This is a genomic window from Pseudomonas sp. BGA-UO-ETr-WB11 (assembly GCF_059567785.1).
This window is the reverse complement of record NZ_JCAQOS010000001.1, coordinates 56,327-100,632: the sequence shown is the minus strand read 5'-3', so window position 1 is coordinate 100,632 and position 44,306 is coordinate 56,327. Positions and strand designations below refer to the sequence as shown.

The following is a 44,306-nucleotide window of genomic DNA, read 5'->3' as shown; positions in this document are numbered from 1 at the left end:
AGTGGGGGCAACAGCAGCTGCGCTGGTAGACTTATCCACAGTTGCTGGTAAAAAAATCAGCAATCCGCCCTGGGTCAAATTTCAATCGGCAGGGTGGGTCAATTTTCCATCAGCGCCAACACTGATGGAATTGATCGGCGACCTGCTGCCGCCGGGTGTGCTCAACGTGGTGCAGGGTTTTGGCCGCGAAGCCGGTGAGGCCCTGGCCACCAGCAAGCGCATCGCCAAGATCGCCTTTACAGGATCAACCCCGGTGGGCTCGCACATTCTCAAATGCGCCGCCGAGAACATCATCCCAAGCACCGTGGAGCTGGGTGGCAAGAGCCCGAACATCTTCTTCGAAGACATCATGCAGGCCGAGCCGAGCTTTATCGAAAAGGCTGCAGAAGGCCTGGTACTGGCCTTCTTCAACCAGGGCGAGGTCTGCACCAGCCCGTCGCGCGCGCTGGTGCAGGAGTCGATCTTTGAGCCCTTCATGGTCGAAGTGATGAAGAAGATCAAGCAGATCAAGCGCGGCAACCCGCTGGACACCGAGACCATGGTCGGTGCACAGGCCTCGCAGCAGCAGTTCGACAAAATCCTCAGCTACATGCAGATCGCCCAGCAGGAAGGCGCACAGATTCTCACCGGCGGCGGTGCCGAGCGCCTAGAAGGTGCTCTGGCCAGCGGTTACTACATCCAGCCAACCCTGCTCAAGGGCCACAACCAGATGCGCGTGTTCCAAGAGGAAATCTTCGGCCCGGTGGTCAGTGTTACCACCTTCAAAGACGAAGCCGAAGCCCTAGCCATTGCCAACGACACCGAGTTCGGCCTCGGTGCCGGCTTGTGGACACGCGATATCAACCGCGCGTACCGCATGGGCCGGGCCATCAAGGCTGGGCGTGTGTGGACCAACTGCTACCACCTGTACCCGGCGCACTCCGCCTTCGGTGGCTACAAGAAGTCCGGCTTTGGCCGGGAGAACCACAAGATGATGCTCGACCACTACCAGCAGACCAAAAACCTCTTAGTCAGCTACGACATAACCCCCCAAGGGTTTTTCTAGTTCGTCGGCAAAACCAGGCCACGAATCATCACGCAGATCAGCACTACACACACCTTAGCGGGAGATATCTCATGGAAACTGTCGGCAAAGCCTATCGCAAAGCTGTAGGCATCTCAGGCGAGTTTGACGCCATCATCATCGGCTCAGGCATGGGCGGCCTCAGCGCTGCATCAGTCCTAGCCCAGCAAAATAAACGCGTGCTGCTGCTGGAGCAGAACAACGTGATTGGCGGCATGACGCAAGCCTACTCACGCAATGGCTATCGCTGGACAGTCGGCATGCACTACATCGGCGAAGTGGGTACACCCCAGGCAGCGGGCTGGAAGCTGTTCAACTATGTCACTGGCGGAGGCCTGGAATGGATGCCCATGCCCAACATCTTCAACCGCATGGCCATTGGCGACAAACACTACGAAATACCTACAGGCGCCGAAGCCTATAGCAATCTGCTTAAGGAACACTTTCCCCACGAAGCAGATGGGATTGATCAGTATATGGCCCTGATCGGAAAGGCAGCAAAAAGCTCTGCCGGTTACTTCGCCCAGAAAGCTATGCCAAGCGGAGCGGTTGACGCTGCTTACGACGCCATGTGCAACACCTTCCACCATTACTCCGATCGTCTCACTATCGATGTGCTCTCCGAACTGATCAGCGACCCGGAGTTGATTGCAGTGATCTGCGCCAACTGGGGGGATTACAGCCTGGAGCCGACCCGCAGTTCCTTTGCCATGCACTGCATGCTGGCCAAGCACTACATGAACGGCGCCCACTATCCGGTCGGCGGCGGCATGGCCTTCTCCAGACTGATGGCACCGATTATCGAGCAAGCAGGCGGCGTGCTGCTGCACAGTGCCGAAGTCAGCGAAATTCTGGTTGAAAATGGTGTTGCCAAGGGCGTCCGCCTGAGCTCAGGCGAAGAAGTTCGCTGCCCGGTGATCATCAGCAACGCCGGCGTGCAGAACACCTTCGCCCGCCTGCTGCCAGCGCCTGTCAGCAGCCAGGCTGGCCTTGATCAGTTATTGGAACAAGTCACAGATACCTATGCGGTGGTCGGCATCAATATCGGCTTCAACCAATCGGCAGAGGCCCTTGGTTTCACCCCGGCCAACATCTGGTCACACCCGACCAACGACCTCCAGGCCAACCTCGACGCACACCGCAAAGACTTCAACGCGCCGTTTCCCTGGACCTTTATCACCTTCCCGTCCACTAAAGACGCCTCCTGGGACCAGGGCTTCCCCAATAAAGCCACGGTCGAGATGTACGCCTACACCAACTATGAGCACTTCAAACAGTGGGCAGGCACACGCTGGATGAAGCGTGGCGATGGCTATCTGGCGCTGAAAGACAACATCCGCGATCGCCTACTGGAGGAACTCTTCCGCCATGCACCGCAAGCCCGCGAGGCGCTGGACTACGTAGAGGTATCCACCCCACTGAGCTATGAAACCTTCGCCAAGCGCGAGCGCGGCGGCTTCATGGGTATCGAGTCAACACCGCAGCGCTTCCGGCAAAAATGGCTGCGCGCGCAAACCCCCATCAACGGGCTCTATATCACTGGCCAGGATCTGGCTACGGATGGCGTCATCGGCGCACTGGTCGGCGGCGTGCTGTGTGCATCCGCCGTCGTCGGCAAAGACCTGATGACTCAGATCAGGGCGTCATAAATACATGGCAGGCCATTTGATTTGGTAAGCGGTATGCGAATCCATGAACCCTAAATGGCCTGCCAGTCATCACTACCCGAAAGGATGCCTGCGGGCAGGTACTCTTAACGGCATCGATTAGCCCAGTAATTTGATTTCCGGAGATACAGAAGTATGCACAGTGAATTGATCGTCTCCGGCATTCCGGTACACATCGACGGAGACGGCCCCGAGACTCTCGTGATGCTGCACGGATGGCCAGACACTCATGAGATATGGGAGCAACAGGTTCAGCATTTCAAGCACACGCACCGGTGCGTAAGATTTACCTTGCCGGGCTTCGGCGATCCAGGCACGCAGGGATTCTCTGCCAACGAGGTAGTGGAGCTGATTCTTGCCGTGGTGAATGAAGTAAGCCCGAACAACAAAATCACGCTGATGCTGCATGACTGGGGCTGCATGTTCGGCTTTCACTTCGCCGCCCTTCATTCCCACAAGGTGGAGCGAGTCATTGCTGTCGACGTTGGTGATGTAAACTCGCAGGCATTTGCTGACGGGCTGAGCCTGCGTGCCAAATTGATGATATTCGCGTACCAGATGCCGCTGGCATTAACTTGGTATATGAAGGGCCAGATCGGAAACTACCTAGCGCGAACGATAGCAAAGTTTCTGCGCTGCAAGGCTGATGAAGCCACTATCCATGCGGGCATGAGTTATCCCTATGCAATGCGCTGGTTAGGCGCACTCGGTGGGCTGAAGATGTTAGCCGGACCTACGCAGCTGGTATGCCCTATCTTCTACGCATACGGACGCAACAAGCCTCTCCAGTTCCAATCTGAAGACTGGCTGCAAAGATTGAGCATGACGGCGGGCTGCAAAGCCGAGTCTTTCAAGTCTTCCCATTGGGTAATGGTGGATCGCGCAGAGCAGTTTAATAGCACAGTTTCGGCGTGGCTGGCACTGAAGGCTTGATAGCAAATGCCTGAGCTAATGGCTGCTTTTGGCCGACTCTGTTGAAAACTCGGTTTTCTGAAATGGCCAGAGGAAAGGTCGGTGAAAGCACCTGTTTAGCACGCTGCCACGTGAGATCTGACTCCAATCGCCTGTCCCGGAGGTAAAGATTTCCAACTCAAGCGCATACTTTTTTGCTGTAGAAACCATGGCCGACTTCTTCAATAGAATCAGCCCCAAGCAGGCAGCTTGCATGGGCACCTACCGAAAAATGGCAATGCCATCGTACAGAAACTGCGCAGGCACACCCATTACTCGAGCAATACCGCCACGCATATCCAGTGGCGTTCCCGAAGCACTTAGCACTTAGAATGAGAAACAAAAACGGAGGCCGTAGCCTCCATTGTTACAGCAAGCAGCGAAAGGGCTTACAGCACCTCGAACAGCCCCGCTGCGCCCATGCCGCCGCCGACGCACATAGTGATCACAACGTACTTCACGCCGCGCCGCTTACCTTCCAGTAGGGCGTGGCCGACCATGCGCGCACCGCTCATACCGTAGGGGTGGCCGATGGAGATGGCGCCACCATTGACGTTGAGCTTGGCCGGGGCGATGCCGAGCTTCTGCGCGCTGTACAGCACTTGGCAGGCGAAAGCTTCGTTGAGTTCCCACAGGCCGATGTCGTCGACGGTGAGGCCGTGCTGTTTGAGCAGCTTGGGTACGGCGAGCACCGGGCCGATGCCCATTTCTTCGGGGGCAAGGCCGGCCACTGCGATACCACGGTACAGACCCAGCGGGGCGATGCCACGCTGGGCGGCCAGGCGGCCGCTCATTAGCACGCACGCACTGGCACCGTCGGACAGCTGGCTGGCGTTGCCGGCAGTGATGCAGCCGCCCTCGATCACCGGGTTGAGCTTGGTAAGGTCGGTCAGTAGGGTCTGCGGGCGATTACCTTCGTCGATGCTGAGAGTGACCTCTTCGTAGCTGACCGCGCCGGTTTCCTTGTCGACCAGTTTCTTGCGTGTATTGACTGGCACGATCTCGTTGGCAAACAGGCCGGCAGCCTGAGCGGCCGCGGTGCGCTGCTGCGACTGCAGGGAGTAGGCGTCCTGCGCCTCGCGGCTGATGCCGTAGCGCTTGGCGACCAACTCGGCGGTCTGCAGCATAGGCATGTAGGCATGCTCGGCCATCTTGATCACGGCCGGGTCGACCTCTGCGGCGGTCCACTTCATGTGGGTGTTCTGCACCAGGCTGATTTGCTCCTGGCCTGCACCGACGGTCACCGCCATGCCGTCGACCATGATCTGCTTGGCGGCGATGGAGATGGCCATCAGGCCGGAGGCGCACTGGCGGTCGATGGTCTGCCCGCTGACCGACAGTGGCAGGCCGGCGGCCAGCAGCGACAGCCGCGCCAGATTGGTGGAAGCGGTGCCACCCTGCATGGCGGTGCCCATTACCAGGTCCTCGATCTCGGCGGCCTCGATGCCGGCGCGCTCGACGGCGGCACGGATGGCCACTGCCGCCATGGACGGCGACTTGAAGTCGTTGAAGGCACCGCGAAAAGCCTTGCCGATGGGCGTACGGGCGGTGGAGATGATGACGGCGTCTTGCATGACGGTCTCCTCAGACTATCAGTCGCGGATCAGGCGGGCCATGGCCTCGCGCAGCGCGGGGGGGATGGAAACTGGGCGATTGCTCGCACGGTCGACGAACACGTGGACGAAGCGCCCGGCCGCGCAGGCCTGCTCCTCGCTCTGTTTGAAGATGGCCAGCTCGTACTGCACCGAGCTGTTGCCCAGCTTGGCCACGCGCAGGCCAACCTCGATGCGCTCGGGGAAAGCGATCGAGGCGAAGTAGTCGCAAGACGAGCTGACCACGAAGCCGACCACCTCGCCCTCGTGGATATCCAGCCCGCCCTGCTCGATCAGGTAGGCATTCACCGCGCTGTCGAAATAGCCGTAATAGACGACGTTGTTGACGTGACCGTAGACGTCGTTGTCGTGCCAGCGCGTCGTGATCGGCTGGAAGTGGACGTAGTCTGCGCGCAGATGCTTGGGTTGGCTCATGCTCTGTTCTCGTCTGGCTTGCCCGCCAGCCTGGGGCTGGACGCTGGGCGGAATAGTTTGTTTCGCCGGTTGCATGGCGGCTTATGCCTTCAGCCCCGGTCCTCCCCCCCCGCGAGCGGGAGATGGGAATAAAGGTGCAGACCCTAGCCCGGATGAAATCCGGGAATGACTGCGACGACGCCCCCGGTTTGCATCCGGGCTACGCCAGCTAACGCGCTCAATACGCCGCCTGGTAGATCGCCATGGCGTCGACCTCGCTCACCTCGCGCGGGTTATTCACCAGCAGGCGCTGCTGCAGCATGGCTTCGCGCGCCAGAGTCGGTAGCATGGCCTCGGGCACGCCGGCATCACGCAGGCGACTGGGCAGGCCGCAGCGTTCATTAAGCGCCGCCAGTTCGGTGATGAACTCGGCACAGCGCTGTCCCGTCCCCTCGCCCTTACAGCGATCGCCCAGCAGCAGCGGCGCAAGCTCGGCATACAGCGGCGCGGCAGCCGACGCGTTGAAGCGCAGCACATGCGGCAGCACCAGGGCGTTGGAAAGGCCATGGGGAATATGGAAATGTCCGCCAAGCGGGTAGGCCAGCGCGTGCACCGCCGCACACGGTGCGTTGGCAAAAGCCTGACCGGCCAACAGGGCACCGAGTAGCATGGACTGGCGCGCCTCGCGGTTACGGCCGTTGTAGACAGCCTCGTGTAGGTTGGCCGCCAGCAGGCGCAGGGCCTCGCGGGCCAGCAGGTCGGACAGCGGGTTCTTCTTGATCTTGCTGGTGTAGGCCTCGATGGCATGAACCATGGCATCAATGCCGGTGGCGGCAGTCACCGCCGGTGGCAGGCCCAGGGTCAGCTCGGCGTCGAGCACGGCCAGGTCCGGCAGCAGCACCGGCGAGACCACACCCATCTTGGTGGTTTCGCCGGTGGTGATGATGGCTATCTGGGTCACCTCCGAGCCAGTGCCGGCGGTAGTCGGCACCTGGATCAGCGGCAGGCGCGGGCCACGGGCATTGCCCACACCGTAGATGTCCTTGAGGCCCTGTGCGCTACCTGGAAGGGCCAGCAGGGCGACCAGCTTGGCCACGTCCATGGAGCTGCCGCCGCCAAAGCCGATGACCAGCTCGGCGCCCATCTCGCGGGCGCGCTCCACGGCATTGAGCACGATGGCCTCGGGCGGGTCGGCGATCACCTGATCGAACACCTGCACGGCAACGCCGGCAGCGGCAAAACCTGGCAGCACGCCATCGAGCAGGCCAAAACGGGTGATGCCAGGATCGGTGACGATCAGCACACGTTGTGCACCACGCTCCTGGCACAGACTAGCCAGGCGCTGGGCCGAGCCGCTTTCGCAGAGAATCTGCGCGGTGGTGGCAAAACTGAAGGGCTGCATGGTGATTCCTCTTGTTGTTCTCTTTTTGCCGAGGGGCTAAGCGCTGCGGTTCCCCAGATTCCATCCGGGCCTCTCCCGCGCCCGTAGCCCGGATGAAATCCGCGTCCAGGCGCCTCAGAAGGCGAAATGTTCCGCCGGCAGTGCCATCAGGCACTCCGCGCCGCCCAGCAGGGCATCGCGGTGGCTGCTAGCGCGCGGCAACAGGCGGCGCACGTAGAACTCGGCGCTGGCCAGCTTGGCCTGATAGAAATCCACCTCGTCGACGCCCTGCTCCAGCACGTTCTGCGCCACCACGACCGCCTTCAGCCATAAGCCGGCGAGCAGCACGTAGGCCGAATACTGGAGGAAGTCCACCGACTGCGCACCGATCTCCTGTACGTTGCGCTGGCTGTTAGCAATCACCTCGTCGGTGAGCTCACGCCACTCGCCCAGGCGCGCCTGCACGACCTGCGCCAGCGCCGCCAGCTGCGGACGCTGCGCCGCGCTGTCGACCACTTCGCTGAATTCGCTGATCAGTGCCGACAGTTCCGCCCCCCCATCCCCGAGCAGCTTGCGGCGGATAAAATCGAGCGCCTGGATGCCGTTGGTGCCTTCGTACAGCTGGGTAATACGGCTGTCGCGCATCAGTTGCTCCATGCCCCACTCACGGATAAAACCGTGGCCGCCATAGACCTGCACGCCCAGGCTGGCGACCTCTTGGCCCATATCGGTTAAGAAGGCTTTAACTATCGGGATCAGCAGCGTCGCGCGCTTGCCGGCTGCCTTACGCAGCGAAGCATCCGCAGCTCCGTGTTCAAGATCGAGCTGGCGCGCGGTGTAGGCAGCGAGCATGCGCGAACCTTCCACTAGGGTCTTCTGGGTCAGCAGCATGCGCCGCACATCCGGATGATTGATGATCGGATCGGCAACCTTTTGCGGCTCGGCCGGACCGTTGAGGGCACGCGATTGCAGACGCTCACGGGCATAGCTCAAGGCGCCCTGGAACGCCGCCTCGCCAACGCCCAAACCCTGTAAGCCGACCTGAAAGCGCGCGTCATTCATCATGGTAAACATCCCGGCTAGTCCATGATTGGCCTCACCGATTAACCAGCCAGTAGCGCCATCGAAGTTCATCACACAGGTGGAAGCGCCCTTGATGCCCATCTTGTGCTCGATGGCTCCGCAGCTCAGGTCATTCTCTTGCCCCAACGAGCCATCAGCGTTGGCGATAAATTTCGGCACCAGCAGGAGGCTGATGCCCTTAACCCCGGCCGGCGCATCCGGCAGGCGCGCCAGCACCAGATGGATGATGTTTTCGGTCAGGTCCTGCTCGCCGCCGCTGATAAAAATCTTGCTGCCGCTGACTCGGAAACTGCCGTCCGCCTGGGGGTCAGCGCGAGTTCGCAGCAAGGCCAAGTCGGTGCCGGCCTGGGGCTCTGTCAAGCACATGGTGCCGGTCCATTGGCCGCTGACCATCTTGGCCAGATACGCCTGTTGCAACTCGGCGCTGCCATGCTTGTGCAGCGCTAGCACTGCGCCTTCGGTCAACCCTGAATACAACCGAAACGACAGACAGGCGCCCATCAGCATCTCGTGAAAATTGCACGCCAGCAGTTGCGGCAACCCCTGACCGCCAAACGCCTGCGGCCCGGTCATGCTCGCCCAACCGTTATCGACGAACTGTTGATAGGCTGCCGGAAAACCGTCCGGGGTGGTCACAGCGCCCGCATTTAGGCTGCAGCCCTGCTCATCACTGTGGCGATTGAGCGGTGCGACTACTTCGTCGGCATATCGCGCGGCCTCCTCCAGCACGCCATCAATCAGCTCGCGATCAAAGCCGTTGCCCAGCAGCTCGCAGTGCGCGCTGATATCGAACAACTCATGCAGGACAAAGCGCATATCGCGCAGCGGTGCTTTATAGCTCATGCCCGGCCACCTTTCACGTCAGCAAAAGTCTGACCGCTGGCAGCCAGCAGTTCGATTAATTGGGCTGGCTTCCAGTGCTCGCCAAACTCTTCCTGTAGCGTGCGTAAACGGGCGAGTAAATCGGCCGCACCCTTGCTGTCGGCCCAACTCATCGGCCCGCCCTTGGCTGCAGGGAAACCGTAGCCGTTGAGGTACACAAGGTCGATATCCTGGCTGTCGGCAGCGATACCCTCCTCCAGAATCTTCGCGCCCTCATTGACCAACGCCAGCAGGCAGCGCTCGAGGACTTCTTCCTGGCCGATGTTGCGCCGGGTAAAACCCAATTGTTCAGACACCCGAAGCACCAGCGCATCCACTTGCGGATCATGCTCGGCCTGACGACTGCCTTCAGCGTAGCGGTAATAGCCCTGACCACTCTTCTGACCGAAACGGCCCAGTTCGCACAGGCGATTATCGACCTGAACTGCAGGCTCGCCCTGGCCCTTGCCTGCTAGCTCACGGGCTCGCCACTCGAGATCAATTCCAACCACGTCATACATGCGAAATGGGCCCATGGCCAAACCAAACCCTTGCAGTGCTGTATCCACCTGATGCGGATAGGCACCCTCGAGCAGCAGCATGCGCGCCTCGCGCACATAGGTATGCAGCATGCGGTTGCCGATAAAACCGTGGCAGTTACCGGCCACCACGCTGACTTTTCCGATCCGCCGGCCTAGCGCCACCATCGCATCGAGTACTGCGGGCGCGGTCTTGGCACCGCGAACGATCTCCAGCAATTTCATGATGTGCGCCGGACTGAAAAAGTGCAGGCCCAGTACATGCCCGGGTCTGCTGGTAACGGCGGCAATGGCATCTATATCCAACGCCGAGGTGTTACTGGCCAGAATCGCCGTGGACTTGGCAATGGCATCTAGACTGCGGAAGATCTGCTGTTTGAGTTCGAGGTTTTCGTACACGGCCTCGATCACCAGATCGGCCCCAGCCAGTGCTGCGTAATCGGGCACCGCGCTAACAGAGGCGCGACGTTCAGCAGCCTGCTTTTCAGTGATACGCCCCTGGTGCACGCTATGGGCCCATGTGTCGGCAATCAGCTGCTGTGCCTGTTCGAGCATCTGCGGGTTGTTGTCCAACCACAGTACCGGAATGCCGGCGTTGGCAAGGCTCATGACGATGCCACGACCCATGGTTCCGGCGCCGATCACGGCAGCCTGCTGAATGGTAAAAGTACTGCTGTTCATCGGACTTCCCCAACTGACGAAAACAAATCGTTCAACACAGTAGGCAAGCCGGTATTATTTTAGAAATTTAGTCTTGTGATACTTTGTATTCACCCCATGAATATCTCTAACTTCGACCTTAATTTGTTGCGTGTCTTCGACGCTCTGTTACGCGAACGCAACGTGTCACGCGCTGCCGAGCGCCTGGCTCTCAGCCAGCCAGCGGTAAGCAACGCACTTGGACGCCTGCGAGAATTGCTCGACGACCCGCTACTGGTGCGCGTCGGCCGTAGCATGCAACCGACACCGCGGGCGCTGGAACTGGAAACGCCAATCCGCGCCGCCCTGCAACAGATCGAAGAAAGCCTCAACGCAGGACTGCACTTCGATCCAGCCAACAGTAACCGACGCTTTCGTATTGCACTGACGGATTACGTCGAACTGATCTGCTTGCCCCGCCTGCTGCAACAATTGGCGGTGGAGGCACCACAGGTACAGATCGAGATTCAACACCTGTCGCCTAACCTGCCCGGCGAGGCGCTGGATAAGGGCGAACTGGATCTAGCCCTCGGTCGTTTCGATGCGGTGCCAGAAAGCTTCGTGCGGCGCCAATGGATGAGCGAAACCCTGCAACTGGCCGCACGCCGCGATCACCCACTACTGCATAGAACGCCCGATCTGCAACACTTTCTAACCCTACGACATTTATGGGTGCATGGTGGGCAGACGAAGGGGATGGTCGATCAGTGGCTGGCCGGGCAAGACCTGCAGCGGCAAATCGCCTACACCACTCCGAACTATCTGCAAGCAGCACACATCGTCGCCACCACCGACCTTGTGGCTGTGCTGCCAACCCAGTTAGCTCGCTACTTTGCCGGCCTGCTTCCGCTGCAAATATATGAACTCCCCTTTCACCTGGGCCCCTTTCACCTGGAAATCGTCAGCCTGGCGTTACGTGAGCGAGATGCGGCGCTCCAATGGCTGATTGGGAAAATTCAGTATTTGGGGGGTACTTCCCCCTAAAAAGGTACTCGCCTTACAAGGAGTTGCATTTCCAAGGACTACTGGACACTGAAAATGCCAGACCAATCTGGCTACCCACGTAAGTGGGCCTTCCAGTCAAGGTGCAAGTCATGCTGAAAACTCGGATCGCCAAACTCGCAAATCCCTGTTCCGCACAAAATACAATCCCGGTTACCAGACCAGGGTTTATCCGCGATTGGGCGAGATGATCATCGTCCATGACTAGCTGGACTTTGGCCCAATCGTGACAGCAGTCGAGCTAAAGCTTATCAACGACTTCTGGCTAAGCGATGAATTGCCTGACACAAGCCTGCTCACCCATAACGACTGCGAAGACATGTTTACCTTCGACTCGCTACCCGGCATCAATCCGGCAAGTGGGTTGCCGATGATGGATGGGCTTCTGGACGTAGCTGGAACCCTGGGCGATTGCTGTGCTCGAGAAGATTCCGAATGACTGCCAACTCTTGCCAGGCCTCTATCTGCACGGTACTGGACTGCAAATCAGCAAGCGCAATCGCACAACCCTTGAAGCTGCTATCAATCTCCACACCTTTGAGCCTGTGCGGTGTCCAGCAGGTAGCAAACACCAGTCAGCGAGCGCTTCTGTCGCCAGTCCATTTCATAGACTCCTCGGTTGCTTGCTCCGCAGGAGGGTGGCAGCAATTATCATGAAATGGCAGTAATTATCATGGAGCTTACTAATCGCTCAACTCATGCTGTTTTCACCTAAACCGCAGAGATAACAAAAAAATGAGCGAATTCATCTACACGTTGCCTAGCAGCAATCCACTGACCCGCTACCAGCATTTTCGCGCTTTACCCGCGACAGGCGCACTGGGCGCAGACGTCGAAGGAGTCGATCTACGCGCCTTGAGCATTGAAGGCTATGCCGAGCTGCGCCAGGCGCTGCTGCGGCACAAGGTGCTGTTCATTCACGAACAGGCCCTGAGTGTCAGCGACCTCGAAAAGGTGACCGAACAATTCGGTGAGTTCGGTCGGGAGCCCTACGTCACTTGTATGCAGGAGCATCCGCATGTAGTGCACGTAGTGAAAGAAGCGACTGAGAAAGCGCCTTTCGTATTCGGGGGGGCCTGGCACACCGACTGGACGTTTCAGGAATGTCCGCCGGCTTTCACCCTGCTCTATGGGCATGATGTCCCGCCATATGGCGGCGACACCTGCTTTGCCAATCTGGCGCTAGCCTATGAATGGCTCTCCCCTAGCATGCAGGCCTTGTTGGAAAAGCTCGACGCACAGCACAGCCCGGAACGCGCCTACGGCGCCAATGCCAACCACAACGCGCTACTGGAAAATATGCACATCCGCTATGGCCAGGATACCTCTAACGAGGCTCGCTCTCACCCGTTGGTCATCCGCCATCCAGAGACCGGAAAAAAGATTCTATTCATCAACCCGGCCTATACCTACGGCATCGAAGGGCTTAAAGCAGTGGAAGCGCAGCAGCTGCTCGACTATCTGTTCAACCTTGCGGTTTCCCCTGCCTTCACCTGTCGTATGAAATGGCGCCAAGGTACCCTGGCCATCTGGGACAACCGCAGCACCTGGCACATGCCGGTGTCTGACTACCACGGGATGCGACGTGAAATGTTCCGTACGACAGTGATCGGCGACAAGCCATCACGTTAATATGTTTATTAGTTGTTGGAGAACGCAGTCTAAAAAACGCTCTTTAGCTGCTAATTACGACGGACAGTTGTTCATCCGTGTAACAGGTGTCGGTGGGGGCATGCTGGGAAGCAGACGCCCGCTTTGGGCCGACTTCTACCGGTGGTGATAGGCGGCAATCGGCCAGAAGCAGTCATTCGCGAATGACGACTTAAGCTCTGATATGGTTTTGGTCACGACCGTCCGGCTCGAACCGCTATGGATGAACTTCACCGAATCGATCTGAATCTGCTGCTGACGTTGCATGCGCTCCCGAAGATGCATGGAAGGGAGGGTGAAAGCGAGCAAGCTGGTTGATCAAACTAAGGAGTGTTGGCGGGTCTATCGCCCAAGCACATGACGCTCGTACTACATCCATAAGAATGAGCAGAGCGAAGGCGCTCTGCTCATTACGGCCTTCTCACTACGAAGCGGGTGCTACTCAGACTCGGGGCGCTGAAGTACCAATGCGCCGAGAGTCCCAGAACAACGGCTTCCAATCAATTTCTTCGCCGTCGATCAAGACAGTCCCTGCAAGCCACATCATTGGTAGTACCGGCTTAGGAATACTTGATTGGAATACTACAGTGGATGCAAAGCCTTCTGCCCCAAGCTTCCATTTGGAAATTTTAGACGGGTCGATCTCTGGGATGTCGACTTCATGCCCAGGCATATTGGCCCAGTCATGCATTGCAGCTTTTTGCGCTTTTCTTCGTGCTTGGTTTTCGAGATACGGTTTTATCAGTTGTGCTCCGATGTTTCCGCATAACTCGACTGCTGCGGGATATGAATCACCCCATAGTCCAGGGCGAGAGAAAATGTAAGGCTCTACGCTTGCGTCAATCGCTTTTCGGATAGAGTCGTCGCTACGATCTTCCAGATGTGGGAAGGTGCTGTCCGTGCCCTTTCGAATGAAATCGAAACGGTGGTCTGCCGAAACCACAGTAAATTTTCCAGCTGGATAATTTGAGGCTGCAATGCGGGCTGCGGCTAGCCCTGCGTCAGCAACCGCGCCGTACCGAAACTCAATTCTCACTTTAGAATCCATGAGATTTTGAATTTTCGACAGCTTGCCGAGACGCTCGACCAGCTCTACACCGCTCCACAGGCCGTCCTCATAGACGTAGAGCAAGTCCGCCATTAGGCCTTCAAAACAATTAGGATCATCCAGATCAAGCGAGCAGATTTCCTCTTCGTTTAAGAGTTTGCTTAGCACATCACAAACAGTATTGGAGCTCGCGCCTGGCTCATCATCGGTGATGTAAGCATGCATACATCGAAGACCGATATTGTCGTCTTTAACTCGCTTCTCTTTGAACGAATCCCGAAGCTCACCTTGGGTGATTACTCGGAGACCTTTAAGGAGGTTCTTGGCAATGCCTCCGTGCCCAAAGGCGGCCAATTGCTGGTACCACTGCTGGACAGAAGCATGGCCTATGGAGGACTTTTGCCATTCCGCGTCAGCGTAAGCTCTCCACTCAAGCTTATGGTCTCGTAGCGCAGCCTTGATTTTGGTTAGCAATGTTTTCGTCGCCTTGGCGCTTTCCATTTCGTAACCAGTTGCGGCTAATCGCTTTTTATTAACGCTCGCGCCTTGGACAAAAACCTTACAATTTTCCTCGCACTCAGCCTTGAGCATTTGGATGACCTCAGTGGTGAGATCTTCCTTGTCCTCATCCTGAGTCGTGACTCTGAATTGGACAAAACGGCTCCAATCCAACCTGCAAGACTCCGCGATCTCTGCCTTGAGCTGCGTTGCCTCATCTCGATACATGACAATTAAAATCTTGATGCAACGGTCTTGTTTCGAATGCACAACCACGGCTGCCGAGCCTCCCGCACAGCGTTACAATTCAGTCTCTAGGGCGACGAGCTTAGGTTCTCAATTCCGACCTTGGAGTGCGTCTGCCAAAAGACCAGCTGGCAGTTTTATTTCACGCAATTCAGCGATGCTGAGTCGGCTGATGACCTCTACCACAGCACTTCGGAAAATCGTATCGGCGTTACCTACTACGCGCTGATCTTCCCTTTGAGCCATAGGTGTCCGGGGATTATTTCCGCTCTCTTTGGCTATAACCTTTTTAGGCTTACTCAGTTGAGATTCCGACAGGAACATGACGAGACGCGGCTGATTGTCTTCGTCGATCCCGATCGCTGCCAAGCGCTTCTGAAAGAGCTTCTTAAGTTGCTCTATCCGATAAACGCTCCAGACATTCATTTGCTGGGCCGGCAACTGCCGCATCTCTGCGACCCACTGTAGGTACGGAGCAGTCACACCAGGGAGTTCAGGCTGACCTGACGAGTGAGAAGCAATGAAGGAGTCCTTGATATGCTCAAGATCCTCCAGCCTTACTTTCGGCACTATGGTCGCATCTAGTGGCGCCTCGCCTTTTTTCGCAATGACTGGCTGACTGTCCAGCTTACGTATCGCAAGCTGATTCGGCTCATCCGCTTTTGCAAACGCAAGCCAATACCGATATTCAGGCTGAATCTTCAGAGATTCGCCTCTATCGCCAATGAGGTAAAGGACGTCCCCGCCCTGCGAGCCGTTATGGGACAAGGTGTCGGGAAGGTAGAGAGAAATGAATTCTGAAAGGGTCAGCTTCGGCGATTCCAGGTTCTTGAGCCTGAAGTTGCAGTGATTTATTAGGAGCTCACCCACTTTTGAGCCCGTGATGTTCTCACCATGGTGAGACTTCAATTTTTCTTTCAATAAAGAAACAGCTTCTCGCAAATCTTGTTCGTCGTGCATATTCAGTCCTTGAAACAAAAAGGCCCGCGAAATATGCGGGCCGTTTCCGTCGCTTTCCTTAGAAATCTAAGGCTCGCGGTTGATACAATTCTTCGGGTCGGCTTGCCAGCATAGGAACCCACCCTACGCTGCGGTACTACGTCATCAGAAGGTACGAGTAGTCATCCAGTGTCAGAAATCTTCCTCCTGAAGCTTCGGTGCTGCGAACAGTTGTTCACAGATCTCTAAAGCCACACTGCCTAAGTAGTATAGCGATAGCGTCGTATTGCTATCAAGCAGGTGAGTCGCCCCAGTTTTTTGTAGACACCAGATGACCGCTTCTGGCCGACTTCTGCCAGACACTTCAGGCTGGAGTCGACCAGGAGCAGACAGTCAGATTCATCTACGAAACCAGGGTCGATTCAGTCAGGTTCGCGCCGTGCAGATCACTCCAGAACGCAACCTGTACCGCCCGCAGCAGAGTTGAGTAGCAGCGCTACGAGCCGCTTGAGGCACGACTGAAGCGAGTGATGGATGAGGACTGGCAGCGCACCACCCTTTCGACATTTCAAAGCAAGCCAGTTACGCTGGCAAAATGGCAGGCAAATGACGCTCGCCAACGTTTAGCCCCGCAATAGCGCAAGGAGGCGTCACTTATGGAGTCAAAGCGGCGCCCCATAAGCGCATCAAGCGACAGAGTTGTAAAACTTACAATTTCAACATCTAAGCTACTATCATCAAAACTCTTTCAGAAACAATGGTAGCTCCATTTGAGCGGACACACATCAATACAACCCGCAAATAGTTATTATTTAAATATACCGCATGGAGCACTATTATGGCACGACGCCGCAGACCGTCCTCCCCTTCTGCCTGGCTCGCCGGCCTAGTTGGAACCATAGCCATTGTGCTGATTGGCTACTACGGCCGAATTGCAGTTATCGAGAACATGGCTGAACGCCAAATTTTGAGCACCCAACGTATTCAACAGCAAATCACAGAGCAGCAGCTGGCACGCCAACAACAGGCAGCCCAAGCTGACGCAGCGATTCGGCAACTAAAGCGAGATCAAATGGCCCAAGCTGCAGAAGACATGCGCCTGAATGCTGAGCGCGAGCGCCGCCGTAATGCAGCATGGGATCAGTTCTACCAAGAGCCTCGCGGGTGCGATAACTGGCAGAGCGACCAGCACATGGTTGAATGCTTGAGTCTCAAGAGCCACGCCAAAGCTGAATTTGAGCGCAAGTGGTCAACTGGGGATTTTGACCCTCCCCAAGGCTAAAACTAGCTCAGCAGCCGGCACCGTGTATCCCCACATGTATCCCTGACCATAAAATACCGCTGTAATCACCGTATTTACTGGGAAGTTAGCGTCTCCCTCGGACCATCAAACACGCTGAAACGCACTCGCGCTTTCAGCAATAAAAAACCGGCTTATGGCCGGTTTTTTATTGCTCGCGATTCGTGCAGAGACTAGAAACGCCGCGCCCAGCGGCGCAGCCAACGCCGCACATCATCGAGCGCCGGCACGATGGCCAGGGTAATCAGCACCAGCGCCAACGGAACAGTGGCGATATACCCCAGGTGCTTGAAGCCAAAAGCACCCACCACTCCACCCAAAAAGAAGCTCAGGGCCAACAAACTCAGCATCTGCAGCTTGGCGCGATTGACCGCGACCGGCGGGTGCTTGCTCGACCCAGGCGAATTCCAGTACAGCGACTTGCCCAACTCAATGCCGATATCGGTGACGATACCGGTGATGTGCGTGGTGCGAATATCGGCCTTGGAAAGCTTGGTAATCAGGGCATTCTGCAAACCCATAATGAAGCACAACAGCATCACCGTGACTGGCACAAACAAGCCCGCCACCGTGGCCAGACGCGCGCCCAGAAGACCAAAGCAGAGCAGCAAAAAGGCTTCTAGCAGTAGCGGCAAGGCGAACTCGCCATGCAGGTGCCGACGCCGAGAATAGTTGACCATGATCGCCGAACAGGCGGCACCGAGAAGAAAGGACAGCAAGCCACCCGCGCCGCCCAGAACCAGGTCATAAGCGCCCAAGGCGATATTGTCGGCCATGGCCGAGACGATCCCGGTCATGTGCGAGGTGTATTGCTGCACGGCCAGGAACCCGCCGGCATTGATGGATCCGGCTACGAAGGCCAAGGCAAACCCGAGATGCCGGTTCGCCGCCGTCGTGCGCCGACGGCCAGCCAAACTCCTGGCGTAGTGGATTGGCATAAATATCCCGTCGACTGGCGCTGACGGCAAACGCCAGCAGCCTAGATCTGGGTTAGAAGTGGATTTCAGCGCCCTTGATGCCCAGGGTTTTCAGCTCGTCGATCAAATCATCCAGATGGATGAAGGATTCGACTTCCTCGCTGTCGCCTACCAGGAAGAAGCTCCTTCCGGCCCCCTTTTTGAAGAACACGATCCACTCCCGCGTGTTGGCCGGGTTAGCGATCACATGCGTATCAAACACTACGCCTTCTGCATGCCGTGCCTTTACATCTTCGCGCTGCATTTGGCCTCCGCGCCACCGTTCTCTTGCACCCGCCGCGTGCCGACAGCTTAGCCATCACACCCAAGCGCGCGACAACTGGCCTGAGTAAGCCCAGATCAAGCAGATATTATCACCGCATGATAATACAGCGCACATAAAGCGCATTGCGAACGACCTCCACTTCGGCGCCCTAACGGGCTACACGCTACGCCAGAAGCGCCGCCAAATCCCGTTATGGCCGGGTTGCGGCGGCCAGCTTGCTTTTGCTCAGCTCGGCAGCACTGTGGGTTTCCAGGTAATCGCGAATCAGCTGGCGAACCACCTGGGAAGGGGTCAAGTCCTGCGCCGAGCACAGCTCTTCAAACGCCTTTTTCTTAACCGGATCAATCAGTACCGTCAGGCGCGCAGTCTTGTTTTCCATGGACTATCGGTTCACTTCATTCAATAAATGTTAATCAGATTGTAATTACCTGATCATCGACTGTCACCGCCCGGCGCAACCGACGCAAAAGCGCCCCAACGACCCGCGCAGCCCGCTAGTTCCGCTGCTAACCCCGCGACCTTTGGGGGGCTTGGAATTTGCGCAGAAGTTGGCGTAAAGTGATTTTGCTGTGTTTGCATGGGTTGCCTTATTCGTGACCTGGTGCAGTAGATCGTTGTGATCCGCTACGTCCCGCTCGACGTTTCATGCCCCTTGCAGCCAGCCTCAGTACTCTAAGTGTTTAGAGGCTGTCACTAACTTCAGTTGCAAGGATATTGGCTATGTCGAATCGTCAGAACGGTACCGTCAAGTGGTTTAACGACGAGAAAGGTTTTGGTTTTATCACTCCAGAAAGCGGTCCGGATCTGTTCGTGCACTTCCGCGCGATCCAAAGCGACGGCTTCAAGAGCCTGAAAGAAGGCCAGCGCGTCAGCTTCATCGCCGTGCAAGGCCAAAAGGGCATGCAAGCTGACCAGGTTCAAGTCCAGGCCTAAGCTGCAGCCACAAAAAAGCCCCCGCATGGCGACATGCGGGGGCTTTTTTACAGCCGTGATTTAACGCGCGCTGATTTGCTGCTGCAGGTTCTGCACCTGACTTTGCAGGGTGCTGATATTGCGCGTCATCTGCGCCCGGAAGGCATCGAACTCCGCCGTATTGTTTTGCCCCTGACGGTTATCAAGCTCGCTGCGCAGCACCAGTAGATCCTGCTCCAGACGGCTAATGGCCTGGGTTGGATTACCCTGCTTTTTCAGTTCAGCTACATCGCCCGCAACGGCCTTCAATTGCGCCTCCAACTTACCCGCGTCGGCCTGCCCGTCCTTGAGCGCCACTTGCCCTGCCTCTAGGCTCTTGAGCTTAGTATCCAGCTGCCCGGCACTCGCAACTTGAGCCTTTACATCGGCAGCCAGCTGCTCCAGGCGTTTGCCTTGAGCGCCCTGTTGAGCGCCAACGGTCTGCTGCTGTTTGCCCAGCTCAGCGAGTTTATTTTCCAGTTGCTTGAGACGCAGTTTCAGCGCTTCGTTTTCACCGGTCACGCTTGACTCGGTAGCCACCACCTTGCCGGAAATGTCCTGCAAACGTCCCGCAGCATCTTCACTGATACGAGCAAAACTCTCCTGGGTAGCGACCAGTTGCTGCTCCATCAGGGAAATCTGCTGAAAGCTCCACCAGCTCAAACCTGCCAGCGCGATCAGTGAGGCCCCGAGCAACGCCCATAGCGGCCCGGTACTGGCCAACTTTGGCGCCGGCGCAGCCGAGTGAGACGAAGATGACGGTGGCATCTCGCTGGCGCGCGGCGGCGCAAAGCCATCGCGATCACGGCTGCCGCTGGAAAGACTGGGCATCTGATCAAGTTCGTCGAGTGCATCGTTACGCATGGGAAACCCGCAAAAAAATAAGCCAAAGCCAAAGAGCGCCGAGTATACCGCTTCGCCAGCCCGGCTTCAGCGCCGCGCCAGGGCAGTGCAAGCTGCACCGACGAAGTGCAGCAGATGCGACTGCCCACCCCTGCAAGCCAGGCACCGCGCCAACCCGCGAAGTGGTACGCCACTTGCAAATACCCCTGCGTCACAAGGGCCGCGCTAGAGCGGCGCAGTGACTGAGGGCGAGCCGCAACTCGCCGCTCGCCCTGCCGGCCGATCAATGGGGAAAGGCCAGCAGCTCTCTTCAACGTCGGGGGACGTCACCAATGGAACTGACCAAAGCTATTGTCGATTGCATGCAAACGCTGCGTCGCCGTCTGCGCGATGAGTTGGACATCAACATCCGCCTGAGCCAGAGCGATGCGATCAACGCCATGTTGCTCGCCTGCCTGCAGTCCTCCCAGGAAGAAACCCGTGAATTGGGTTCACACCTGAGCGAGTTGAGCGGCATTCATCTGCCACCGCCGCAGCTTAGCGAAGAGCAACTGATCGCCAAGTACACCCGCTATGCCGGGCCGCTGCGCGGTTGAGACTGGCCGTCACAACCCAAGCTCTTGCGCCTGCCAGTTCTGACAAAACTCATCCAGCGCAGACCACAGGCTGACCCGCGGATCGTAGTCGAGGTATTGCCGGGCACGGCTGATATCCAGGGAGAAATTCTTGGCCATCACCGCCACGCCCAGGCGAAACAAGGTCGGTTCGGGCCGCCCCGGCAAGAGCTTGCAGAGCGTCTCATTGAGGGTCGCGGCGCCATAGGCCAGCCCATACGGCAGATGCCGGGTTACCGGCGGCAGGTCGAGTTGGCGCAAAACATAATTGACCACATCCCACAGCGGCACCGGCGCACCGTTACTGATGTTATAGGCCTTGCCTAAGGCTGGCGCACCCGCCAGCAGGGCGCTGAACAGGGCGTCATTAAGGTTCTGCACGCTGGTGAAATCCACCTTGTTCAGGCCGTTGCCGATAATCGACAAGCGCCCCTTGCGCTGCATATTGATCAATCGCGGGAAGATACTGGTGTCACCGGCGCCAGTAACGAAGCGCGGACGCAGAGCCAGCACCTCCAGGCCAAACTCGGCGGCGCCAAAGACCTTCTGCTCGGCCAGGTATTTGGTGGCGCCGTAATGATCGGAAAAGCGCTTGGGCACCTGTTCCTCGGTGATACCTACATGATCGCGACCATCAAAATAGATCGACGGCGACGACAGATGCACCAGGCGCCGTACCTGCTGCCCCAGGCAGGCCTCGACCACATTCTCAGTGACCGTCACGTTGGCCTGATGAAACGCCGCGTAACGCCCCCATACGCCGACCGCCCCAGCGCAATGCACCACCGCATCCACACCACGACACAGGCGCTGCACCAACGCCGCATCGCCCAGATCACCGGCTACCAACTCGGCACCACGGGCCAGCAGAGGTTCCACGGCATCGGCCCGGCGTGCACTAACGCGAACCTGCAGGCCCTGTTCCAGGGCAAATCGTGCGAAGCGCCCACCGATAAAGCCACTCGCACCGGTCACCAAAATCTTCATCCAACCCCCTACCAAGCCCCAGCCATCGTGCCGCGCACTCTAGCAGCGGCAGCGTAGCCTACGCTCTAACCCAGCAAGCCAAAATTGCGCCTCCAGAGGCCGACACAGATAAAAATCAGCCTCGTTCGATTATTTGCACGCTTCTTGCAGAATATCTAACAGCCTAAATCTTTGTCACCCATCTACCCGTGGAGCCGCTGCACATGCCACTACGTCTGAAACTGGCCCTGAGCTACCTGCTAATCGGGCTACTGCCCGTCCTGGCCATGGCCTTCGTGGTCTACCAGCAAGCCAGTGAAGCCCTGCGCGTGCAGACCCTCAATGCCCTGGAAGCCGTGGCAAATATCAAACAGCAGCAACTGCTGGATAACTGGCAGGAGCGCCACAACCAGATCAGCACCCTGGCCAGCAACCTGAGCAACAGCTATGAGGGGCTGGACACCAACGCCCTGCTCAGCAGTTCCAACTATGACCGCCCCATTTTCGAAAACTTTATCGCTACCTTTGGTTACCGCGAACTGAAACTGGTGTTGCCCGACGGCACGGTGATGTTCAGCTTGCTGCGAGGTGCCGACTACCAGAACAACCTCGGCAGCGAGGCTCTGCGCAACACGCCCCTGGCCCGACTGGTGAAGCAAAGCGCTGAAAAGCACCAGGTTATGATCAGCGACCTGCTCTACAACGAGCTTAGCCAGGCGCCAACCCAGTACCTGGCCGCCCCCATCGGCAGCGACGATGAGCTGCAAATGACTCTGGTGCTGGAGCTGCCCATAGCCCCGCTCAACGCCGTCATGCAAACCCGCCAGGGGCTTGGTGAACAGGGGGAGACCTATCTGGTGGGCAGCGACAGTCGCCTGCGCTCAGACTCCGCACGCTTCCCCGACCTGCAGGTCAGCCGCAGCCTCAGTCCATCCACAGCACTCACCGCCGACGCCATCAGCCGCGCCCTCGCGGGTCAGCAAGGCCGCCTGGAAGAGGCCGGACTGGATGGCCAGCCGGCCCTCAAGGTCTTCGTACCGCTGGAATTTGCGGGCAACCGCTGGGCCCTGATTGCGGAAATGGATCAGCAACAAGCGCTCGCTCCAGTACGCCAATTAATGTGGCAAATGCTCCTGCTCGGCCTCCTCACCGTGGTCGCGGTAGCCGCCGCCACCTGGCTGGTGAGCCGCAGCGTGATGCGGCCACTGGGGGGCGAACCCAGCAGCATGAGCGCCCTCGCCCGACGCCTGGCCGCAGGCGAACTCAATCTACCGTCTGTAGAGGGCCAGCAAGCCGGCCTGATGCAAGCCCTGCACGAGATGGCGCGAGCCTGGCGCGATGTCATCGAGAAACTGCGCCATTCCAGTCAGGCCATCGACCATGCCAGCGGCGACATCCTTACCGCCGCTGGGCAAACCAGCGAACGCCTCGACCAACAACAAGAAGCCCTTGAGATGGTCGTGAGTGCGGTCGAACAGATGGCCAGCACGGTGCAAGAAATTGCCCGCAACGCAGCCGACAGCGCCGCCAGTAGCAGCGCGGCACGCGGCGCCTTTGGGCAGATGCAGGGCACCCTGGAGCAGATGATCGGTCAGCAGGGCCGCCTGCTCACTGACATCAGCCAGGCCGGCAACGTGGTCGACACGCTGGCCAACGATGCCTTACAAATTGGCTCCGTGCTCGCCGTGATCCGCGGCATCGCCGAACAGACCAACCTGCTGGCCCTGAATGCCGCCATCGAGGCCGCCCGCGCCGGCGAGCAAGGCCGCGGTTTTGCCGTGGTCGCCGACGAAGTGCGCAACCTGGCTCAGCGCACCAGTAGCGCCACCGAAGAAATTGTCGCCATCACCCAAGCCCTGCAAGGTTCCTCTAGCGAGGCCCTGCAAGTGATGCGCGCCGCCGCAGGCCAAGCCCACGGCCTGGAGCAGGAAACCCAGGTAGTACTCGCAGCACTCAGCCAACTGGATCAGTCCCTGCAAGGCGTACAAACACTGGCCGAGCAGATTGCTGCTGCCGCCAACGAGCAGGCTGGCACTACCCAGGAGGTCAACCAGCACATGCACCGGCTGCATGACATGACCGGCGAGAATCGCCAAAGTGCAGCGCACACCCGCCGCAGCGGCGAACACCTGCTGGAAGTCTCCAGCGGCCAGCAGCACCTGGTGCAGCACTTTATTTTGTAAGCGGCGCTTAGGGTCTGTGGCCGCTTCATCGCGAGCCGGGCATGACCAGCCACTGCCCGGCGCTGCGCTGCAATTGCAGGGTCAGTTCGGCAAGCAACTCGCCGCCATTGCGCCAGTGGTGCCAGTACAGCGGCACATCCAGCACCTGCTCCGGCAGCAACTCGCACAGACGGCCACTGGCTAGCTGCGCCTGCACCTGCTGCTCGGGCACCAGCCCCCACCCCAGCCCGCCTTCGGTCATACGCACAAAGCCTTCGGACGACGGACACAGGTGATGGACAAAGCCGCCCTCGACGCCCAAGCCCTGTAAATAGCGGTGCTGCAACTGGTCATCGGGGCCAAAGACGATGGCCGGGCTACGCGCCAGGGCCGCCGGTGTCACACCCTGAGCAAAGTGCCTCGCAATAAAAGCCGGACTGGCCAGGGCGCGATAACGCATGGCGCCCAGCAACTGACTGCGCGCCCCGGCCACCGGCCGCTCGCTGGCGCACACGCAGGCCGCCACATCGCCAGCCCGCATGCGCTTGAGGCCGACTTCCTGGTCTTCCACCAGCAACTCCAGCAGCACTCGGTGAGTCGCGCAAAACGGCCCCACCGCCGCTGCCCACCAGGTCGCCAGGCTGTCAGCATTCAACGCGATACGCAGCCGCTCGGGCCAAGCGCCCTCATCCAGAGCCGGCACCTGGCCTTGCAGATCGCGCTCCAGCAAGCGCACCTGCTGCACATGATTGAGCAGGCGCCGGCCGACATCGGTGGGCAACGGCGGCGTGCCGCGCACCAGCACCGGCTGACCGACCCGCGCTTCAAGCAATTTGATCCGCTGCGACACAGCCGACTGCGACACGCCGAGCAACTGCGCCGCTCGCTCGAATCCCGCCTGCTCCACCACGGCCGCCAGGGCAGCCAGCAGTTTGTAGTCGAACATTATTAGCAACCCTAATGAGTGATCAGTATAATTTGTTTTCCTTATACGCCAAGCCACCGGACACTGACCACCACGCACTTCACTTCCAGGAACCGTCCCATGTGGCACAGCTATCTCAACGGCATACTCGTGGCCTTTGGCCTGATCATGGCCATCGGCGCGCAAAACGCCTTCGTCCTCGCCCAGAGCCTGCGCCGCGAACACCACCTAGCCGTGGCGGCGCTGTGTGTCTTTTGTGATGCCCTGCTGGTCACCCTTGGCGTCTTTGGCCTAGCTACCCTACTGATGCAGAGTCCACTGCTGCTGGGTATTGCTCGCTGGGGCGGCGCTGCCTTCTTGCTCTACTACGGCGCCCTGGCCTTGCACCGCGCGGTGCGCCCGCAAAGCCTTGGTCAAGAGCAAGACAGTGGCCCACGCTCACGCCGCGCGGTGTTGCTCAGTGCCCTGGCCGTGACCCTGCTCAACCCCCATGTGTATCTGGATACCGTGTTGCTGATCGGCTCACTCGGGGCCCAGCAGGCAGTACCAGGCGCTTACGCACTAGGGGCCGCAAGCGCTTCCTTAGTGTGGTTTTTCACCCTGGCCCTGGGCGCCGCATGGCTCGCGCCCTGGCTGGCACGACCGGCCACCTGGCGCCTGCTGGATCTGTTGGTCGCTGCCATGATGTTTACCGTTGCGGCCCAGTTGCTCATGCCCACCTAAACGGCAACAGACCCTAACCAGGCTTTCCCACACAGTTGCTGCGTGGATAGCACTGGGCTCGGGTGCTATGATCCGGGGTTCGCGGCGCGCCGAGCCTAGGCTCCGAGCCGTCGACCGGCCCGTGAACCGGTCGCGCGCTTGCCGCGCGAGCCCTGACCTGATGCCCTGACCTGATAAATGGAGATAAACCATGGCTTTCGAATTGCCGCCGCTGCCCTACGAGAAGAACGCCCTCGAGCCGCACCTGTCCGCCGAGACCCTGGAATTCCACCACGACAAGCACCACAACGCTTACGTGGTTAACCTGAACAACCTGGTGCCGGGCACCGAGTTCGAAGGCAAGAGCCTGGAAGACGTCATCAAGACCTCGACCGGCGGCATCTTCAACAACGCCGCACAGATCTGGAACCACACCTTCTACTGGAACTGCCTGGCCCCTAACGCCGGCGGCCAACCGACTGGCGCGCTGGCCGATGCCATCAACGCGGCCTTCGGTTCGTTCGACAAGTTCAAGGAAGAGTTCAGCAAGACCTCCATCGGCACCTTCGGCTCCGGCTGGGGCTGGCTGGTGAAGAAGGCTGACGGCTCCCTGGCCCTGGCCAGCACCATCGGCGCTGGCTGCCCGCTGACCAGCGGCGACACCCCGCTGCTGACCTGCGACGTCTGGGAACACGCTTACTACATCGACTACCGCAACATGCGTCCGAAGTATGTAGAAGCGTTCTGGAACCTGGTGAACTGGGACTTCGTGGCGAAAAACTTCGCCGCCTAAGCCCTTGGCCGCTGCCCCTGAGGCAGCGCGCTAAAACAAAAAAGCCCGCATCCATGGATGCGGGCTTTTTTGTGGGTATTGATCCTTCATGGTGGGTTAAGCCGCTACGCGGCCAACCCACCCTGGGTTGCTACGCCTTGGCAGGCTTGACCCGGAACCAGGCGGCGTACAACGCCGGCAGGAACAGCAGGGTCAGCGCCGTGGCCACCACCAGACCGCCCATGATCGCCACCGCCATCGGACCGAAGAACACGCTGCGCGACAACGGAATCATGGCCAGCACCGAGGCCAAAGCAGTCAGCACGATTGGCCGGAAGCGCCGTACCGTGGCACCGACAATCGCATCCCACTGATTGATGCCTTCGGCGATGTCCTGCTCGATCTGATCCACCAGAATCACCGAGTTACGCATGATCATCCCCGACAAGGCGATGGTGCCGAGCATGGCCACAAAGCCAAACGGCTGCTGGAACACGATCAGGAACAGACAGACACCGATCAGCCCCAGCGGCGCGGTGAGGAACACCATGGCCGACAGCGAGAAGCTCTTCAGCTGCAGCATCAGCAAGGTCAGTACCACCAGAATAAACAGCGGTACCCCGGCATTCACCGAGCCCTGGCCTTTGGCCGAGTCTTCCACGGTGCCGCCGACACTCACTTCGTAGCCCTGGGGCAACTCGGCGATCAGCGCCTTCAAGGTTGGATCGATCTGTTTAACCAGAGTCGCCGGCTGCTCCTTGCCGTAGATATCCGCCCGCACCGTCACCGTTGGCAGGCGGTTGCGGTGCCAGATCACACCCTCTTCAAAGCCATACTCCAGGGTCACCACCTGCGACAACGCCACACTCTGGCCGCTGTCGGTTGGAATCGACAGGCTCGGCAACTGCGACAGCTCCTGGCGATCAGCAACGCTACCGCGTTGCATGATTTCGATCAGCTCGTTGCCCTCACGGAACTGGCTGACCGCGGTGCCGGACAAGGCACTCTGCAAGAAGCGCGACAGGTCTGAAGTATTCACCCCCAAAGCCCGTGCACGGTCCTGATCGATCAACAGGCGTACGACCTTGCTCGGCTCTTCCCAATCCAGGTGCACGTTGGCCACATGGGGGTTCTCGCGCACCTTGATCGCCACTTCACGAGCCAGCTTGCGCACCACTTCAATGTGCTCGCCAGACACCCGGTACTGGATTGGATACCCCACAGGCGGACCGTTTTCCAGGCGTGACACGCGCGTGCGCAGGGTCGGGAACTGGGTGTCGAGGGTATTGATCAACCAGCTGCGCAGGACCTCGCGATCCGCCACCGACTTGGTCAACACCACAAACTGGGCAAAGCTCGGGGTCGGCAACTCCTGGTTCAGCGGCAGGAAGAAGCGCGGCGAGCCCGCCCCCACATAAACCACGTAATTGACGATGCCATCGTGCTCTTTGAGCATGCCTTCCAGGCGTTTGACCTGTTCATTAGTGGCCGTCAGCGACGCGCCTTCGCTGAGCTTGAGGTCGACCAACAGCTCGTAACGACCCGAGGCCGGGAAGAACTGCTGCGGGACAAAACGGAACAGCACAATCGAGGCGATAAACAGCCCAACCGTGAGCATGATCACCATACGCCGACGACGTACGCACCAGTCCACCACCTCGCGTACGCGCTGGTAGAACGGCGTCGCATAAGGGTCATGACCGCCTTCACTGCCGCCATGTTTGGCCGCGTGCTGCTTGGCCAGATCCGGCAACAGGCGCTTGCCCAAGTAAGGCACGAACACCACGGCAGCAATCCATGAGGCCAGCAGGGCAATGGTCACTACTTGGAAGATCGAGCGGGTGTATTCGCCGGTGCTGGAGTTGGCCGTGGCAATCGGCAAGAAGCCGGCGGCGGTAATCAGGGTGCCGGTCAGCATCGGGAAGGCGGTGCTGGTCCAGGCGTAGCTGGCAGCAGTCAGGCGATCGAAGCCCTGCTCCATTTTGATCGCCATCATCTCAACCGCAATGATCGCATCGTCCACCAGCAACCCGAGGGCCAACACCAGCGCGCCGAGGGAGATCTTGTGCAGGCCAATGCCGAGGTAATACATGCTGGCAAAGGTCATGGCCAGTACCAGCGGAATCGACAAGGCGACCACCATACCGGTGCGCATGCCAAGCGAGAAAAAACTCACCAGCAAGACGATCACCAAGGCTTCGGCCAGTACGCGAACGAATTCGCCGACGCCGACTTTCACCGCCGCTGGTTGGTCAGAGACTTTGCTCAACTGCATGCCGGCCGGCAGGGTTTCCTGCAGACGGGCGAACTCTTTCTCCAGCGCTTCACCGAGCACCAGGATGTCGCCGCCGCTCTTCATCGACACGGCAATGCCAAGGGCGTCTTCACCCATAAAGCGCATGCGTGGCGCGGCCGGGTCATTGAAGCCGCGGTGGACTTCACCCACATCGCCGACACGGAAGGTGCGATCACCAACGCGAATCGGGAAGTCGCGGATTTCCTTCACGCTCTCGAAATTGCCTGAAACCCGCAGCCGCACGCGGTCAGTCGGGGTCTCGAAGAAGCCCGCCGCAGACACCGCATTCTGTTTATCCAGGGCCTGCTGCACCGCGACCAAGGGCACACCGAGGGTGGCCAGCTTGGTATTGGACAGTTCGACCCAGATTTTCTCGTCCTGCAGACCGATCAGCTCGACCTTGCCCACATCCTTGACCCGCTGCAGTTGCAGCTGCACCCGGTCGGCGTAGTCCTTGAGTACGGCGTAGTCGAACCCCTGGCCGGTCAGCGCGTAGATATTGCCGAAAGTAGTGCCGAATTCATCGTTGAAAAACGGTCCCTGCACCCCTTGCGGCAAGGTATGGCGGATATCGTTGACCTTCTTGCGAATCTGGTACCAAAGGTTCTCCATATCGGTCGAACGCATGCTTTCACGGGCGACAAAGGTCACCTGGGATTCGCCGGGCCGTGAATAGGAGATAATCCGGTCAAAATCGCCGGTTTCCATCAGCTTCTTTTCGATGCGTTCGGTGACTTGTTTGGACACTTCTTCGGCGGTGGCACCCGGCCAACGCACGTTGACCACCATGGCGCGGAAGGTGAATGGCGGATCTTCGCTCTGCCCCAGCTTGGTGTAGGAAAACGCCCCCACCAGCGCCAGCAGCAGCATGAAATAACGCACGATCTGGCCGTTTTTCAGCGCCCAGGCGGAAAGATTGAAATTCATCGGGAGTTACTCCTGCACCGCGAATTCAACCACACGATTATCGCGGTCCACCGGGCGCACCAACTGCCCTTCACGCAACACTTGCACCCCTGCGGCCACCACCCAGTCGTTGGCACTCAGGCCTTCCAGCACTGGCACGGTATTTTCGCCATAGGCGCCAATACGCACGGGCGTGCGCACCAGCTTGAAGGTTTTCGGCTCAACCACCCAAACATAGGGCGCACCGTTCTCTGCGGTCAGGGCCGACAGCGGCACCGCCAGCGGCACATCGCCCTCCACGCGGATAAACACCCGCGCACTCTGCCCAAGCTCCGCCGAGACTTTGCCTTCGGTAAAGGCCACGCGCGCCGCAAAGGTGCGCGACTGCGGGTCGGCCGAAGGTGCCAGCTCACGAATGCGCCCAGGGAAGCGTTCGCCAGCCTGGGACCACAGCTCCACCTCCACCGGTTGACCAACTTTGACCCGGTCAAAGCCCTGCTCTGGGAGGCTGATCAATACTTCCCGCTCACCCGCGGCCGCCAGGGTAAAAACCGGCTGACCGGCTGCCACCACTTGCCCGGCTTCGATCATGCGCTTGGCGATCACGCCATTTTGCGTGGCCCGCAGCACGGCATAGCCGGCCTGGTTGTTGGCCACGTTGAATTCGGCCTGAATCTGCTGCAGACGGGCTTCGCCTGAGCGATAGAGATTTTCTGCGTTGTCGTACTGCGAACGGCTGATCAGCTGACGCTCCATCAGCTTCTTGTAGCGATCACGCTCGGTACGCACCAGTTGCAGGTTGGCTTCTGCGGCACGCACCTGCGCCCGCGCGGCCTCCAGCTGCAGGCGCACATCTTGGGGGTCCAGCTCGGCCAGCGGCTGACCGGCCTTGACCCGATCACCGACATCCACCAGGCGCTTGGCCACCTTGCCACCGATGCGGAAGGCCAGCTCCGACTCCAGTCGCGCACGCACCTCACCCGGATAGGTGTCCATCAACTCCCCCGAAGGCAGCGGATGCACAACCATGGCAGGTCGCGCCTTGGGCTGTACCTCTTCGGCACTCCCACAGGCAACCAACAGGGCAATCAGACTTACTGGCAAAGCGAGAGACAAGGCATGGCGAAACATGATGATCGACCTTCCGCGAAGAACGCTTGGAATTTTTATGCTGGGAATAATTATACTGGCGAGTATAGTAAAAATAGAAAACTCATCAGTCCAGTATTAAACCGCGCAATGTCTAACAAACTGTTACCGCCCAACGGCCCTGGCCGACCGAAAGATCCAGCCAAACGCAAAGCCATTCTCGAAGCGGCGGAAACCCTGTTCCTGCGCAACGGCTATGACGGTAGCAGCATGGACGCCATCGCCGCCGAAGCTGGGGTTTCCAAGCTCACGGTGTACAGCCATTTCACCGACAAGGAGACCCTATTCGCCTTCGCCGTGAAGTCCAAGTGCGAGCAGCAGATCCCTGAACTGCTGTTTGAATTGCCCGACGGCGTACCGATCGAGACCGTGCTGTTAAACATCGCCCGCGGCTTTCATCGGCTAATCAACAGCGACGAGTCCATCGAGCTGCACCGGGTGCTGATCACCCATGGCGCCCAGAACCCGAAGATGTCGCAGATGTTCTACGACGCCGGCCCCCAGCGCCTGATCGATGGCATGGAGCAACTGCTGACCCACGCCACCCTGCGCGGCCAGTTGCAGGTGAGCAATCCACTGATGGCGGCGGATCAGTTCTTCTGCCTGGTGAAGGGCGGCTGTAACTTCCGCCTGCTGATCGGCTGCGGCATCCAGCCGAGCGAGGAGGAACTGGAAGCACAGGTGCACGCCACCGTGGACCTGTTCGTTCGCGCCTACCGGCCCCGAGGGTAATAAATCAGGCCTTCAGCGCCTTCTTGGCGTAGATGTCGTAGCGACTGGATTTGCCTTCTAGCACATAGCTAGGCTTGGCGCCTTCGATGCACGGGGCCTTGCGCGGGCGCTTGACCACTACCCGGTGGCTGGCCAGAGCCAGGGCCGCCGCCAGCAGGGCCGGCGCATCGAGGTCATCGCCCACCAGCGGACGAAACAGGCGCATTTCCTTTTTCACCAGGGCGCTCTTGTCGCGATGCGGAAACATCGGATCGAGGTAGATCACCTGCGGCGCCTCATCCGCCCAGGCACTCAGCAACTCGATGGCATTGCCTTGCAGCAGGCGCATCTGCGCCGCAATTGGCGCCACTTCGGCACTCTGCCGAGCCCGCGCCAGCCCGTCCTCCAGTAACGCGGCAATCAGAGGCTGGCGCTCAATCAGGGTCATGCTGCACCCCAGGCTGGCCAGCACGAAGGCATCACGGCCCAGGCCGGCAGTGGCATCCAGCACATGCGGGCGCACCCCAGGCTGTACACCGACCGCCTTGGCGATCATCTGCCCCGTGCCGCCACCAAATAAACGCCGATGGGCCACCGCCCCTTCGACAAAATCGACCCGTACCGCACCCGGCGCCTGCGGACCGAGCTCGACAAACTGCAAGCCCTCAGCGCCCAACTGCAAGGCAAAGTCGGCGCCAGCCTGCGCCTGCAAGCCCAGGCGCTCGGCCCAGACTGCCAAAGCCGGCTGATAGACAGGTTCAAGGGCTTGCAGGGTGATTATGGCGCTATGCCGCTCGTCGCTCATCGCTAAACATGCTCAAAAATTGTTCAATCCCGCCATATGACGGCCGATAACCAGCTAAAGCGGCATTCTGCCAGACCCGGCACTTTGGAGCCGCATCGAGTTCGTCATGCTTGATCCTATTTCCGCCCCACGCGCGTCCCTGCACCCCGTTCGCCGCCGCGACCACGAGCCGCCGGTATCGGCCGAAGTGGCGCAATCGCTGGACTACCAACTCCTGCGCCGCACCCTGAACCCCGACAGTGAGATCACCGTCAGCGAAGCCCCACCTGCCGCCAGCCCGGCGCCCAGTGCAGCCCGCAGCAGTGCCGCCACCACGTCCGCAGCCAGCGTCAGCAGTGATAACCTTACCCAACAAAGCCAGCTCAACGTCACTGTCGGCACCGCCGCCAAGCCCCAGCCTGTGCAGCAGACCGACCCACTGGTACTCGACCTCGCCGGCAATGGCTTCACCACGCGCGGCCTGGACGATGCCGTGCGCTTCGACCTGACCGGTGACGGCCGCCCCGAGTCCATCAGCGCGCCAAAAGGTGATGACGCTCTGCTGGCCCTCGACCGCAATGGCAACGGCCGCATCGACAGTGGCAAGGAACTGTTCGGCGACCAGCACGGCGCCAGCAACGGCTTTGCCGAACTGAGCAAGTACGATGACAACCGCGATGGCCGCATCGATCGGCAGGACAGCGTATTCGAACAGCTAAGCCTGCTGCGCTTCGACGCCCAGGGCCGCCAACAGCAACAAACCCTGGCTGAGGCCGGCGTCAGCGCCATCCATCTGCAGGCGCAGAACGTCAAGCAAGCCTTGGGCGCCTACGATGAAATCGCCCAGATCGGCCGCTTCGACTTTGCCGACGGGCGCAGCGGGCAAGCCGCAGACCTGTTGCTGGCCAGCCGCTAGAGCAACGCCAGCTGGTTGAAGGCGGTGGACTCCAGCAGCGGCCAGGGCAAATCCAGCAAACCCGGCAAACGCGCCTGCAACTGCTGGTGAAAACGCCAGGCCAGTTGCGGCGCCAGCTGGTTATCCGGGGTATGGATAAACACATAGGGCGTATGCCCCGCCTCGATCCATTCAGCCACCTTGGTCACCCACGGCGCGAGAAACGCATCATTAGCGGCCAGCTCTGGATGGCCGATAAAACGCAGCTGGGGCGACTGGCTGAAGGCCGCTGGGCGCAACGGCAGATGGGGCTTCTTCGCCTGGGCATGGCGCACCGCTGGCGCAGCATCGGTACAACTGAACAACGCCCGCGCATCCAGGCAGATGCGTTCCACTCCCAGGTCGCGCAACAGCCTATTGAGCTGACGCTCCTCTTCGCCCCTGGCGAAAAACGCCGGATGACGCACTTCCACTGCCAGTGGCCGCGCCAACTCGCGCAAAAACTGCTGCAAATCCGCCAGTCGGGGCGGGCCGAAACTGGCCGGCAGTTGCAACCATAGCGGCGCCACCCGCGCGCCCATCGGCGCCAATAGCTGCAAAAAAGCCTCAGCGGCCGACAGCTGGTCGGTCAGATTATCGCTATGGCTGATGGTGCGCGGCAGCTTGGCGCAGAAGCGAAAGTGCTCAGGCATCTGCGCCGCCCAGCGGGCTACCGTGGCGGGGGCTGGTTCAGCGTAGAAGGTGGTATTGCCCTCGACCGCGTTGAAGCAGCGGCCATAGAGCTGAAGAAAGTGTGGGCTGGTCGCGCCCGGCGGATACAGCGAACCGCGCCAGCCGGGCTCGCTCCAGGACGGGCAACCAAGAAAGTAAGGCAGCATCAGGCGTAGAGGTCGAGACCGAGCACTTCGGCGGCGCCGCCTTCGACGGTAAAGCTGGCTGTGCTGCCGTAGCTGGCCAGGGCCTGATTGGCCTTGTTACTCAGTCCGCGCGGAATCACCAGCTCCTGGCGAGTCGCCTGGCTGTCACTGCTGGCAGTGCCGGGCTGCACGCGGCGCGGTTGCGCGACCGTCTCAAGCCCCTGGCTACTGGCCGGTGTGGTCGGCAGCTCACGGCGTTGCTCCTGCTCGCGCTGAATCTCGCGCAGCGGTGTGACCGCAGTGCCCGGACGGGAGCTGCGGTCAACCGAAGAGAACGAAAGTGGGCTGTCGATACGCATTGCTTAGCGTTCTACCGGCAAGTGATGGGGAATGTTCACGTTCAATCTAGCGGTAGCACCGAGCCATAGCAATTGGCCAACGAGCGAAGACCACTCGCAACGGACAGAAGGTCTCACAGCGGCGCCTTGGGCGTTGCCACTTTGTCGCGCAAATACACCGGCTGGGCCATGTCGGCTGGCAACGCTTCACCACGCGCCCAGGCAAAGGCCGCCAGCGCCAGCAGGTCCTGGGCATGGGGCAAGAGCACCTGGGGCTCACCTTGGGTCAGTACCGGTAGACGGCTGCCATAGCTGCCCCAACCCGTCCCGGCCGCACACCAATCGCCAATTGCGCCCGCCGGCAACCGGGCCTGCTCTGGCGGCAACACCGCCTCCTCGCCAAACAGGCGCATTTCGCCCTGTTCAGCGCGGTAGCATCCCCAATACACCTCATCCATGCGCGCATCGATGGCCGCTGCCACCTGCTGTGCGCCTTGTTCACGCAACGCGCGTTGAGCCAACACCGCAAGGGTCGATACCGGCAGCACCGGACGCTCCAAAGCAAACGCCAGACCCTGAACCACGCCGATGGCTATCCGCACCCCGGTAAAGGCGCCCGGTCCACGCCCGAAGGCAATGCCATCCACGGCCGACAAGGCAATGCCCGCCTCAGCCAGCAGATCTTTGATCATGGGCAACAGGCGCTGGGCGTGCAAGCGCGGGATCACCTCGTAATGGCTAAGCACCTTGCCGTCGTGCAGCAAGGCAACGGAGCAAGCTTCGGTGGCAGTATCCAGGGCCAGCAAGGTGGTCATTGGGGCAATCCGGTCAGGCAAAAAAGGGGATGCAGTATAAACACCAACGGCCCGCAAGCGGGCCGTTGGTGGACTAAACGATGATCGAGCGAGCTAGAGCCAGGCTAGGCGGCAAAGAGCCGAGGGCGCGGAGTTTACATGCAGTAAATGAGCACCCGAGGCTCTTTTCCAACGACGCATGGCCGACGCGCAGCCGATCAGCTCAGAGCGGCGAGCACCTTGGCGGTAATTTCATCAACCGAGCCGACGCCAGCAATGGCGCTGTACTTCGGCGTGCCGTCAACGGCCGCCAGCTTCTGGTAGAAGTCCACCAGAGGCTTGGTCTGCGAGTGATACACGGACAGGCGATGACGCACTGTCTCTTCGGTATCGTCCTTGCGCTGCACCAGCTCTTCGCCGGTTTCGTTGTCCTTACCTTCGACTTTCGGAGGGTTGTAGATCACGTGGTAGACGCGGCCGCTGGCCTCGTGCACCCGACGACCGGCAATACGCTGGACGATTTCTTCGTCATCAACAGCGATTTCAACCACGTTATCGATGACCACACCAGCTTCCTTCAAGGCTTCAGCCTGGGGAATGGTGCGCGGGAAGCCGTCGAACAGGAAGCCGTTGGCGCAGTCGGCCTGGGTGATGCGTTCCTTAACCAGGTTGATGATCAGGTCATCGGAAACCAGGCCGCCGCTTTCCATGATGCTCTTGGCTTTCAGGCCCAGCTCGGTGCCGGCCTTGACTGCTGCACGCAGCATGTCGCCAGTGGAAATCTGCGGAATACCAAATTTCTTGGTGATAAAGCCAGCTTGAGTACCTTTGCCGGCACCGGGAGCCCCCAACAGAATCACGCGCATCAATGTGCTCCTTCAAAAATCAATAAAAATGGCGGATTCGCCTCATGGGGCCAATCTCTGTATCCGGTCAGGCAACGCTAGGCGGCCAAAGGGTGCTCAAGATACACAGCACACCCACCCCGCACAAGCCACCGAAAGTCTGATAACAGGCTACTTTAGCCGTGGTTGTGCAAGCCTGCAGTAATGCCCGCCACGCTCACCAGTAAAGCCTGTTCCTGCACGCTGTCTACTGTGCCAGGCGAACGCCATGAACACCCCAGAAGCGCCATCTGGAGCCGCCGCAAGGGTTGCACCACGTGGCATCTGACGATGAGTAAGACTCAGACTAGCAAACCTTAGGCCAGGCCTTGCGACTGTCCGGTCGGCAGCAGAACGCGAGCACCCGCCTGCGACAAAAAGTCGCGTAAAAATCACCTAAATCCGCCCAATTCGAACACCAAAACCGAGGGTGCGTCGACTTCTTACACTGCTGCGACAGCATCCAACAACGCGCGCACGGCCAGCTAGGCTAAATCACAGGCTCCAGCGTCGGCTCGCCGAAGGCGCTTGCCGCTGTGCCTGGAGATAGAGAGGTGATCATGAGGATTCGCGAACTGGCCCGGCACTGGGAACACAACGCCAAGGGCCGCCTAACCCACAACCTTATCCAGATCCGCCTGGACCTGGAGTCCGCTGCGCGCCTGGCAGCACTCAGCGAGATGTACCCCAAACGTCAACCACAGGAACTGCTGGGTGAATTGATCGGTGCAGCCCTGGAAGAGCTGGAAGCCAGCCTGCCCTACGTCAAAGGCAGCCAGGTGGTGGCTACCGATGAGCAAGGCGACCCGCTATATGAAGACATCGGCCCGACGCCGCGCTTTCTGGCCCTGTCGCGCAAGTACCTGAAAAGCCTGGTGCAGCAGCAGGACAGCGCCAGCCACTGACGAACCGAAATGTCTAGCGCGTTACTGGACTTGCTGCGGGACTTCTTCGCCGACACAACGGACGGCTTGCTTGCGGTTGTCCACCAGCACGCCAGACAAGCCCTTCTGCGCGGTATCAAACAGCACCAGCACGCCATCAATGCACTGGGCGACCTGGGTCGCAGGCTTGAGCGCTACTTTGTAGTCTTCGCCAGGCTGGGTTTTGTACATGGTGAACTCGGCCAGCAACAAGGAGTCTTCCGGCTTGGCGATATGCAGGTAGCCGTAGAACCACAGCACCAGCACGCTGCCCAGGGTGCTGCAGATGGCGGTGATGATCAGAGGCAGGGGATTACGTTCACTCATTACGGACTCTCAGGTTGTGGCGTGGTGGAATTAGTGGGGCGCTCAGCGGCGATCTCGGCCAGCCGCGGCAGGCTCGTCATGCCCGTCGGGTCATCAACAAAGCGCAACATGACTTGACGCCAGAGCGGCTCGGCAAAGGTTTGCACATGAGCGCCACGGGTCAGCTGCAGCACCCGTGGTGGCGGCGCAGCTTGATACAAGCGCACGCCGTTGGAAAGAGGCACAACCTCATCATCAATACTCTGATAGAGCAAAATCGGCAGCCCGGCCAGCGCTGGCATCGCCGTAATGGCACTGTCGCCGTCAGGCATCAGCCACGCCAGCGGCACCTGCAAGGGCCAGGTCAGCCAGACATTGGCCAGGGTGTAGCGCGCCATGTCGCGGTAACTGGCCGGTACGCCATCCAGCACCAGCGCCTTGAGCTGCACGCGCGATTGCGGATGGGCGGCAAGATAGTGCGTAGCCATGGCCCCGCCGAGGCTCTGCCCCAGCAGCACCAGCGGCCTGCCCTGCACCTCTGGCGCCTGCTGCAACCAGGCGAACGCGGCGTCGATATCCTGATAACTGCCACTCAAACTGGCTGCACCCGCCGAACGGCCATAACCGCGATAATCCAGCAGCAGCACCTGATAACCCGCAGCCGGCAACCACCAGCTGCCCGCCAGATGGCTGGAAACATTGCCGCCATTGCCATGCAGGTGCAGCACCGTGCCCTTGACCTCCACCCCAGCCTTGGCCGGCAACCACCAGGCATGCAGGCGAGTGCCGTCGGCGGCAGTAATGAACACATCCTCGTAGGCCAAACCGACCTCGGCAGGGTTGAGCAGCATCTCCCGCTCGGGATAGAACAACCAGCCACTGCAGCCGCTCAACCCGAGCAAACACAGGCCCAGCAACAGCGCACGCATCACTTGCCGCCGGCGCGAACTTCCTCGCGGGCCTTGAAGGTGGCGTCATACACACGTTCCGCCAGACGCGAGAACGGCAGACTCTGAATCCATACGGTGCCAGTGCCTTTGAGGGTCGCCAGGATGATGCCCTCCCCCCCAAACAACATGCTCTTCAAACCGCCAGCCAGGCCGATGTCGTAGTCGATGCCACTGGTGAAGGCCACCAGGCAGCCGGTATCCAGGCGCAGGGTTGAGTTGTTCAGTTCCTTGCGGATCACCGTACCGCCGGCATGCACAAAGGCCAGGCCATCGCCCTCCAGTTTTTGCAGGATAAAGCCCTCGCCACCAAAGAAGCCGGCGCCGATGCGCTTGTTGAAGCTGATACCGATCTGCGTGCCATGGGCGGCGCAGAGGAAGGCGTCTTTCTGGCAAATCAGCGTGCCACCGACCTGCGCCAGCTCGATAGGCACCACCGTGCCCGGATAGGGCGCAGCAAAACCTACCTGAGCAGGTCCTTTACCGCCGTTGCTGAAGTGGGTCATGAATAGCGACTCACCCGTCAGCAGACGCTTGCCCGCGCCCCACAGCTTACCCAGCACGCCACTTTCAGAGCCATCGCCCAGACGCGTCTCGAAGCGGATGCCATCGGTCATGTAGTTCATCACCCCGGCCTCGGCGATCACGGTTTCGCCAGGGTCGAGGGTGATTTCCACCGCCTGCGCCGAATCACCGAGGATTTCGTAGTCGAGTTTGTGGCTGGGCATGTCGTGGGTTCCTTGATCGGTAGCCCGGATGCAATCCGGGGCGGCGGTCAACCCGGATTGCATCCGGGCTACGAGCGCCATAATGTTGTCGGATGGAGCATAGCGAGCGAAGGCAGGTCGCTTTTTCAACGCCACATAACCGAGCGCAGTAGCGCCTAGAGGATGTTGGCGTAGTCGGCTTCGATCCGGTCCAAACTCAGGTGATTGAGGAAGTTGGAGAAGCACATCCACGCCGACAAGGCATTCAAATCCCGAAACTGCGGCGGCAGGTACTTAGGCGGCGCCACCAGACCTTCATCCACCAACTGACGCAGGGTGCGCATGTCTTCCAGGGTGGTTTTACCGCAGAACAGCAAAGGAATCTGTTCCAGTTTGCCTTTACGCACCGCCAGCTGGATGTAGTTGTAGATCAGGATAAAACCCTTCAAATAGGACAGATCCTTGGTGAACGGCAAGCCCTGCGGGGTGGAGCCACGAAACACCCGACTGGCATTGCCGTAACTGTCCTCCATGCCAAAGCCTTGCTCGCGGTAGAACTCGAACACCTGCAAGAAGTCCGCCCCCTCCTCGGCCATATGGATGGCGCGCGTGCGGTTGGTCAGCTTGCGCAGACGGGTTGGATAGGAGGCAAACGCAATCACCTCCATGAGAATTGCCAGGCCTTCCTGGGTCACCGTCGACGAGGGCGGGCCCTTGGCCAAAAAAGTACAGAACGGCTGGTTCAGTCCATTCAGGGTGGTGCCCACATGCACCAACCCTTCGTGTACCTCCAGGGCGCGCACATCGCGTTCATTGAACATGGCATCGGCGCGGATCTTGATGTAATCGGCACCGGCAGCGGCATCGGCGACAATCCCGTCGGAAACAAACACCCGCACCGTATCGTCGCCATCGCCAAATACGCCACTGAGGCGCTGCTGCAGCATGGCCACCGCATCTTCGGCAGTAAGGGTCTTGGCCTCGTCCTTCAAATCGCCGCGACCGGCAATGTTGTTGAGGTAGTCGGAAAGCATCATGCCCAGGTCCGCCAGGGTCGGATCGCCGGCATGGAAGGCATCGGAGGCCGCACCGTAAAGCTCCTGGGAGATCAGGCCAAAATCCGCCGTGCCACGCGCTTCGAGCATGCGGATGACCATGCGGTATTCCTTGCACATGCGCCGCATGATCTGCCCGACCGGGTTGAACTGGCCAAGCTGGCGGGTAATGTCGCGCTCAATATTCTGGAACTCGAGCTTCTTGGCACCCGCATCAAAAGCCAGCGGCCGGCCCTCGTAATAGGCGCGATCAACCTGCGGCAGATGCTTGCCCTTGTCCTTGAGGAAAGCCTTGCGCACGCCGTCGTCCCACTTGATCGCATCCAGCACGCGGATGGGCGTCTGCGCCTCGACAATGCGGTCCGAGAGGCTGCGAATGGTCTGCTGGTAATCGTCGGCTGCCGTGCGCTTGCTCATCCGTGTCTCACTGTTCTACGCGCTGGTAACGGGCGCTCTCGGTAAATACGTCGGCATTGGCCGGATCGTTCAGGTAGGCAAAGACCTGGCTCAGCGGGCTGCTGATCAGGGCGCTGTCGCTGCCTTGAGTCTGCACCACTTCGCCTTGCAAGGTGCCTGCCTGCAATTGGTGCAGGAACGTCTCAGCGTCGAGGTTGTAGAGCACCAGTTCGTTGCGCTTGTTCAGCTCGAAACCGGCGATCGCATAGTGCTCACCGAAGCGTTTGGGCAGGCCGATGGAGGCATACCAGCGCTGGCCTTTGCGGGCCACGGTAAACGGGTAGTTCTCAACCCCATCCGCCTGGCCGAGCACACGGATCTGGGCGTTATAACGGTTGTCGGCGCTGCGACTGATGTCCAGCAGCAACTGCTCGCCCCATTCGTTCTGGCGCATCCAGCTGCCCAGCAGTTGGGTGGGGGCGGCCTCCGCCGACGGAATCGGTTCCTTGAACACCACCAGACAACCGTTCAGGACCAAACAGGCCACCACCACCATCGCTACACGCCAGGCTTTCATTTCGCTCTCCTTGTATGGCGCTATTGCGCGCAAAACGCGAATTACAGCGCAGCCGTGTTAAAGCCCCATGACCAAGCGCAAGTAACGCCGCAGGATGCTGCGCATTTCTTCCAGATCGAGATTATCCACACCATCCAACAGACCTTGATACTCCATCTGCAGAATCATGCCCGTCAACACCTGGGCATCCTCTTCCGGCTGCGGCGAACCCAGCACTCTGAAGAACTTGTCGACGCCCTGCGCGAGAATCTTGCGATGCGCCGCCGCCAACTCGAGCAAACCCGGATTGAGCAGCGCTTCCAGGCGAAACGCCTGCTCTGCCAGCAGCCGCTCACGGTTTTCCGTGAGCTGAGCCCGTACATACACAATGGCCAACTCGACCACCTGCTCGAGCAATCGCATACGCGTTTCGGCGTCTTGCTTGAGGCCCGCGGCGAGCAGCTGCAATTGCTCATCGGCACCGGCCCAGAACGCCGACATGGCCTCAGCGCTGCGCTCGACAAACAGGGCAAAGGTGTCGGTGATCAGGTCGTTGATGTCTTTGAAATAATAGGTAGTCGCCGACAACGGCACTTCGGCTTCCGCGGCCACGGCGCGATGGCGTACGGCACGCACGCCATCGCGCACGATGATCCGCAGCGCTGCATCGAGAATCGCCTGACGGCGTTGCTCACTGCCCTGGCGACTGGCCTTACGGCCCTGATATTGGACACTTTCGGCCACTGCGGTGGCCACTTGCGCGGCACTGGGCCGGGAGATCTTCTGGTTCAAAGCACATATTCCTTTTGCATCAAATCGTCCATGAAAGCGCTGCATTCCTTGTTGCACGATTAACTGTAACGCAGACAGCAAAAAGCCGCCCGAAGGCGGCTCCTAGCACTGCACTCAGGCCTGTGGTCGCATATGCGGGAAGAGGATCACATCGCGGATCGACGGCGAGTTGGTGAGCAACATCACCAGGCGATCGATACCGATGCCTTCACCAGCGGTTGGCGGCATGCCGTACTCCAGGGCGCGAACAAAGTCGGCGTCGAAGTGCATGGCTTCATCGTCGCCGGCATCCTTGTCGGCCACCTGTGCGTGGAAACGCTCAGCCTGGTCTTCCGCGTCGTTCAACTCGGAGTAGGCGTTGGCGATTTCACGACCACCGATAAACAGCTCGAAACGGTCAGTCACGCTCGGATCATCGTCATTGCGACGGGCCAGCGGCGACACTTCGAACGGGTACTGGGTAATGAAGTGCGGCTGCTCCAGCTTGTGCTCGACCAGCTCTTCGAAAATCATCACCTGCAGTTTGCCCAAACCTTCGAAGCCCAATACCTTGGCGCCGGCTTTCTTGGCGATGGCGCGAGCCTTGTCGATGTCGGTCAGGTCGGCGGCGGTCAGCTCGGGGTTGTACTTGAGGATCGAGTCGAACACCGACAGGCGCACGAACGGCTCACCAAAGTGGAACACCTTGTCGCCATACGGCACGTCGGTGGTGCCGAGCACCAGCTGTGCCAGCTCGCGGAACAGCTCTTCGGTGAGGTCCATGTTGTCTTCGTAATCGGCGTACGCCTGATAGAACTCCAACATGGTGAACTCGGGGTTGTGCCGGGTCGATACGCCTTCGTTACGGAAGTTGCGGTTGATCTCGAACACGCGCTCAAAGCCACCCACAACCAGGCGCTTGAGGTACAGCTCCGGGGCGATACGCAGGTACATGCCCATGTCCAGCGCATTGTGGTGGGTTTCAAACGGCTTGGCCGCAGCACCACCCGGAATGGTCTGCAGCATCGGCGTTTCCACTTCGAGGAAGTCGCGCTGCATCAGGAACTGGCGAATATGGGCAATCACCTGGGAGCGCACACGAAAGGTATGACGCACCTCTTCGTTGACGATCAGGTCAACATAGCGCTGGCGATAACGCTGTTCGGTATCGGTCAGGCCGTGGTGCTTGTCCGGCAGCGGACGCAGCGACTTGGTCAGCAGGCGTACGTTGGTCATTTCCACGTACAGGTCGCCCTTGCCGGAGCGGGCCAGGGTGCCTTCGGCAGCGATGATGTCACCCAGGTCCCAGTGCTTGACGGCTTCCAGAGTCTCGGCCGGCAGGGTCTTGCGGTTGACGTAAACCTGAATACGCCCGGTCATGTCCTGAATCACCATGAACGAGCCACGGTTGAGCATGATACGCCCGGCGACCTTGACCGGGATGGCGGCTTCGGCCAGCTCTTCCTTGGTCTTGTCGGCATACTGCTTCTGCAGATCTTCACAGTAACTGTCGCGACGGAAATCGTTAGGGAAGGCGTTGCCCTGCTCACGCGCGGCAGCAAGCTTTTCCTTGCGCTGGGCAATCAACTTGTTCTCTTCCTCGTGGATGGCGTGCTCGTTTAGCGGTTGTTCGCTCATGGTCGTAGGGTTCCCAAAAATAATTCGGTCAGGCGCACTGGTCGCTTACAGGCCTTGCTTGAGGCTGGCTACCAGGTACTCGTCGATATCGCCATCCAGCACCTTGTCGCAGTCGCTGCGTTCGATGTTGGTGCGCAGATCCTTGATCCGCGACGCATCAAGGACATAAGAGCGGATCTGATGACCCCAGCCGATATCCGACTTGGAGTCCTCCAGCACTTGCGAGGCGGCGTTGCGTTTCTGCACTTCCTGCTCATACAAGCGCGCGCGCAGCATTTTCATCGCTGTGTCTTTGTTGGCGTGCTGGGAGCGTTCGTTCTGGCAGCAAACCACGGTATTGCTCGGTACGTGGGTAATCCGCACGGCCGAATCGGTGGTGTTTACATGCTGACCACCGGCGCCCGAGGAGCGGTAGGTGTCGATGCGCAGATCCGACGGATTGATCTCGATTTCGATGTTGTCATCGATTTCCGGCGAAACAAACACCGCAGTGAACGAGGTGTGGCGACGGTTGCCGGAGTCAAACGGGCTTTTGCGCACCAGACGGTGCACGCCGATCTCGGTGCGCAGCCAACCAAAGGCGTATTCGCCCTTGATGTGAACAGTGGCGCCCTTGATCCCGGCCACTTCGCCGGCTGACAGTTCCATGATGGTGGCCTCAAAGCCACGCTTGTCGGCCCAGCGCAGGTACATGCGCAACAGCATGTTGGCCCAGTCCTGGGCCTCGGTGCCGCCGGAACCGGCCTGGATATCCAGGTAGGCGTTGTTCATATCCATCTCGCCGCTGAACATGCGGCGGAACTCTAGGGCTTCCAGCGCCGTACGCAGGCGCTCAACCTCAGCAGCCACATCGTCGACGGCTGCCTGGTCTTCTTCTTCGGCCGCCATTTCCAGCAGGTCACGGGCATCGCCCAGGCCGCTGCTCATTTCATCCAGGGTATCGACGATCTGCGCCAACTGGGCGCGCTCGCGGCCCAGATTCTGGGCGTACTCGGGATTGTTCCAGACGTTTGGGTCTTCCAGCTCGCGGTTAACTTCGATCAGCCGATCATGCTTGTGATCGTAGTCAAAGATACCCCCGAATAGTCTGGGAGCGTTCGGATAGGTCCTTGATGCTATTGAGGATCGGGTTGATTTCCATGACGCAGGGCACTCGCAAACGGAACTTTGGAAAAGCCGGCGAGTATACCCCAGTCACCGCCCGCTGGCACGGTCGACGCACCCCTGCGCCGGCCCGCAAACAGCCGCCAGGCCAGAGCCCGCAGTGCCTGAGGGCCAACACT

The 44,306-nt window shown here is 59.6% G+C and carries 41 protein-coding genes and 2 pseudogenes; 15 read left to right on the top strand and 28 right to left on the bottom strand.

Going from position 1 to position 44,306, the window contains the following annotated elements; translation table 11 throughout:
• Positions 1-121: 121 nt before the first annotated feature.
• The 3 genes and pseudogenes from AC56DI_RS00485 to AC56DI_RS00475 form a co-directional block, all read left to right on the top strand.
• Positions 122-1,045 (top strand): annotated as a pseudogene (locus tag AC56DI_RS00485) (aldehyde dehydrogenase family protein); the annotation flags it as partial.
• 71 nt (positions 1,046-1,116) lie between these two features.
• Positions 1,117-2,712 (top strand): phytoene desaturase family protein, encoded by a 1,596-nt coding sequence (locus AC56DI_RS00480; protein WP_496344447.1) that lies wholly within the window; start codon positions 1,117-1,119, stop codon positions 2,710-2,712.
• A gap of 153 nt (positions 2,713-2,865) precedes the next feature.
• Positions 2,866-3,663 carry an alpha/beta fold hydrolase gene (locus AC56DI_RS00475; RefSeq protein ID WP_496344446.1) on the top strand — a complete coding sequence of 266 codons (798 nt, stop codon included), beginning with the start codon at positions 2,866-2,868 and terminating at the stop codon, positions 3,661-3,663.
• A 407-nt stretch (positions 3,664-4,070) separates the two neighbouring features.
• Here the strand turns inward: AC56DI_RS00475 and AC56DI_RS00470 are convergent, their stop codons facing one another.
• The 5 genes from AC56DI_RS00470 to AC56DI_RS00450 form a co-directional block, all read right to left on the bottom strand.
• On the bottom strand, positions 4,071-5,255 hold the full coding sequence (locus AC56DI_RS00470) for an acetyl-CoA C-acyltransferase (protein WP_496344445.1): 1,185 nt from the start codon (positions 5,253-5,255) through the stop codon (positions 4,071-4,073).
• Between the two features lie 18 nt (positions 5,256-5,273).
• Positions 5,274-5,708 (bottom strand): acyl-CoA thioesterase, encoded by a 435-nt coding sequence (locus AC56DI_RS00465; protein WP_496344444.1) that lies wholly within the window; start codon positions 5,706-5,708, stop codon positions 5,274-5,276.
• A gap of 217 nt (positions 5,709-5,925) precedes the next feature.
• Positions 5,926-7,089 carry an iron-containing alcohol dehydrogenase gene (locus AC56DI_RS00460; protein WP_496344443.1) on the bottom strand — a complete coding sequence of 388 codons (1,164 nt, stop codon included), beginning with the start codon at positions 7,087-7,089 and terminating at the stop codon, positions 5,926-5,928.
• Positions 7,090-7,203: 114 nt separating this feature from the next.
• Positions 7,204-8,994, bottom strand: a complete 1,791-nt coding sequence (locus AC56DI_RS00455) for an acyl-CoA dehydrogenase C-terminal domain-containing protein (RefSeq protein WP_496344442.1) — start codon at positions 8,992-8,994, stop codon at positions 7,204-7,206.
• Positions 8,991-10,232: a 3-hydroxyacyl-CoA dehydrogenase gene (locus AC56DI_RS00450; protein ID WP_496344441.1), complete on the bottom strand. Its 1,242-nt coding sequence runs from the start codon at positions 10,230-10,232 to the stop codon at positions 8,991-8,993. The genes AC56DI_RS00455 and AC56DI_RS00450 overlap by 4 nt, the downstream gene beginning before the upstream one ends.
• 96 nt (positions 10,233-10,328) lie before the next feature.
• Between AC56DI_RS00450 and AC56DI_RS00445 the strand changes: the two genes are divergently transcribed.
• The 3 genes from AC56DI_RS00445 to AC56DI_RS00435 all read left to right on the top strand — a co-directional run bounded on the left by AC56DI_RS00445 (position 10,329) and on the right by AC56DI_RS00435 (position 12,884).
• The gene (locus tag AC56DI_RS00445; RefSeq protein ID WP_496344440.1) at positions 10,329-11,234 is read left to right on the top strand and encodes a LysR family transcriptional regulator; all 906 of its coding nucleotides are present in this window, start codon (positions 10,329-10,331) and stop codon (positions 11,232-11,234) included.
• A gap of 244 nt (positions 11,235-11,478) precedes the next feature.
• The gene (locus tag AC56DI_RS00440; RefSeq protein ID WP_496344439.1) at positions 11,479-11,691 is read left to right on the top strand and encodes a hypothetical protein; all 213 of its coding nucleotides are present in this window, start codon (positions 11,479-11,481) and stop codon (positions 11,689-11,691) included.
• Positions 11,692-11,987: 296 nt separating this feature from the next.
• Positions 11,988-12,884: a TauD/TfdA dioxygenase family protein gene (locus AC56DI_RS00435; protein ID WP_496344438.1), complete on the top strand. Its 897-nt coding sequence runs from the start codon at positions 11,988-11,990 to the stop codon at positions 12,882-12,884.
• A 460-nt stretch (positions 12,885-13,344) separates the two neighbouring features.
• Here the strand turns inward: AC56DI_RS00435 and AC56DI_RS00430 are convergent, their stop codons facing one another.
• Both AC56DI_RS00430 and AC56DI_RS00425 read right to left on the bottom strand, forming a co-directional pair.
• Complete coding sequence (locus AC56DI_RS00430; RefSeq protein ID WP_496344437.1) at positions 13,345-14,676, bottom strand: phosphoribosyltransferase-like protein; 1,332 nt, start codon at positions 14,674-14,676, stop codon at positions 13,345-13,347.
• A gap of 108 nt (positions 14,677-14,784) precedes the next feature.
• Positions 14,785-15,654 carry a hypothetical protein gene (locus AC56DI_RS00425; RefSeq protein ID WP_496344436.1) on the bottom strand — a complete coding sequence of 290 codons (870 nt, stop codon included), beginning with the start codon at positions 15,652-15,654 and terminating at the stop codon, positions 14,785-14,787.
• 817 nt (positions 15,655-16,471) lie between these two features.
• Here AC56DI_RS00425 and AC56DI_RS00420 point away from each other — a divergent pair.
• Positions 16,472-16,915 (top strand): hypothetical protein, encoded by a 444-nt coding sequence (locus tag AC56DI_RS00420; RefSeq protein ID WP_496344435.1) that lies wholly within the window; start codon positions 16,472-16,474, stop codon positions 16,913-16,915.
• A 194-nt stretch (positions 16,916-17,109) separates the two neighbouring features.
• Here AC56DI_RS00420 and AC56DI_RS00415 read toward each other — a convergent pair.
• The 3 genes and pseudogenes from AC56DI_RS00415 to AC56DI_RS00405 form a co-directional block, all read right to left on the bottom strand.
• A pseudogene (locus AC56DI_RS00415) lies at positions 17,110-17,871 on the bottom strand (YoaK family protein); the annotation flags it as partial.
• Between the two features lie 52 nt (positions 17,872-17,923).
• Positions 17,924-18,154 (bottom strand): hypothetical protein, encoded by a 231-nt coding sequence (locus AC56DI_RS00410; protein WP_496344434.1) that lies wholly within the window; start codon positions 18,152-18,154, stop codon positions 17,924-17,926.
• 211 nt (positions 18,155-18,365) lie between these two features.
• A complete protein-coding gene (locus tag AC56DI_RS00405) occupies positions 18,366-18,554 on the bottom strand; it encodes a ribbon-helix-helix protein (RefSeq protein WP_496344433.1) in 189 nt (62 codons plus the stop codon).
• A 341-nt stretch (positions 18,555-18,895) separates the two neighbouring features.
• On the opposite strand from AC56DI_RS00405, the gene AC56DI_RS00400 reads away from it, so the two are divergent.
• Complete coding sequence (locus AC56DI_RS00400; protein ID WP_324518028.1) at positions 18,896-19,108, top strand: cold-shock protein; 213 nt, start codon at positions 18,896-18,898, stop codon at positions 19,106-19,108.
• Between the two features lie 60 nt (positions 19,109-19,168).
• Here AC56DI_RS00400 and AC56DI_RS00395 read toward each other — a convergent pair whose 3' ends face one another.
• Positions 19,169-19,990, bottom strand: a complete 822-nt coding sequence (locus tag AC56DI_RS00395) for an ATPase (RefSeq protein WP_496344432.1) — start codon at positions 19,988-19,990, stop codon at positions 19,169-19,171.
• A gap of 311 nt (positions 19,991-20,301) precedes the next feature.
• On the opposite strand from AC56DI_RS00395, the gene AC56DI_RS00390 reads away from it, so the two are divergent.
• Entirely contained in the window at positions 20,302-20,565 is a 264-nt protein-coding gene (locus tag AC56DI_RS00390) for a hypothetical protein (RefSeq protein WP_496344431.1), read from the top strand.
• A gap of 9 nt (positions 20,566-20,574) precedes the next feature.
• On the opposite strand, the gene AC56DI_RS00385 is transcribed toward AC56DI_RS00390, so the two are convergent.
• Positions 20,575-21,570 (bottom strand): NAD-dependent epimerase/dehydratase family protein, encoded by a 996-nt coding sequence (locus tag AC56DI_RS00385; RefSeq protein ID WP_496344430.1) that lies wholly within the window; start codon positions 21,568-21,570, stop codon positions 20,575-20,577.
• A 203-nt stretch (positions 21,571-21,773) separates the two neighbouring features.
• Here AC56DI_RS00385 and AC56DI_RS00380 point away from each other — a divergent pair, with 203 nt between their 5' ends.
• Positions 21,774-23,732, top strand: a complete 1,959-nt coding sequence (locus AC56DI_RS00380; protein ID WP_496344429.1) for a methyl-accepting chemotaxis protein — start codon at positions 21,774-21,776, stop codon at positions 23,730-23,732.
• Between the two features lie 25 nt (positions 23,733-23,757).
• On the opposite strand, the gene AC56DI_RS00375 is transcribed toward AC56DI_RS00380, so the two are convergent.
• Positions 23,758-24,657 (bottom strand): LysR family transcriptional regulator ArgP, encoded by a 900-nt coding sequence (locus AC56DI_RS00375; RefSeq protein ID WP_496344428.1) that lies wholly within the window; start codon positions 24,655-24,657, stop codon positions 23,758-23,760.
• 99 nt (positions 24,658-24,756) lie between these two features.
• Here AC56DI_RS00375 and AC56DI_RS00370 point away from each other — a divergent pair, with 99 nt between their 5' ends.
• A complete protein-coding gene (locus AC56DI_RS00370; protein WP_496344427.1) occupies positions 24,757-25,359 on the top strand; it encodes a LysE/ArgO family amino acid transporter in 603 nt (200 codons plus the stop codon).
• A 190-nt stretch (positions 25,360-25,549) separates the two neighbouring features.
• Positions 25,550-26,131 (top strand): superoxide dismutase, encoded by a 582-nt coding sequence (locus AC56DI_RS00365; protein WP_422587627.1) that lies wholly within the window; start codon positions 25,550-25,552, stop codon positions 26,129-26,131.
• A 130-nt stretch (positions 26,132-26,261) separates the two neighbouring features.
• On the opposite strand, the gene AC56DI_RS00360 is transcribed toward AC56DI_RS00365, so the two are convergent.
• Positions 26,262-29,333, bottom strand: coding sequence for an efflux RND transporter permease subunit (locus tag AC56DI_RS00360; protein ID WP_496344426.1), 3,072 nt, complete (start codon positions 29,331-29,333; stop codon positions 26,262-26,264).
• A gap of 6 nt (positions 29,334-29,339) precedes the next feature.
• The gene (locus AC56DI_RS00355) at positions 29,340-30,443 is read right to left on the bottom strand and encodes an efflux RND transporter periplasmic adaptor subunit (RefSeq protein ID WP_496344425.1); all 1,104 of its coding nucleotides are present in this window, start codon (positions 30,441-30,443) and stop codon (positions 29,340-29,342) included.
• 108 nt (positions 30,444-30,551) lie between these two features.
• On the opposite strand from AC56DI_RS00355, the gene AC56DI_RS00350 reads away from it, so the two are divergent.
• Positions 30,552-31,193: a TetR/AcrR family transcriptional regulator gene (locus tag AC56DI_RS00350; RefSeq protein WP_496344424.1), complete on the top strand. Its 642-nt coding sequence runs from the start codon at positions 30,552-30,554 to the stop codon at positions 31,191-31,193.
• 4 nt (positions 31,194-31,197) lie between these two features.
• Here the strand turns inward: AC56DI_RS00350 and AC56DI_RS00345 are convergent, their stop codons facing one another.
• Positions 31,198-31,977, bottom strand: coding sequence for a class I SAM-dependent methyltransferase (locus AC56DI_RS00345; RefSeq protein WP_496344423.1), 780 nt, complete (start codon positions 31,975-31,977; stop codon positions 31,198-31,200).
• Between the two features lie 106 nt (positions 31,978-32,083).
• Here AC56DI_RS00345 and AC56DI_RS00340 point away from each other — a divergent pair, with 106 nt between their 5' ends.
• Entirely contained in the window at positions 32,084-32,872 is a 789-nt protein-coding gene (locus tag AC56DI_RS00340; protein ID WP_496344422.1) for an SPM autocatalytic domain-containing protein, read from the top strand.
• On the opposite strand, the gene AC56DI_RS00335 is transcribed toward AC56DI_RS00340, so the two are convergent.
• From AC56DI_RS00335 to adk, 4 genes are all read right to left on the bottom strand, one after another.
• Entirely contained in the window at positions 32,869-33,729 is an 861-nt protein-coding gene (locus AC56DI_RS00335) for a DUF72 domain-containing protein (RefSeq protein ID WP_496344421.1), read from the bottom strand. The genes AC56DI_RS00340 and AC56DI_RS00335 overlap by 4 nt on opposite strands.
• A complete protein-coding gene (locus AC56DI_RS00330; RefSeq protein ID WP_496344420.1) occupies positions 33,729-34,067 on the bottom strand; it encodes a hypothetical protein in 339 nt (112 codons plus the stop codon). The genes AC56DI_RS00335 and AC56DI_RS00330 overlap by 1 nt, the downstream gene beginning before the upstream one ends.
• Before the next feature lie 113 nt (positions 34,068-34,180).
• Positions 34,181-34,861, bottom strand: coding sequence for a tRNA (adenosine(37)-N6)-threonylcarbamoyltransferase complex dimerization subunit type 1 TsaB (gene tsaB / locus AC56DI_RS00325; protein ID WP_496344419.1), 681 nt, complete (start codon positions 34,859-34,861; stop codon positions 34,181-34,183).
• 197 nt (positions 34,862-35,058) lie between these two features.
• A complete protein-coding gene (adk, locus tag AC56DI_RS00320) occupies positions 35,059-35,706 on the bottom strand; it encodes an adenylate kinase (protein ID WP_496344418.1) in 648 nt (215 codons plus the stop codon).
• A gap of 578 nt (positions 35,707-36,284) precedes the next feature.
• Between adk and AC56DI_RS00315 the strand changes: the two genes are divergently transcribed.
• Positions 36,285-36,629 (top strand): pilin assembly protein, encoded by a 345-nt coding sequence (locus AC56DI_RS00315; protein ID WP_496344417.1) that lies wholly within the window; start codon positions 36,285-36,287, stop codon positions 36,627-36,629.
• A gap of 21 nt (positions 36,630-36,650) precedes the next feature.
• Here AC56DI_RS00315 and AC56DI_RS00310 read toward each other — a convergent pair whose 3' ends face one another.
• The 8 genes from AC56DI_RS00310 to prfB all read right to left on the bottom strand — a co-directional run bounded on the left by AC56DI_RS00310 (position 36,651) and on the right by prfB (position 44,164).
• The gene (locus AC56DI_RS00310) at positions 36,651-36,974 is read right to left on the bottom strand and encodes a PA3694 family proteiin (RefSeq protein WP_324518056.1); all 324 of its coding nucleotides are present in this window, start codon (positions 36,972-36,974) and stop codon (positions 36,651-36,653) included.
• Complete coding sequence (locus AC56DI_RS00305) at positions 36,974-37,882, bottom strand: alpha/beta hydrolase (protein WP_496344416.1); 909 nt, start codon at positions 37,880-37,882, stop codon at positions 36,974-36,976. The genes AC56DI_RS00310 and AC56DI_RS00305 overlap by 1 nt, the downstream gene beginning before the upstream one ends.
• Positions 37,882-38,628 carry a TIGR00266 family protein gene (locus AC56DI_RS00300; RefSeq protein WP_496344415.1) on the bottom strand — a complete coding sequence of 249 codons (747 nt, stop codon included), beginning with the start codon at positions 38,626-38,628 and terminating at the stop codon, positions 37,882-37,884. The genes AC56DI_RS00305 and AC56DI_RS00300 overlap by 1 nt, the downstream gene beginning before the upstream one ends.
• Positions 38,629-38,783: 155 nt before the next feature.
• Positions 38,784-40,079, bottom strand: a complete 1,296-nt coding sequence (locus AC56DI_RS00295; protein ID WP_496344414.1) for a flavohemoglobin expression-modulating QEGLA motif protein — start codon at positions 40,077-40,079, stop codon at positions 38,784-38,786.
• A gap of 7 nt (positions 40,080-40,086) precedes the next feature.
• Positions 40,087-40,635, bottom strand: coding sequence for a hypothetical protein (locus AC56DI_RS00290; protein WP_496344413.1), 549 nt, complete (start codon positions 40,633-40,635; stop codon positions 40,087-40,089).
• A gap of 57 nt (positions 40,636-40,692) precedes the next feature.
• Positions 40,693-41,406, bottom strand: a complete 714-nt coding sequence (locus AC56DI_RS00285; protein WP_496344412.1) for a TetR/AcrR family transcriptional regulator — start codon at positions 41,404-41,406, stop codon at positions 40,693-40,695.
• Positions 41,407-41,520: 114 nt separating this feature from the next.
• A complete protein-coding gene (gene lysS / locus AC56DI_RS00280) occupies positions 41,521-43,023 on the bottom strand; it encodes a lysine--tRNA ligase (RefSeq protein WP_496344411.1) in 1,503 nt (500 codons plus the stop codon).
• Positions 43,024-43,068: 45 nt separating this feature from the next.
• A protein-coding gene (gene prfB, locus AC56DI_RS00275) for a peptide chain release factor 2 (protein ID WP_496344410.1) occupies positions 43,069-44,164 on the bottom strand; the annotation gives its coding sequence in 2 pieces (ribosomal slippage) (positions 43,069-44,091 and positions 44,093-44,164; 1,095 coding nt in all).
• Between the last annotated feature and the right edge of the window lie 142 nt (positions 44,165-44,306).

Coding starts and splice junctions, on each gene's coding strand:
- AC56DI_RS00480 (WP_496344447.1), top strand. CDS start 1,117: ATGGAAACTGTCGGCAAAGCCTATCGCAAAGCTGTAGGCATCTCAGGC.
- AC56DI_RS00475 (WP_496344446.1), top strand. CDS start 2,866: ATGCACAGTGAATTGATCGTCTCCGGCATTCCGGTACACATCGACGGA.
- AC56DI_RS00470 (WP_496344445.1), bottom strand. CDS start 5,255: ATGCAAGACGCCGTCATCATCTCCACCGCCCGTACGCCCATCGGCAAG.
- AC56DI_RS00465 (WP_496344444.1), bottom strand. CDS start 5,708: ATGAGCCAACCCAAGCATCTGCGCGCAGACTACGTCCACTTCCAGCCG.
- AC56DI_RS00460 (WP_496344443.1), bottom strand. CDS start 7,089: ATGCAGCCCTTCAGTTTTGCCACCACCGCGCAGATTCTCTGCGAAAGC.
- AC56DI_RS00455 (WP_496344442.1), bottom strand. CDS start 8,994: ATGAGCTATAAAGCACCGCTGCGCGATATGCGCTTTGTCCTGCATGAG.
- AC56DI_RS00450 (WP_496344441.1), bottom strand. CDS start 10,232: ATGAACAGCAGTACTTTTACCATTCAGCAGGCTGCCGTGATCGGCGCC.
- AC56DI_RS00445 (WP_496344440.1), top strand. CDS start 10,329: ATGAATATCTCTAACTTCGACCTTAATTTGTTGCGTGTCTTCGACGCT.
- AC56DI_RS00435 (WP_496344438.1), top strand. CDS start 11,988: ATGAGCGAATTCATCTACACGTTGCCTAGCAGCAATCCACTGACCCGC.
- AC56DI_RS00430 (WP_496344437.1), bottom strand. CDS start 14,676: ATGTATCGAGATGAGGCAACGCAGCTCAAGGCAGAGATCGCGGAGTCT.
- AC56DI_RS00425 (WP_496344436.1), bottom strand. CDS start 15,654: ATGCACGACGAACAAGATTTGCGAGAAGCTGTTTCTTTATTGAAAGAA.
- AC56DI_RS00420 (WP_496344435.1), top strand. CDS start 16,472: ATGGCACGACGCCGCAGACCGTCCTCCCCTTCTGCCTGGCTCGCCGGC.
- AC56DI_RS00410 (WP_496344434.1), bottom strand. CDS start 18,154: ATGCAGCGCGAAGATGTAAAGGCACGGCATGCAGAAGGCGTAGTGTTT.
- AC56DI_RS00405 (WP_496344433.1), bottom strand. CDS start 18,554: ATGGAAAACAAGACTGCGCGCCTGACGGTACTGATTGATCCGGTTAAG.
- AC56DI_RS00400 (WP_324518028.1), top strand. CDS start 18,896: ATGTCGAATCGTCAGAACGGTACCGTCAAGTGGTTTAACGACGAGAAA.
- AC56DI_RS00395 (WP_496344432.1), bottom strand. CDS start 19,990: ATGCGTAACGATGCACTCGACGAACTTGATCAGATGCCCAGTCTTTCC.
- AC56DI_RS00390 (WP_496344431.1), top strand. CDS start 20,302: ATGGAACTGACCAAAGCTATTGTCGATTGCATGCAAACGCTGCGTCGC.
- AC56DI_RS00385 (WP_496344430.1), bottom strand. CDS start 21,570: ATGAAGATTTTGGTGACCGGTGCGAGTGGCTTTATCGGTGGGCGCTTC.
- AC56DI_RS00380 (WP_496344429.1), top strand. CDS start 21,774: ATGCCACTACGTCTGAAACTGGCCCTGAGCTACCTGCTAATCGGGCTA.
- AC56DI_RS00375 (WP_496344428.1), bottom strand. CDS start 24,657: ATGTTCGACTACAAACTGCTGGCTGCCCTGGCGGCCGTGGTGGAGCAG.
- AC56DI_RS00370 (WP_496344427.1), top strand. CDS start 24,757: ATGTGGCACAGCTATCTCAACGGCATACTCGTGGCCTTTGGCCTGATC.
- AC56DI_RS00365 (WP_422587627.1), top strand. CDS start 25,550: ATGGCTTTCGAATTGCCGCCGCTGCCCTACGAGAAGAACGCCCTCGAG.
- AC56DI_RS00360 (WP_496344426.1), bottom strand. CDS start 29,333: ATGAATTTCAATCTTTCCGCCTGGGCGCTGAAAAACGGCCAGATCGTG.
- AC56DI_RS00355 (WP_496344425.1), bottom strand. CDS start 30,443: ATGTTTCGCCATGCCTTGTCTCTCGCTTTGCCAGTAAGTCTGATTGCC.
- AC56DI_RS00350 (WP_496344424.1), top strand. CDS start 30,552: ATGTCTAACAAACTGTTACCGCCCAACGGCCCTGGCCGACCGAAAGAT.
- AC56DI_RS00345 (WP_496344423.1), bottom strand. CDS start 31,977: ATGAGCGACGAGCGGCATAGCGCCATAATCACCCTGCAAGCCCTTGAA.
- AC56DI_RS00340 (WP_496344422.1), top strand. CDS start 32,084: ATGCTTGATCCTATTTCCGCCCCACGCGCGTCCCTGCACCCCGTTCGC.
- AC56DI_RS00335 (WP_496344421.1), bottom strand. CDS start 33,729: ATGCTGCCTTACTTTCTTGGTTGCCCGTCCTGGAGCGAGCCCGGCTGG.
- AC56DI_RS00330 (WP_496344420.1), bottom strand. CDS start 34,067: ATGCGTATCGACAGCCCACTTTCGTTCTCTTCGGTTGACCGCAGCTCC.
- tsaB (WP_496344419.1), bottom strand. CDS start 34,861: ATGACCACCTTGCTGGCCCTGGATACTGCCACCGAAGCTTGCTCCGTT.
- adk (WP_496344418.1), bottom strand. CDS start 35,706: ATGCGCGTGATTCTGTTGGGGGCTCCCGGTGCCGGCAAAGGTACTCAA.
- AC56DI_RS00315 (WP_496344417.1), top strand. CDS start 36,285: ATGAGGATTCGCGAACTGGCCCGGCACTGGGAACACAACGCCAAGGGC.
- AC56DI_RS00310 (WP_324518056.1), bottom strand. CDS start 36,974: ATGAGTGAACGTAATCCCCTGCCTCTGATCATCACCGCCATCTGCAGC.
- AC56DI_RS00305 (WP_496344416.1), bottom strand. CDS start 37,882: ATGCGTGCGCTGTTGCTGGGCCTGTGTTTGCTCGGGTTGAGCGGCTGC.
- AC56DI_RS00300 (WP_496344415.1), bottom strand. CDS start 38,628: ATGCCCAGCCACAAACTCGACTACGAAATCCTCGGTGATTCGGCGCAG.
- AC56DI_RS00295 (WP_496344414.1), bottom strand. CDS start 40,079: ATGAGCAAGCGCACGGCAGCCGACGATTACCAGCAGACCATTCGCAGC.
- AC56DI_RS00290 (WP_496344413.1), bottom strand. CDS start 40,635: ATGAAAGCCTGGCGTGTAGCGATGGTGGTGGTGGCCTGTTTGGTCCTG.
- lysS (WP_496344411.1), bottom strand. CDS start 43,023: ATGAGCGAACAACCGCTAAACGAGCACGCCATCCACGAGGAAGAGAAC.